This window comes from Halovulum sp. GXIMD14793, from assembly GCF_054457435.1.
Map to the genome: position 1 here is coordinate 1 of NZ_JBTLNE010000006.1, position 54,045 is coordinate 54,045.

Genomic DNA, 54,045 nt, shown 5'->3' on the forward strand with positions numbered 1-54,045 from the left:
TTTCTCAGCGTCCGCACCGTTTGCACCCACTGGAAATCGACGACGAGATGTACAAATGGCGACATCTCATTGAAAACTACTTTCAAAAGTTGAAGGAATTCAAACGCATCGCAATGAGGGCAGAGAAAACGGATGCCTCCTATGCCGCGATGATCAACCTGTGCGCAGCCATCATAAACTCACGATGAATGTCCACAGACCCTAAAGCAAAATCCCCTGGTCCAAGATTATTGGACAGATCGTTATCGCCGATTGGGCCGCTTCTGCCGCTAAGGCGGCGATAGGGCCTTGTATGGTCGCAAAGCCACACAATAGCCTCCTCCATCACCCCATCTGTAACCGGCTCTTTGGTGATGGCGAGCACGGGGGGCAGCAGGCGATGGCAGGGGCCACCATAGGGGGCAGCAAATTCTTCCGGGGTGGGCAGGGTGTCAAGGAATTCGCGGCAGAGCTCGTCGCGGGCTCTTTTCCAGGGAAAGTACTCCTTCAAGGTGAAGCGTTTTTCCAACGGTTTCAGCAGCGCACGTTCTTCGGCATCCGTATAGTTGGGCCGATCAAGGCGGGCGTATTCGGTCAACGCTTCCCCCGCATCCCCGGTCAGCCTGGCCCGTGCGGATGCGCCCTCGTCGGCGCGGCGCATCGCCTCTTTCTTGCGCCAGGTGGTCCAGTATTGCCCAGACCAGAGGCGCGCCAGGGCGGTTCCGGGTGCCCGGCGGCCCGGTCGCAGCCGAATGCGCCGTCCAGATCGTCAGGATCCACCCGCCTTACGCTGGTCGGGCCACTGATATCGTCGAAGGTCACCAGCCCCGGTATGCAGTTGCGCGGCACCTCGGTCGGCTCTTTCTGGCGAGGGATGCGGGACAGCCATCGCCCCCGGCTCATGTCCTTGAACCGCTCGGGGGCAGCGCAGTGAAACCGCTCCGCCTCATTGCCCAGAAGTGCAAACAGATAGCGACCGGGGGCGATCTCGACCACTGCAGCCTCGCCACGGACCTTGTAGAACACCTCGTTTCCGATAGGCGGATCTTTGTGAAATGTCGCTTTGATCGCCACCACCGCTGCCCCGGACACCTCGCCCGTTGGTGTGCTGACCAGCAGCGTCAGTTTCTGGCGTCAGTCGTAGTTGGACGTACATCCTGAAAGCGTCAGCATTAGTGAAAGAGCGGCAAGGCGGCGCAACATGGTTCAGGCTTTCCTGCTTATCCGGTGCCCCGCGCCATGGCGGCCACACCGGTGCGGGCGATCTCAAGCAGTCCCAAGGGGCGCATCAGGTCGATGAAGGCGTCGATCTTTTCCGGGGTGCCTGTCAACTCGAACACGAAGCTTTCAAGGGTGGTGTCGACAACGCGGGCGCGGAACACCTCGGATGTGCGCATCGCCTCAACCCGTTTTTCGCCCGAGCCGGTGACCTTGATCAGGGCCAGTTCGCGTTCCACCGCGGGGCCTTCAACGGTCAGATCGTTGACGCTGTGCACCGGCACCAGACGGCCAAGCTGGGCCTTGATCTGTTCGATGATGGCTGGGGTTCCGGTGGTTACGATGGTGATGCGAGAGCGGTGACCGGTGTGATCCACCTCGGCCACGGTCAGGCTGTCGATATTGTAGCCGCGCCCGGAAAACAGACCGATAACGCGGGCCAGCACCCCGGCCTCGTTGTCGACAAGGACGGTCAGCGTGTGGGTTTCCTGAAGATCATCCAGGGGATTTTTCAGGTCATAAGCACTTTTGCGGCTGGCGCCTTTTTTCAGATGCAGGGCGGTCATGTGGTCTCACTTTCGGAAGGTAGTGTGATCATGGTTGCGCAATCGGCGGATTGCAAGCTGTCGAGATGCGTGACATCGGGTTGGTTTTGGCCCAGGACATGGTCGTAAAAGGGGGTGTAGGCAACGGTGAACCAGTCCTGATCCGCTGCAGACATATCCCGAAGGTAGCGGTCACGCTGCGCGGTCAGCGGCTTGGCCTTGCCGCGTTTGCGCACGGCGCGCAGGATGCGGTTCGGATCGCCCTCAATATCCAGATGGGTCAGTATGCGTTTGATCGTGGCTTCGGTATCAAATGCGAGGTCGGGGTAGTTGAGGCACAAGCCACCGGGCTGTTGCAGCCAGCCAAGCAGCATGGGCATTTGCTTGTCGATGGAGGCTTTGGCATCTGCCAGTGTGTGAACCTCGGCAAAGGCACCACCACCGGCCTGGCGTGCCCGCGCACCCGCATCGACGAGGGACAAGGCAACATCGCGGGGGTCGCGCAGCATGATATGCGCTTTGGCTGTACCTTGGCGCAGCTCGCGGCGCGCGGCTTCCTCCGGGGCGTTGTGCAGTTTTGCGGCAATCGGCCCGCCGGTTTGTGTCATCATCTCGGTCAGGCGGTGGATTTGCGGGCGCTTGGTGCCGGGGATGAAAAGGGTATCGCCCTTATCCGGTTCGGGTTGCGGCGCACCGGCCTGTTCAAGCGCGGCGCGGGCGATTTCAAAGCCAAGGGTCGAGCCGCTGCGGGTGATGCCAAAGCTGAACAGGATAAACGTGGCAGGGGGCGTCGCTGCGGTTGCCCGGCGGGAAAGCCAGCGCATTACACGGCCGTTAGCGAGGTTGCAGGCGGCAGGCGACCCGGCGTGTCCGGCCCAAGCAGCAGATCGTAGAACGGCGCATAGCGCTGCACGAACCGCGCGTTATCAGCGGCCCGCATCTGGGTTTTGTGCCGATCACGGATGCCAACATTTTTCTGCGTGAACTCCCGCCGCAGGACATGGGTGGCAATTTTCTGCGGATCGCCCGTGATGCCCAGTTGGCCCAGGATATCGGTCGCCGCAGCTGCGGTGTCAAAGGCCAGCCGGTCGTACTTCATCACCGATACGCCCGGCAACTGCATCCAGGCACTCAGGCTGTCGAGTTGGTTGTCGATCCCGGTCATGGCGTCGTCCAGCGTTACAATCTCGGCAAAGGCGGGGCGGCCCTCCTCGCGCGCTTCGCGTCCATGGTCGAGCATGGATAGGGCCATATCGCGGGGGTCGCGGATCACCGCATGGGCGCGGGCGGCCCCGGATTGGATCATGCCGACCACTGCCGGATCATCGGGACGGGTATGGGTTTTAAGCGCCAGCGGATGGCCAAGGCGCTGTACCTCTGCGTGCAGGGCCTTGGCTTGATCCAGGGTGATATGTTCCACGGCATTGGTGCCGTCCGCAATGAACAGGCCGGGGATGTCAAATTGCGGCTGGTCCATCCCGGCCTGCAAAAGCGCTGTCCGCGCCAGCTGAAACGCCAGCGTAGAGCCGCATTTTGTCATGCCATAGCTGAAAAACACAAATGGCTGCATGGACCAATCCTCAGACCAGAACCGCCCCTTCGGTGTCGATAGCGCCATCTGTTGCGGCGTCGCCCAGCAACATCTCGTTATGGGCCTTGCCCGAGGGGATCATCGGGAAGCAGTTTTCGTGCTTTTCCACCAGACAGTCAAAGATCACCGGGCCGTCATGCTCCAACATTTCCATGATTGCATCGTCCAGCTTTGCCGGGTCCTTGCAGATGATGCCCTTGGCCCCAAAGGCCTCAGCCAGTTTCACGAAATCAGGCAGGGCCTCAGACCAGGAGTGAGAGTACCGCTCTCCATGAAGCAATTCCTGCCACTGGCGGACCATGCCCAGCCGTTCGTTGTTCAGGATGAACTGCTTGACCGGCAGGCGGTATTGCGCGGCGGTGCCCATTTCCTGCATGTTCATCAGGAAACTTGCCTCGCCCGCGACATTGATCACCAGCGCATCCGGATGCGCGATCTGCACCCCGACCGAGGCTGGCAGGCCGTACCCCATCGTGCCCAGCCCGCCCGAGGTCATCCAGCGATGCGGTTCCTCAAAGCCCAGGAATTGCGCGGCCCACATCTGGTGTTGGCCGACCTCGGTCGTGATATAGCGGTCGTGATCCTTGGTCAGCGCTTCAAGGCGTTCCAGCGCGTATTGCGGTTTGATCGTGTCCTTCGATGGCTTGTAGGTAAGGCATTTGACCGCGCGCCATTTTTCGATCTCGGACCACCATTGTTTGACCGCGGCAGATTGGCATTTGCGTCCGCGCGATTTCCAGACCTTCAACAGGTCTTCCAGAACATGGGCGATGTCGCCGACGATCGGCACGTCCACATGAATGTTCTTGTTGATCGAGGAAGGGTCGATATCGATATGCACCTTGAAACTGTCCGGGCTGAATGCATCGGTGCGACCGGTAATCCGGTCATCAAACCGCGCACCGATGCACAGCATCAGATCGCAGTCATGCATGGCCATGTTCGCTTCGTAAGTGCCGTGCATCCCGAGCATCCCCAGCCAGCTATCGCCCGAGGCCGGATAAGCCCCCAATCCCATCAGGGTGGAGGTCACCGGAAACCCGGTCGCTGCCGCCAGTTCCCGCAACAGCTGACTGGCCTGCGGGCCGGAATTGATCACGCCCCCGCCAGTGTAAAGGATCGGGCGTTCGGCCTTTTCCAAAGCCTCAACAGCAAGGGTAATAAGGTCAATGTCGCCCTTGACGGCTGGCTGGTAGTGATTGGTGCGGGCCTTGGCCTTTTCCACATATTCCCCATTGGCGAACTGCACATCCTTGGGAATATCAATCAACACGGGGCCGGGGCGGCCCGAGGTGGCAACATGAAAGGCCTGATGGATGGTCTCACCCAGCTTGTCGGTATCCTTGACCAGCCAGTTATGCTTGGTGCAGGGGCGCGTGATGCCAACGGTGTCGGCCTCCTGAAACGCGTCATTACCTATCATGAAGGTTGGCACCTGACCGGTCAGAACGACCATTGGGATCGAGTCCATCAAGGCGTCCGTCAAGCCGGTGACCGCGTTGGTTGCCCCCGGGCCCGAGGTTACCAGAACAACCCCGGGCTTGCCCGTGGCCCGCGCATAGCCTTCTGCGGCATGGGTGGCACCCTGTTCGTGGCGAACCAGAATATGACGAATGTCATTCTGCTGAAAAATCTCGTCATAGATCGGTAGGACAGCACCACCAGGATAGCCGAATACAGTGTCCACACCCTGATCCTTCAGCGCTTGGACGACGATTTGTGCTCCGGTCATCTGACGTGACATAGTCCTTCTCCGTTTCTCTGTGCCCGTTCGGGCATAAAAAAAGCCCCGGTGGGGGCTCATGCGCGGGTGGTCCGATCTGAAGGTGCTACCTTCGCCGGGGCCCGCGCGTTCCAATAAGTACGACATTGTGTCTCATGGGATTCGGTGATAGCGGGCCAAAAACCCGGGGTCAACCACCTTTGTCTGAATTTTTGTTAGGTTTTTTGATCTGCAAGGTTTTCAAAACTTACGTGACATCGTGTTTCCGTGCAATTTTATGAAAGATATCTTTACCGGCTGGATGTCGATCACAGCGATATTCATTGAACCTTAGTAAGTATGGCGTAGACTTTAACGTATGCGACAGATTCTACAGCCTAGGCCCAGTTATACCCGTGCCGAACGGGTCAGTGATGCCACGATCCATATCATGGGCGTGGTCATGGCCGTCGGGGCTGTCCCCGTCTTGATCGTCATGACGAGTATGTGGCGTGGCGATGCCGCCTCGATCACCGGTGCTGCGATCTATGGTTTCTGCCTAATCGCGATGGTTCTATGCTCCGCATTATATCATATGATCCCCAAGGCGGAGTGGAAGGATATCCTTCAACGTCTGGATCATTCCGCGATCTATTTCAAAATCGCCGGAACCTACACGCCGTTTACCCTGATGTCTGGTCACGGTTTGGTTTTGCTTGCCGGGTTGTGGTCCGCAGCATTTCTGGGGACCGGCCTGCGCGTTATGGCACCTGGACGATATCGTTGGCTTCACTTATTTTTATGCGTGGCGATGGGGTGGGCAGGTCTGTTTGCGGGCTGGTCCATTTTTGCCGCGATGTCCACACCCGTGCTGGGCCTGGTCATGGCGGGCGGAATTACCTACACGGTCGGAACGCTTTTCTATGCTGCCGCCGGTATGCCGTTTCACAACACGATCTGGCATGTCTTTGTGCTGGCGGCGACCATCGTCTTTTTTGTGGCGGTGATGCTGCATGCGGCTGATACATCAACGATGTTGGTCGCGACCGGCTGAGCCTTTTAGGTCGAGTTGGTTAGGCATGCGGATGCGCCGATAGCGGCGCAAGCTTAGAGCCGCACGCACCCGCATTGGTGGAATCACTTAGTGACAGTTCTACCTTCGCCGCGACATTTTTGTTGGATGCCTGATTTTTGGGCAGTCTGCACGATTCCTCACCGCAAAAAATGTGCATTTCTGGCAACGGGGCTATTCCTTAGCGCTGGAACCGGCGCTAAATTGCTTCCGTTTAACATCGCCTGAAAACGGGCAAGACCAATCGGATGGGAGGATATCCATGGATCGTCGTTCTTTTTTGCGTAACTCTACGCTTGGTGGGGCAACTGCAGCAGCCGCCGGGCTTGCGGCCCCAGCTCTTGCGCAGGGCAAGCGCACACTGACCCTTGTGACGACTTGGGGTCGTGGATTGGCTGGTGTGCATGATGCTGCACAACACGTCGCCGATTCGATCACCGCGATGACAGATGGTCAGCTGACCGTCGAACTGAAAGCGGCTGGTTCAGCAAGGAAATCAACGGCCCCGAGGACTTCCAGGGTCTGAAATTCCGCATGCCCGGCATGGGTGGTCAGGCGCTTGGCAAGCTGGGTGCATCGGTTCAGAATCTTCCAGGTGCCGAAGTGTATCAGGCGCTAGCCTCTGGTGCCATCGACGGCACCGAGTGGATTGGCCCCTGGGCAGATGAAAAGGCGGGCTTCCAGGAGATCACCAAGATCTACTACACCGCTGGCTTCCACGAGCCGGGTGCGGCACTGACCCTGGCGACCAACCTGGATGTCTGGGAAAGCCTGACACCGTCCCAGCAGAAAGCCATCGAGGTTGCTTCGGGCGAAGCACACTCCTGGTCTTTGGCACAGTTCCTGAACAACAATGGTGACGCACTGCAACGCCTGCAGTCCGGCGGCGTGAAAATTCTGGAATTCCCTGACAGTGTCTGGGATGCATTCGGCAAGGCGGCATCGGATACACTGGATGAGTACATGGACGACGAACTGTTCAAGAAAATCCGCGCCAGTGTCGAAACCTCGATGAAAGCCTCCTCGGGCTGGATCGAGAAATCCGAAGGTGCTTACCGGACCCAGCGCGACCGCATTCTGGGCTGATCACAACACTGCAAGAACGCCCCCGGGTCACTGATGCGACCCGGGGGTCAATCATGAAATGCGGCAAAACCGCATGATGGGAGGGGGTCGCGATGGCTGACCTTGTCGCCTGGATTATAGGCGAAATGGGCAATGGTTTTATCAGCCTCTGGTGGGCGCTGACCCATCCGTCGGAATGGCTGAGCCTGAGTGATAAATCCGCGATGATCCGCGTGATCTATTATGGTGGATCAACCGCATTTTTCTTTGCGATCCTTGATCTCTTCCTTGTGATTTTCCTGCTGGGTATCATCGTCCGCCCATTCTTATGGGGCGTTGTGCGCGGGCTTGAGGGCTTTGCCAATGCCGTAGGACGGTTTTTTGCTTGGGCCGGGCTGCTGATGGTTTTGCAGCAAATCATGATCATCTTTCTGCAACGTATCTTCCGCGTCGCAGAGATCGAATTTGCCCCCTTCGGCGTGGCGTTTACACGTGATCTGAGTTGGTGGTCCGAGGAACTGAAGCTTTACAATGCCATGATCGTCGCACTGTGCTGCGCCTATACCTTTGTCCAAGGTGGGCATGTGCGGGTTGATCTGTTCTATGCCGGTATGCGGCACCGGGCGAAGAAAGTCGTCGATATGCTGGGATCGCTGCTGTTCATCCTGCCGATGACGGTGATGGTCTGGCTGTTCGGCTGGTATTTCCTGTGGCGTAATCTGGTCAATCCACCGGTCAGTGCCTCCGACACCCTGCAGCGGTTGGAGGCCAAGTCCCGCGCGCTGCGCTGGAACGTGGAAACCATCGGCTTTTCACCCAACGGCTTTGACGCCTATTTCCTGTTCAAGGTTCTGCTGGTTGCGTTCGCCGGCATGATGTTCCTGCAGGCCTGGGCGTTCTTTTTCCGCTCCTATCTTGAGTTTGTTGAGGGCGAGGAAAGTGCGGGCCGGTACCTTGATAAAGACAAGCTTGAAGATGAGACGGCGCAGCGCGTCGCCGAGATTCACTAGGGGCAATATCCATGTTTTTTGGTCTCGACGGCATTGAAGTAGGCCTGGTCATCGTTTTTGCGAGCCTGTTCCTTGGTATCATGTCCGGTTTTCCGGTGGCATTCGCCATCGGTGGATCTGCAATCCTGTCCTTTGGCATCATTGCGATGCTCGACAATGCCGGAATGATCGAAGGGCATGTGATCGACACCTCATCGGCGGCTTATCAGGCGCTTTTGACCGAGGGGATCCCCCGCGATACGATCAGCCATTTCCGATATCCCGAACTGCCGATGATCGCCCAGCCCTTGTTCAGCGGCGGATGGGAGCAGGCACTGGATCGAAACCTTGGGTTTATTGTCAACCGCATGAACGAGCGTGTTCTGGCGGGCCAAAGCATCGAGACGCTGCTGGCGGTGGCGATGTTCGTGCTGATGGGTATCACGCTGGAAAGATCGCGCATCGCCAATGATCTGCTGACGACCATGGCGCGTGTCTTCGGGCCGCTGCCCGGTGGTCTGGCCGTGTCTATCGTTGTTGTTGGCGCGTTTCTGGCGGCCTCAACCGGGATCGTTGGGGCGACGGTTGTGACCATGGGTCTGCTGGCGCTGCCAACCATGTTGCGCAACAACTATTCGCCAGAGTTGTCGACCGGTGTGATTGCGGCCTCTGGCACGTTGGGTCAGATCATTCCGCCCTCTATCGTTATTGTTCTGCTTGGAACGCCGGCGGGCGATATATTTTCGACCGCGCAGGAACAGCGCGCCTCCTCCGTTGGATGTTCGGATGCGTTGACATATCTGGGCGAACCGGCGGTTCTGTCCGTCGGAACTTTGTTTCAGGCCGCGATGCTGCCAGGGCTGATGCTGGCGTTTCTTTATGCCGCCTACGCCTTTGGTTATGCGCTGCTACGTCCGCACCGAGCCCCGCCGATCCCGGCCATGGATGGTACAGTTGCTGGGGCCGGCCGGGCGCACAAGCTGTTCTGGACGCTGCTAATGCCGCTGGCCATCATTGGCGGCGCTTGGGCTATGAACACGGCCAACCTTGCGGGGTCGCAATCCATCGTTGTGTCTTCGGTCTCTGAGCAGGGACAACAGGCGGAACTGCGAACAAATGTGTCCGAGCAGTGCCGCGATGCGATGATTGAACTGCATGGGCAGGAGAAATGGGAGCGCGCGCTTGCCACTCAGGCAGAGATCGACGCTGCGGGCGGTGGACTAAGCCAGGAAGAGCGCACGCTTTCACCTGAACAAATTGAACAGGCCCGGGCTGAAGCGGTCGCCAATGCCGCCCCGATCGGCAATGGTGTTCTGACCATTTTGGTGATTGCTGCGATTGCGATGGCCATCGGTTATGGCGTGTCGCCTGACGAACCACAGGGACCACTTGTTCTGGGGGGCGTCGGGATAGCGATGTCGGTCATGGTCGACATGTTCTCGATCACGCCGCTTGATACGCCGGGAATGGGCTTTGTCAAACTGGCAATCCCCATGGTGCTTGTGTTCATTGGGTTGCGACACGCCGCAAAGCTGATGGGACAGAACGAGCTGTTGCGCGTTGTTTTCCCACCGCTGGTTTTGATCGTCGCCGTACTTGGCTCGATCCTTGGCGGCATCACTAATCCGACCCCCGCAGCTGCGTTGGGGGCTGGCGGCGCGATCATGCTGGCCGCATACCGGCGGCTGCAGGATGACGGAAAGACCGGCAAGGGCGTGATCATTGCGACCCTGGCTATGCTGGTGATGCTGCTGCTTGGGATCAATTTTGATCTGCGGGTCAATCTGGAAACCGTCACTGCAGAAAACTGGATTGCCTTTGTGGCGGCGATGATCGCCTATTCGGTGGCCATGCTGGGCCTGGTCTGGGCGTGCTGGGTGCTGTTCGAAGGCCGGGTTCTGTCCCCGGTTGTGCGCGAAACGGCAAAGGTGACCTCGATGGTTTTTGCCATCCTGATCGGCAGCCAGATGCTGAACCTTGTGATCATCTCCTTCGGAGGGGAACACTATATCCAGCAGTTCCTGCGGTCTTTTGACAGCGAGACCAAGATCTTCCTGATCGTAATGCTGGTACTGTTCGTACTGGGCTTCGTTCTGGATTTCCTGGAGATCATCTACATTGTTGTGCCCATTGTCGGTCCAGTTATCTATGGCGGCACGATGGATCCGAAATGGGTGACGATCATGATCGCGGTCAACCTGCAGACCAGTTTCCTTACGCCGCCCTTCGGCTTTGCCTTGTTCTACCTGCGCGGGGTTGCCCCGCCCGAGGTCACCACATGGCATATCTACCGTGGCGTGATACCTTTCGTGCTGATCCAGGTATTCGGGCTGGCCTTGCTATGGTGGGTTCCAAGTATTGTGACCTTTATACCGGAGTTGCTGAAACTGAACTAAGTCTAGTTCGCAAGGTCTGTCTTGTTGCTGATAGGTGAAGCGATTTGTTGTTTTCCACTGACTGTCAGCGTAGTAGCTTGACGGGCGGTTAGGCATCGCGTTTTGAAATCGTGACCAGGGACATCAGCGGTTTGCACTGTATTTTACATATCGGCACCAGAAAAACAGGCTCTACTTCGATACAGAAGTATTTGCGGAAGAATATTCGGGAATTGCGGGCCCAGAGCATAATGGTGCCGTCCCAGATTGCCGAGAACGGGTTTCAGCTGTCGGTTTCAGCCGATCCACTGATGAAGCTGTGGTTTTACCTGTCACGCGAAAATATAAAGACGCAGGATGATCTGAAACGTCTGCAGGACCGAACCAAAGCGGATCTTGAGAAAGAGATCGAACGGGTCAAACCAAACACGGTGATCCTGTCGAGTGAGGATTTTAGTTTCTTCACCGACGAACGGCAGACGAATTTTACCCGTTCTTTCTTTAATCAGTTCGATACCTATTCCGTCGTGGTTTATCTGCGGCGGCAGGATCGTTATGTGGTCAGCGATATATCCACAGGGCTTTTGAACGGTGGATAGCGGTCCTTTACCCTGAACGATGACCCAGGTGCGCTGGATCACCTGAACTATGAATTGCTGATCGATGCCTGGGCGAATGTGTTCGGGCGCGAAGCAATGAATATCCGCATCTTTGAGCCTGAGTACTTGATCGAAGGTGATCTGCTTGCCGACTTTTGTGCCCTTGCAGGGATTGACCGGGCCGGCCTGACCTCCCCGGATATCGAGAACCCCTCTGTCACAGCTGTGGCGCAGAGCTTTCTTCGGGTGGCCAATCAAAAGCTGCCCAGTATTTTGCCCGGTGGCGATTTCAATCATGCCCGCGGTCCGCTGAACATGGCGTTGATCAAGCACTTTTCGGGGCGACCGCCCCTGCCTGCGCGTCGAGAGGCAGAGCATTTTTATGACTACTTCCGTGCGTCAAACGAGCGTTTGCGCGCCCGTTATCTGCCGGGTACGGAGGCCCCGCTTTTCGCAGAGGATTTCTCGACTTATCCTGAAACCTCTGAAGAGCAGCAGTTGAGCTTTGAAGATGGGGCCAATCTTGCGGTCACCCTGTGGAGCGAAGCCCAGGGTGAAATCGCGCGGCTGAAAGAAGAGCTCGCTAAGGCAAAGCGGGTCGCGAAAGCCCCCGAAGTCTGATCAGTCTTCAGCCTCGGGCAGGTAAATTGCGGCGACCTGCTCGGCAATGGGATCGTTGTCCAGTGGGTGGGAGGTCAGATCAGCCTGATCTATATCTTCCAGCCGGGTCCAGCTGCCGCGTCGAAAAATCTCCAGCGGGCGAAAGCGGGCCTTGTAGTCCATTTTCGGTGATCCGGGCACCCAATAGCCGAGATACACGTATTTAAGACCGGCCTGACGGGCAATGTCGATGTGGTCTAGGATCAGATAGGTGCCTAGCGATTGCGGCGCGCATTCGGGCTCGAAAAAGGAATAGACCATCGACAGTCCATCCTCCAGCAGGTCGGTCAGGCAGACGGCTGTCAGGCTCTGATCGCCTTCTGCCGGGTCATGATATTCGACAACACGGCTGCGCACCGGCGTTTCTTCGACCATGGCCGCGAATTCATAGACGTCCATGTCGGCCATGCCGCCATCCGAATGGCGGCTGGCAAGATATCGCCGAAACAGATCGTACTGGTCCTCGCTGGCCCAGGGTGTCTTGGCATCGCGTTGCAGATAGGCGTTCCGCTTCAGCACCCGTCGCTGGGATTTGCCGGGCGCAAAGTCATCGACCACAATCCGCGCAGACAAACAAAGCGAACACTCCGTGCAGGACGGGCGGTAGACCACATTCTGCGACCGACGAAACCCTTGCTGCGACAAGGCGTTGCTTAGCTTGTCAGCACCATTGCCTTGCAGTGCAGTGAACAGCTTACGCTCTACCCGCCCGTCAAGATAGGGGCAGGGTTGCGGGGATGTCACATAGAACTGCGGCGTTTTCGGAAGGCTGTGATGCATGCCAGACTGAACAAACTGTAAAGGGTCCGGGCAGGCTAGCAACACATGCGGGAGGCTGGCAATCCCTATTGCAAAGGACGGTTTATAACGACACTGCCCAGCATCAGGTCAGGCAGGCCTTGATGGTGCGCTGTTTTCAGGATCAGAGCACCGTGCAGCATCGCACCAAGGACCGAGACAAGGGCCATCATGAAGACAAGGCTGTGAAAGGCCGCTTGTCCATGACCAAGCTGCAGCCCGTCATGACCGCAAAACTCGACCCCAACAAAACACATGCCAGGTGTGGCGGACATTCTGGTCAAACTGATCCAGTGATAGATGAAGCCGGTTGTCAGCATGGTGCTGATCAGCTGCGCAAAGCCGAAAGCGTTGGTAATAAGACCGATAGCAAGCGTAAGCACACCGCTGATGATCAGAATAACGACGCTGTCGATCAGCCATGCGGTAAATCGCTTGGTGGGGATCACATCGTAGAATTGCGGGTCCCGAACCGGGTCCGGCAAAGGCGATTGACCTTGTTGAGAAGGGTGTTTGCGCATCCGGCATTACTGCAGGGTTGCGGCGGGCCATGTCAAGAATGGCCCGCCGCGTCAGCCAGCCGTATCAGGCAGGCATGTCGATGGCGTCGTCGCGCTGGCGTTTGCGGTCGCTCATGAACTGATCAAACTCGGCCTGATCTTTCGCCTTGCGCAACCGTTCCAGGAAGCCGTGAAAGGCGGATTGTTCGTCCTCCAGCCGCTTCAGGGTCTCGTCGCGATAGGAATCAAAGGCGGCATTGCCAGAGGACCCCAAACGACGAGGCGTGCGGTTTCGGAATTTATGTGAACAGGACATTCGGTCGCTCCATAGCATGTAGAAAAGAAGGGCGAGGCCAACGGGCCACAGGAAGATAAAGCCAAGGACCATGGCGGCGATCCAGGCACCTTTACCACGGGCATCCAGCCACGCCTCGGCTTCGCGCAGCCAGTGGATCAATGTGGACATGTGGGTACTCCTTTTGGTCAGAATGTGAATGTTATTTACATTAACATAGCTGGCGTGTCTATCGTTGAATGTCAAGTCAGTTGGACAAGTTTTTTGTCAGGGGGAACTGCGTCCTGCAGTCATGCCGCTTAGTCAGCAAGCGTCGCCTGCTGTCGCGCGGGATCGTTTTCCACGTATTTTCGGTCAGTGCATGTCGGTGTGAGCCAGTTCAGCAAGGTTGCACAGCTTTTCCACAAACTGAGCAATCGCTTCTTCGGATGATGGTGACCTCGATAGTCCCATATCAACGTAGAGGCAGTTCTTTATGAATTTTGAGAACTTGTATCGGTCAGCCGAGGCAAGTACCAACTCGGCCGTATGTGGTATGTAGCTGCGGTATTCATCATCAATGCCGGTCGCGCACTCTGATAGGCCAATCGGATCAAATTGATCCCAAAGCAACTGGCATTCGGCATGCAATCCTTCTTTTTCGAACTTTTTCATACCTAGCTTTGTAGATGAACAGGGGGATAACAGGCAAGTGAGCCTTCGACGGAGTGGGTGTTTCAATGAACCTTTCAAAACGCAGGTAACTTTTGCGTCAAAGGTGCTGCTTGGCGCTGGAGCCTTCTAAAGCGTTTCGGGATAAACCTGAGACAAAAGATTATCCTGAAACGCAGTGATAAGCCTATATGGTGTACGCGTTTCGATTTTATGTGATGTCTCAAGGTAAACTCGAAACGCTTTAGGTGACGCGGGAGTTGTTTCCCAAACGCCTTATGCGCCGGCATCTTTCTCGATCAGCCCCAGACCGCGCAGATAGATGCCGGTGCCGCTTTCCAGCAAATCCTCGGGCGAGAATGGGCTTTTGGTGCCGGGGGTCCCGCGGGCAAACAGCTCAACCACGCCATGGCTGAGCGCCCAGATGTGCTGCGACACCATCGATGCGGGCGGGCGTTGGTCTGCGGGAATGTGCTGCAACAGGTCGCCTGCCGCCTTGGTCAGGACACCAAAAGCCCGGTCCGAGGCGGCCTTCAGCTCGCTATCACCGGCAATCGACAGTCCACTTTCGAACATCGTGATGTAAGCGCCCGGGAACTTGCGGGCAAAGGCCAGATAGGCGCGACCAGTGGCCGAAAATGCCTCCATCGGGGAGGGCTGGCCTTTCTGATAGGCGTGTTCCATCAGGTCGGCAAAAATCTTGAAACCTTGCAACGCGCATTCCTGGATCAGGTCTTCGCGTCCCTTGAAATGGCGATAGGGGGCGGCGGCAGATACGCCTGCGGCACGGGCGGCCTCGGCGAGCGTAAAACCCAGCGGGCCCTTTTCCACGACCAGCTCAAGTGTGGCGTCAACAAGGGCCTGCTTCAGGTTGCCGTGATGATAGCTTTTGCGATTGGCCATAGGCGCGGCTTAGCCGCAAAGCGTAGGGCAGGGCAAGCGGATCACTTGAACCCCATCGCTTTCGGACTGCCGCAGATCTTGCGATCAGGCCGCCGGATATCCGCATCCGGAATGTCCAATTGGCTGAGGACCGCACGGATCGCCGCCAGACGCGCGCGTTTCTTGTCGTCGGAGCGCACGACGGTCCATGGTGCGGTGCGGGTGTGAGTCTTGCGAAATGTCTCTGCGATGGCCCGCGAATAGGCATCCCATTTTGACAGCCCGTCCACGTCAATGCCCGAAAGCTTCCAGTGCTTCAAAGGCGCGCTTTCGCGTTTGAGGAAACGGCGCAGTTGCTCGGCCCGCCCGACATTCAGCCAGATTTTGAACAGGTGGATGCCTTCATTCATCAGCATCTCTTCGAATTTCGGCACCTGCTGAAAGAAAAGCTGCCGCTCTGCCTTGTCGCAAAAGCCAAAGACATGCTCTATCACCGCACGATTGTACCAGGAGCGGTCGAAGAACACGATTTCGCCCGCAGTTGGCAGATGCCTTATGTAGCGCTGGAAGTACCATTCCCCCCGCTCGGCCTCATTCGGTTTTGACAGGGCCACGACCCGTGCCGCACGCGGGTTCAGGTTTTCGCGAAATCGCTTGATTGTGCCGCCCTTGCCAGCCGCGTCGCGGCCCTCAAACACCACAGCGACACGTGCGCCGGTCGCGCGGGCCCAGCTTTGCGCGCGCACCAGTTCGATCTGCAGTGCCGCCATTTGTTTTTCATAATCCTTGGTCGCCATCTCTTCGCGGTAGGGATAGCCGGGGTCCAGTATGTCGTTCTTGTCGGCCTTTTCGATCGCGCGCCGGATGGTTTTGGGCGCGCTTTCTTCAAAGAAACGACTGATCGCCCCGTCGAAGGGTTTGGGAAATTCCATGGTCATCTTACCCCTTTCTGTTGGCTGTCAGGCGGTTCAGTGCCGCCAGAACCTCATTTGGTCGGGCATGGTGGGGCATGTGGCCGATGCCGTCCAGTACTGTCAGGTGAGCATTGGGCAGGCGTTGCGCAAACGGCTCGGAATGGATCGACAGGCCAACGGTCGTGTCGGCATCGCCGTGCAGCAGTTCAATCGGCATGGTCAGGCTGTCATAGCGCGGCACCATGGCGCGGATATGCGGCTTTAGCGTGGCGATATCTGTGGCGTTGGCCTGCTGTGTTGCGGGCCTAAGGACCAGTCTTGCCTCGATCCGGTTGGCGTAGTCGGGCGGCGGCGTTTGCGGGGCAAACACGTCGTCGATTGCAGCGTCAATCATGCTTTGCGGCACAGTGGCGGCGGCCAGGTGGGTTGCCAGCTGGCCTAGAACTGGCGTTGAGGCCAGCCGCCGGTTGCGCAAGGATGGCGGTCCATCCCAGACATGGCTGGGGGCGGCCAGAAGCATAAGGCCGGGCACGACCTCGGGCGCGTCAAGTGCCCAGGCCAGCGCCACTGCGCCGCCGTAGGAATGGCCGATCAGAATCGGTGCATCGAACCCCAGTTGCGTCTCTGCCCGGCGCATCAGCCTGGCCTGAACGAAGGGGTTTGAACCATCTTGCGGTGCGCGGTCTGAATAGCCCAGGCCGGGGCGGTCGATCAGCAGCAGCCGGTGATTTTCGGCAATCGCCTGGGCAGGCCCAACGATCCAGTCCAGAATATTGCCCGAGGCCCCATGAATGGCGAGCACTTGCGGGCCGTCCTTCCCAAGAATGCGGTAATGCAGACGGGTGCCGTCAACCTCGACAAACTTGCCCGAGGGCTGCAGGTCGCTGAAGCGGGTTGAGTTGCGCGCCGCAACGGCCGCAACCCCGGCCATAAGGGTGGCCCCGCCAAAGATCAGTTTGCGGCGGCTAAAGCGTTTCGGGATAAACCTGAGACAAAAGATTATCCTGAAACGCAGTGATAAGCCTATATGGTGTACGCGTTTCGATTTTATGTGATGTCTCAAGGTAAACTCGAAACGCTTTAACCACGCCCAATCTCGGACATATCAAACTTTGTGGTCTGATAGATTTCATTGATCCAGTTGCCGTACAGAAGATGCCCGTGGCTGCGCCAGCGGTTTTCGGGCGGGCGGGACGGATCGTTCTGAGGGTAGTAGTTCACGGGCAGGCTGATTTCCCCGCCTTCTGAAATATCCCGGTCATACTCTGCCTTCAGCGTATCGCTGTCATATTCCAGATGGTTGAACATATAGAGGGCGCGGTGCGGCGCATCCTCTACCAGACAGGCACCAACTTCGTCCGAGGCCATCAGCATCACCAGATCGTCGCTGGCGTCGATATCTTCCTGCCGCATCTGGGTCCAGCGGCTGACCGGCACGACAAAGTCATCCGAAAAGCCGCGCAGATAGGGCGAGGCCGGGGCCAGATTGCGGTGGCGATAGCAGCCAAAGGCTTTCGCGGGCAGGTCATCTTTGTGCACGCCATGGAAATGGTTCATCATTGCCATGCCGCCCCAGCACACGCCCATCGTGTGGTGAACATTGGTCTGGGTCCAGTCGAAGATCTGGCGCAATTCATCGTAATAGGTGACGCCTTCGAAATCGAGATGCTCGACCGGTGCGCCAGTGATGACCAGCCCATCGAACTTGCGCGACCGGGCGTCCTCAAACGGCTGATAAAACGCCTCCATATGTGCAACCGAGGTGTTGCGGCTTTGATGGTCGGACATCTTGATCAGGGTCAGGTCGATCTGCAAGGGGGTGGCCCCGATGACCCGGGCGAACTGGGTTTCCGTTTCGGCCTTTTTAGGCATCAGGTTCAGCAGGCCGATTTGCAACGGGCGGATATCCTGCCGGGCCGCGCGCTCGTCTCCCATTACCATGACCCCTTCGCGCGTCAGAACGTCAAAGGCGGGCAGGGTCTCGGGCAGTTTGATCGGCATGGATGATATCCTTTGCAAGGGTAGCAGGCAGATAGTGCAGGACTGCCTTTCTGGCAAATCTAGCGCGGCAGATGCGCTGTGATCAGGGCGTTGAAATCCTTGGCATTGCGGATGGCACTGACCTGTTCATGCGGCAGGGTGATGCCCCAACGCTCTGCGATCTCGCGATAGCGGGGCAGGCGGTGATCCAGCAGCTTGCGATATCCCCAGCGGACAAAGCTGTCCGGGTTAACCTGATCGGGGGTTTGATCGTTTTCCCCCAGATATTGCGCCCAGATGCTGCGCAAAAAATCCTCGTTGTAATACATCGGCTTGGGGGCCTTGTCGAAGCGCTCCGCCAGCATATCCGCATGGCCTTCAGGCCCCTCCAGCCAGACCGGCAAGGCGCAGGCCGAAAGGGCGGTCATGACCGGGTCTGCGGGATCGGCGGCATCGACCACCTCACAAAGTGAGCCGGAGCAGTCGCAGATAAAATTCGCATAGTCGTAGATATCGGCGGCCTTGGTGGAAAAAAGCGCTGCGTCCTGGGTCGCGGCAACCTCCGCCGAGCGGTGCTGGCGTTGGCGGATGATATACACCTCTAACGGGAGGCCGCCCTTGTCAGGGTTCCCCGGCTTGCCCAGATAAGTCGACAGCGGCGACAGATTTTCAAAGCTGATATTGGACGCGATATAGATCGAATCCGTCATCAGCAACTCGCGCAGAAACGGGTTGCGCATCGCCTCTTGCTTAAAGTTATCGACGATATGCTCGCCCATATACCGGGTGCCGATGCGATAATCGACGGAGTAATGGAACCAGTCCCCTGTGTCGCGCAGCATCTGGGATATATGCGTTTTGCCCAGTCCTGACATGCCGAACAGCGCCACACGCTTATGCGGCGCGGATTGCCAGTCCTGTGCAGTAGGGTAGAGCATCGCGGCCTCCGGCTTCCTTCAGGGTTTGGGTCTATCCGGGGGGGGGAGGCGGATCAAGCGCGGTGATTGAACTGGTTTGCGCTCTGCCGCGACCAAATCACAGGAGGACCAAGAAGCCCGCCCTTCGTGCTGAGATCGAAGGGCGGGTTTCGAGACCCCGTGTTGCGGAAAACAAAGTGTGGGGTGGCCCGCAATACGGCGAAAGCCCCGCCTTTTCGGGCGGGGCTTTCGGATTCTTGGGTCTTAGATGGGTTTTAGAAGTAAAAGCCGACCTTGACCCCAGCCGCGATGGCAGAGTTGTCGCGGAAACTCCCGACCTGGGTGCCGCCAACGCCGGTATCGGTGTCCCCGGCGAAGACATAGCGCACGCCACCGGTGATCTTCATGTTGTCCATCGTATAGGTCGCGCCGACACCAAGGCTTAGGAAACCATCGGTTGGCCCAAGCGTTGAACTCAAACCGCCCGTTCCGGCCTCATAGCCGACCTGCACCGCGCCGGACCATTTTTCGGTGAATTTCCGACCAAGACCAAGCGCGTAGGTGAAGGTGTCACTGTCATACTCGACCAGTGCATTCCCCATGAGCGCTGTCGGCCGGATCGCAAAGCCGTCCCAGTTCACCCAACGGACCGAGCCGAACAACAGGGTTTTCGGCGCAACACCTGTCTGAAAGTCAAGGTTAACTGACTGGGGGGAAGTGATGTCTGTCGTAGACGGCGGTGCAACGCTCTGCGTGGTGTCTGACTCGTGCTTGATCTCGGACCGGTAGGTCAGTGCAACGCGCAGCGCGATGTCTTTGCGTTCATAGGCCGCACCAGCGGCGAAACCGACCCCGAAAGACGGGTCAAAGCTCACATCATATCCATTCAGGCCACCATAGGCCCCACCGGACAGGTTTACATCCGCGCTGATGCTTTGCAGCACCGGGCCGCCATAGACACTGAAACCTTCATTGAACTTATAGCGCATCAGCGCCGTCAACGCGTAAGAAGTTGCGGTCGCATTTGTGCCATCGAAGGCGATGGTTCCATCATAGGAAACGCTTGCACCAAAGGGCTGATCAAAGATCAGGGCGTAGGACAGGCGATCATTGATATCGCCCTTAAATGCCGCGCCTAAGGGAAAGTAGGCATTCGCGACGTTTCCGGTTGGCTCCGATCCCAGAATTGCCGCTGAGGTGCCGTCAACGCTTGGCATGACTGCACCAAGCGAAAATTCGGCATAGCGGCCCTCTTCGAACAAGGGGCTGATAGACTGGCCGGATCGATCAAGACCGCCGGCAACCGCCATGGATGAGGAACTGAGAAGCCCCGCAATAAGTGCAGAGCGGACGATTTTTGACATGGGTGACCTCCGCTAGATTGTTTTATTGGCCTGCGTCAAAGTAGCGCAGGCTTCGGAGGAAAGTGTAGGTGTCAGTTTCGTGAACGGTCAATGAATAACGCCGCGTTAGGTGATCCTGCGCGGCGTTGTGATGTAATTCTGCTATAGGTTGTAAGGCGAGGTAACCCGCGCTTATTTCTGCGCAGCAGCGATAGAATCGCTCAAGATCTGCTCTGCCTCGGCCTTGTCGCCCCAACCGATAACTTTGACCCATTTGCCTTCTTCAAGGTCTTTGTAATGCTCGAAGAAATGCTTGATGCGGTCGCGGGTTTTGGCGGGAACATCGTTCAGGTCCTGAATGCCCGCCTGGAACGGATCGACCTTTTCCACGGGCACAGCGATCAGCTTATCATCCATGCCGCCATCGTCTTCCATCTTCAGCACGGCAACCGGACGGCAGCGGATTACGACACCGGGCTGCAGGGTGAAATCGCAGATCACCAAAACATCCGTGGGGTCACCATCAGCATGGAGCGAGTTGGGGACAAAGCCGTAGTTGCAGGGATAGAACATTGGCGTGTTGACAATGCGGTCAACGAAAACCGCACCACTGTCCTTGTCGATCTCGTACTTCACCGGCGCACCGCCACCGGCCCCGCCTGGGATTTCGATCACGACATTGATGTCTTGGGGCGGGTTCTTACCTGCCGGGATTTTATCTACGTCCATTTTGTACTCCTGATCGGCCAGATTGTGCTTGAAGCGGCCCGTAGCATGATTGGTTTGGCGGTGAAAGAGGCGTCTTTCACTGCCAAGGGCCTATTGGCGGCGCGCCGTGCGCAGATTGATCAGATTGGCCAGCAAAATTATCGCGCCTCCGACAAAGACGGCAATCTCCAATGGCTCCTTATACAGCGCAAAGCCGATCAGCGCGATCACCGGCAGGCGCAGGAAATCCATCGGACTGACAAGAGAGGCAGGGGCCAGCGACAACGCCGTTGTCACACAAAAATGCGCGCCCAGCCCGCAGCAGGCCACAATCGCCACCCAGGCCAGGTCAATCCCAGTCGGCAGGGTGATATCGCCATCATAACCGGCCATAATCAGACCAAACACGGCTTGCATGACAACCATCCAGAACAGGATGGACATCACCGCTTCGCTGCGTGACAGCAGTTTTGTTGACATGACCGTCCCGATAAAGCCGATGACACAAGCGGCGGCGGCCAGCAGCCCGGCGGACATTTGCAGTTGTCCGGGGCGGGCAACGATCAGGATACCGACAAAGCCGATCAGCACCGACAAAAGCCGGATGCGGGTCATCCGCTCGCCCAGAAAGACCGGGGCAAGCAGGGTTACCCAGATTGGTGTCGTGAACTCAAATGCGAAGACTTGCGCCAGCGGGATGCCTGCCATGATGGCGTAGAACCACAGGTTTTGGCCAGCAAAGTGAAACAGGTTGCGCACCATGTGCAGTGTCATGCGTTGCAGGCGTATATGTCCGATCTGGCCGGTCGCCGCAGCGACAAGCAGAACGATTGCAATGCCGATCAGGGAACGAAAGGCCATGAGCTCGTACGTGTCCAGCACGCCGGACAACTCGCGCCCGGCGACGGCCATCAAAGAGAAACTGGCCACAGCCCCCATCATCCAGAGCGCAGCCAGAACGGGGCGGCTGTCCTGTTCCATGGCGCGACACTGGCGACGGTATTGGGCGGGTGCAAGCGGAAACGGCGTTGAGGCCGGGATGGCACCGGGGTAGGGTGCATCGCATGAAAACCTTGCTTGTTACTATCGCCGCTGCCCTTGCCCTTTCAGGGCCAATGCAGGCGCAAGATGTCGGAACGGCGGGGCTTAATCCGCAGACGGCCAAAACCCTGCGTCCTGTGGTTCAACTGGCGAACCGGACCTTTACCCGGATGCCGCAGGTACAGCTGACCTCGCGCCTGGTGGATCTGTGTGGCGGCGGGCCGGAGGCCAGTCTTTACGCACGGTACTGCACCGATCTGAACACCATCTATGTCAGTGCCGACCTGTCCGAGAAACTGTCCGGGCAGGCGATTTCCTATCTGATCGCGCATCAATATGCCCGCGCCGTGCAGGTGCGCCATGGCATTGCTGATATCGCGCTGTCCCGCATTCAGGCTGACCCCGCAAACGAGGCAGCGTTGCGCGTGCAGGTCTCCGCGCAAGCGGCCTGTATCGCTGGTGTATTGCTGGGCCGGGCCAAGATCGACGGCATATCCGCAAGCCTGCTGGCAGTTGATCCGTTCGGCAAGCCGCATTGGGGCCATAGCCCGATCAGCACGACTGCGCTGTCGCCGATAACCATGGCCGAGCATGACCGCTGGTTTGCCGCCGGACACAGGGCTAAGGATTTCGCGGTTTGTGCAACCAAGGATTTCGATGCGCGACTGATCTTGCGGGCAGAGCAGTAGTTAACCGGTTCTTGAGGTCCGGGCCGTAAGGCTTGTGCGATGCGGTTCCTTGTTTTGATCTCTTTCCTGGGCACATCTGTCTGCGCAGAGGGCTATGACCTTAGCCCCGAACAACTGGCGTTTTGTCTGGATCTGTCGGTGCGGCTGGATCAGTTGGAGCACCAGATCAAGGATGGGACAGACAAGCAGCAGCGGCTTGCCCGCCGTCTGACGGAAATCCGGCTGCGCCGGAGCACGCTGCGCGACACGGCCCGCGTCGATGCGCGCGCCGCCGTCCGCTATAGCGCCCTTTCGCAGGAAATGGAGGAGGTGACGAAAACGCTGGAGGAGGCCGAGCTTACATTAACCGAGGGCCTGCAAACCCGGCGCGACAAGGCAGGGGCGTATGAAACTCATTGCGTCGGCCGAAGCTATACAGCCGACGCGTTGAAAGCGGCGGCACCCTTGCGGAAGTTTCGGGACGTACCGCGATAAGGAGACACCAGTCAGCGCGATGGTTGATTTCGCGGGGCCCTATACGGCCCGCGAACTGCCCTAAAGAAGCTCGCGCTTGAAGTCCCTTACAAGATGGCCTGATTGCTGCCCCCAGGGAGACGCCCCGCCACGGGTCTGATGAAAGTCGAACGCGGCCTGATCCTCGAACAATTCGCTTACATGAAACACGGCGGGATCAGCGTCATCCTGCGTGACCTCAAACAGCAGACATCCCGGTTCCTGCCGTGTCAGACGGATATGCGCATCCAGCAGAGGTTGCATCTGCGCCTGCTCCTCCATTGGGATGATAATGGTGCCGGTCAGCCGGACCTGTCCTGTTTCAGCCATTACGCCCCCCAAGTTTTGCGCAGCACGCGCAGCCAGTTGCCATGACAAAGCTTTGTCATCAGCGGTTCGTTATACCCATGCGCGCGCATGGCAGCACGCAGATGCGGGAAGCCGGCGCAATCCTTGATCTTTTGCGGGACAACGGCCCCGTCAAAATCGGTGCCGAAGCCAACGCGATCCTCGCCCATCATGTCGATCATATGATCCAGATGCTGCAACATCGTCTCCAGCGGAACATCAGCGTCCATTTTGCCATCCTGCCGCAAAAAGGCCGCGGCGAAGTTCAGGCCGACCATACCGTCGCTTTCGGCGATGACGCGCAGCTGCCAGTCGGTCAGGTTGCGGGCATGCGGACAAAGCGCCCAGGCATTGGAATGGGTCGCGACCAGCGGCGCATCCGAAAGCGCTGCGACGTCGTCAAAACCCTTCTCGTTCAGATGTGACAGGTCCAGCATGATCCGCAATTGGTTGCATTCGCGCACCAACGCCTTTCCCGCATCGGTTAGCCCCGGCCCCGTGTCAGGGTCGGACGGGTATCGAAACGGAACCCCGTGACCAAACGCGGTCGGGCGGCTCCAGACCGGGCCTAGGGATCTCAGCCCGCGCCCGTGTAGTTCATGCAAAACGGCAAAGTCTGGGTCAATTGCCTCGGCCCCCTCGATATGCGCGATGGCCGCCATCCGATCCCTCTGAAGCGCGGCCTCCAGTTCAGCTGCGGTCCGGCATAGCGTGATCCCCCCAGCGGCTTCCAGCGCATCAAGCATGTCAAAGCCACGCCGGATAAAATCCAATGAACTGTCCTGCGCCAAAGCGGGAGAAAGTGGCAGATCATAGCTGGATTTCGCCATCTCATCATGATCGATGGCAATCTCGGGCGGGTCGGGAACATAAACCGCGAAGAACCCACCGCCAAAGCCGCCTTGGCGCGCCCGAGGCAGGTCAATATGACCATCTACCAGCCCCTGGACCACGCCCTCTGGCGTGACCTGACCCCGCATCAGGCGAAGTATAAGATCGTTATGACCGTCAAAAATCCTGGGGCTGTTTCGATCCACGTCTGTCCCGTCCCATATCTGCAATCGCCTGACTATGGCACCGATCAGGCACCCGCTTCAACACCTCTAAATGTGGGGAATGACACGACTTTGCGGCCATTGTAGTTCTTCGTCACTAAATGTGAGTCCCGATTTCGGATTTGCCCGCTATGATCCCTCCAAACGCAATAGATGGAGTTTCCATGATGGTTAGAACAGTTTGTGCCGCTTTAATGTCCCTTAGCCTTCTGGGCTGCAACGGGCAGGACCCTGCGCTGACAGGTGCTGCCGCTGGTGGCGCTGCGGGTGCGCTTTTGGGGGCGGCGGTATCTGATAATGATACCAGAGGGGCTATTATAGGGGGTACTCTCGGCGCTGTGGCGGGGGCCACCATCGCCAGCCAGCAGCAACGCAAGTCTACACCTGGCGCACGCCAGTGCCGCTATCGCGACTCGCTGGGTCGTGAATTTATTGCGGATTGTCCGTAAGAAAATCTGTTTGCGCCAAGCAGGCGTAACAGCAGTTTTTGAAAGCGGCCCGGGCAGCATTGCCCGGGCCTTTTTTGTCAATTCAGGGCCGCATCGGTGATGTCATGCGTCCAGGCACCGGTTGGCTCTTTGGTGATCACCGGATCAGATCCGCCCGACAGCAGGCTTTTCACCGTGCGATCGAAATCCGCCGGGTCCAGCGCCCCGTTTGAACCGGCGGTCAGCTTAGCGACCTCATCCATCATGCGCTTCTGATGCTCTTCGGTTTGGGCGCCGGTCGCATCATTGTCCAGAACGATTTCCGCCGCTTCGTCCGGGTTTTCCTCGGCATATTTCCAGCCCTTCATGGATGCACGAACAAAACGGACCATCTTGTCCTTGAAGGCCGGGTCAGCCAGATTTTCTTCCAGCACATAAAGCCCGTCTTCCAGCGTTGCGACGCCCTCATCCTCATATTTGAAGGTCACCAGATCATCCGGGGTCAGCCCCGCATCGATTACCTGCCAGTATTCGTTATAGGTCATGGTCGAGATACAGGCCGTCTGCTTTTGCAGCAGCGGGTCGACATTGAACCCCTGCTTCAGCACCTCAACCCCATCGGCCCCGCCTTCGGTCGGAATGCCAAGCTGGCTCATCCAGCTCAGGAAGGGAAATTCGTTGCCAAAGAACCAGACACCCAGCGTCTTGCCCTTGAAATCATCGGTAGAAGCGATCCCGGCATCCTTGCGGCAGGTCAGCATCATGCCGGAGGATTTGAATGGTTGGGCGATGTTGACCAGTGCCAGACCCTTTTCGCGGGCCGCCAACGCGGCAGGCATCCACTCCACCACCACATCTGCGCCGCCACCGGCGATCACCTGCGTCGGCGCGACATCCGGCCCGCCGGGTTTGATCACAACCTCAAGGCCTTCCTCTTCATAGAAGCCTTTTTCTGCGGCGACATAATAGCCCGCGAACTGGGCTTGCGTGACCCATTTCAATTGCAGGTTAACCGTGTCCTGCGCCCAGGCGGGCAGGGCCATGGACGCCGCAATGGCCAGTGAAATCAGATGTTTCATGGTACTCTCCTTGTTGAACTTGCTGCCTTGTTATCCCCTCTGCGATGGATGCCAGAAGGTTGCTTGCTTTTCTAGAAAGGCGACCAGACCATAAAAGGCCGAACCGGCCATGGCTGCAACGGCTATTTCGGCCCAGACCATATCAATGTTCAGCTTGCCGACCTCGGTCGAGATGCGAAACCCCATACCGCGGGTGGGGGAGCCGAAGAATTCGGCCACGATGGCCCCGATCAGCGCCAGCGTCGTTGCGATCTTCAACCCGTTGAAGATAAAGGGCGCAGCGGCAGGCAGGCGCAGCTTGAATAGGCTCTGCCAATAGCTAGCCGCATAAGTGCGCATCAAATCCCGCTGCATGGCAGAGGTTTCCTGCAGCCCGGCAACGGTATTCACGAGGATCGGGAAAAAGATCATCACCACGACAACTGCCGCCTTGGAGTGCCAGTCAAATCCAAACCACATCACCAGAATGGGGGCGGTGCCGACAATCGGCAGGGCCGACAGGAAATTGCCGACCGGCAATAACCCCCGGCGCAGAAAATCAAACCGGTCGGCCAGAATGGCCACAGTAAAGGCCGCGATTGCACCCATGGCATAGCCAGACAGTGCACCCTTGACGAAGGTCTGGATAAAATCCTCCTGCAGAATGGCCAGACTGCTGACAAAGCGCGCGGCGATGGCTGATGGCGGGGGCAATATGACCGAAGGCACGCTCAAGCCGCGCACCAGCAATTCCCAGACGACAAGGACGGTGATCCCAAAGATGATCGCCGAGGGGGCTTTGAACGCCCAATAGGATGTGTGATGCCGCACCAGCGCCCATGCACCAAGCCAGACAAATGCAGCCAAAAACAGATAACTCATGCCTGCAACCCCATCCGGTTTAGCGTCCAACGCTGGATCAGCCCAACAAGGCCGACCAGTATCGCGGCCAGAATTGCGGCCATGAACAGGGCCGACCAGATCTGGATCGTTTGGCCATGATAGGACCCGGTCAACAGCCGCGCGCCCAGGCCACCATCCTGATTGATCGGCAACTCAGCAACAATCGCACCGACCAGCGAGGCTGCTATCCCAACCTTGAGCGAGGCAAACAGATAAGGCATCGACGACGGCCATCGCAACTTCCAGAAGGTCTGCATGGCCGAGGCATTCCAGGTCCGCATCTGATCAAGCTGAATAGCCGAAGGGGCCCGCAGTCCCTTAACCATTCCCACGGCCACAGGAAAGAAACACAGATAAGTTGAAATGATCGCCTTGGGAATCAGCCCGCTGATCCCGATAGAGTTCAGAACCACCACGATCATCGGCGCAATCGCGAGGATCGGAATTGTCTGACTGGCGATCATCCAAGGCATGACCGAAGCATTCATCGCCCGGCTATGCACAATCCCGACCGCCAGCAAAATCCCCAGCGCGGTCCCCAATAGAAACCCCAGCCCGGTCGCCGCAAGCGTCCGTTTGGCATGAAACACCAAAGACCGTGGCGAACTCACCTTCTGCTCAAAGGTCGTTTCGTATAATTCTACGACAACCTGGTGCGGTGCAGGCAAACGCGGCTTGTCCTGGCTCCATGTGGCCGCCACCAGATCAGATGTCGACAAAACGAGATCTTGCCTTTGCGCCTGATCCTGCGCCCAAGGCGCGTTTAAAATCACCGCAAAGCTATACCAAAGCAAAAGAATGGCACCGATCACGGTCGCAACCGGCCAAAAACTGTGACGCATGCCGCTCATGCTATGCTGCTTTCATTGTTCTTAAAATATCCCCGCCGGAGGCAAAAAATCTCTGTCGGGCCACGAATTTTTTTGCCTCCGGCGGGGATATTTTAAGAACAGTGAAATGATTTGGTGAACAAAGTGCCCGTGCGGAACAGGCTGGGAAGCCGATGGCCGCGAACAGTGAAGGCACCCTGTCTCCAGACTGAGGCAGGGTGTTTTTCCTAGAGATCATCTTCAAACCCTTTCCGCAGCCCTTCGCGCACCCGGTGGGCAATTTCAATGAATTCCGGGCTGTCGCGGATATCCAGCGGGCGGTCTTTGGGTAGGGGGCTGTCGATTACGTCAGTGATGCGGCCGGGGCGTGGGGACATGACGACGATTTTGGTCGAAAGATAAACTGCTTCGGGGATGGAGTGGGTGACGAAGCAGATGGTTTTGCCGGTTTGATCCCAAAGACGCAGCAATTCTTCGTTCAGCCGGTCACGGACAATTTCGTCCAGCGCGCCGAAAGGCTCATCCATCAACAGGATATCGGCGTCAAACGCCAGGGCGCGGGCGATGGAGGCGCGTTGTTGCATGCCCCCCGAAAGTTGCCAGGGAAATTTCTTTTCGAAATTGCCCAGTTCGACGAGGTCCAGCACCTTTACCACCCGGTCGGCCATGTCTGATTTCGGATAGCCCATGATCTCCAGTGGCAGGCGGATGTTGCCGCCGATGGTGCGCCAAGGATATAGGCCCGCAGCCTGGAAAACATAGCCATAGGCGCGGCTTTTGCGGGCCTCTTCCGGTGTCATGCCATTGACGGAAACGGTGCCGCCTGTTGGCTGTTCCAGGTCGGCGATCACCCTCAGGAAAGTGGTCTTGCCGCAGCCTGACGGTCCGATGAAAGAGACGAACTCGCCCTTGTTGATCTCAAGGTTAACGTCTTTTAGGGCGTGGACAGGGCTGTCCTTGGTCTGGAAGGTCAGGGACAGGTCGCGGGCGGATATGACGGTTTGGGGGTCAGGCATGGCGGGCCTCGGTATTAGTGTTCATCATCAGTTCGACTGCCTCTTTCGCGTCGCGTAACCCCGCGCCGGTGACTTCTCGGAAAACCTTGATGGCTTCTATCTTGTGCCCGTTTTGCACGATATCCGCGATGCGGGCATAGTCTTCGTCAGACAGCTTTGTGACCGAGTTTTGCAGTCTGTCCAGCCGCTCCGGCGTGACCGGTACCGTGACTTGACCGGCGAGCATCGCCAGGAGGCCAAGCGCATAGCCCAGACAGACCATCGCAGCGGCAAGTCTGTTGCCAGAGTAGACGGCATAGGCCGCACAGGCGAGCACAATGAGTGTGGCGATTAGTTTCATTCGGCGGAAAAACCTTTCAAGATCATTAACCGGGTGCCTTGTGAGATCTTTCGCAGTCCCCGCGATGCTGTTCGAAGGATTGCTCAACCACCCATTGCACCCATCCTGATGCGGTACCGATGGCGCAGAAGAACAGCACGTTTGGCAGTAACGCGCCAAAGCCATCCTCCCATCCAAAGCCTTGTTTCAGCGCGCCTGCCACGATCAACCCCAGCATTGCGCCAGCAAGCATCGCGGTGTTCTGGTCAGATCGGTCAGCCCAATTGCAGAGGTACCGGAGCAAAAGGAATGGCAGAAGGCAAACGACAAGTGCGCCAATGTAAAGGAGTGGCAGAAAGAACAGAAATTCAGCGAGAGTGCCAGCCTCAGACATTATAGCGGCGGCCACGGCAAGGCTGGCGACCGCGTTGCTGGAAAAATATCCGATGACCGCGCCCATCTGCTCAGATCCCTGCCGGAATGTTCATCGGATCACGCTCCACTTTCCTCGGGCTGTTCAGTTCCTTCCATTTCGACAGGGCTGCGGCGGCCGAGGAAAAGGCCGGGCGGGGTACGAATTTTCCGCGACCGGGCTGCGGTTGGGAATTCTGCCCCCAGGCCCAGATCACATCGCCGCGCGACAGTGTAAAGCGGGCCTGTGCGGTCACCTCCATCCCTTCCCAGACGGAGTAATCCAGCACGGATTTCTGGTTCGACGCGCTCAGCGTTTTGCTGAGTTTGGGGTCCCAGACCACGATATCGGCATCAGCACCGGGCACCAATGCGCCCTTCTTCGGGTATATGTTCAGGATCTTGGCGATGTTGGTCGAGGTGACGGCGACGAATTCCTCGGGCGTCAGCCGTCCGGTCTCGACGCCCCGGGTCCACAGGACCGCAAGGCGTTCTTCCAGCCCGCCAGTGCCATTGGGGATCATGCAGAAATTGTCGCGGCCCATGCGTTTTTGTTCGGTGGTAAAGGCTGCGTGGTCGGTGGCGACCACCTGCAACGAGCCCGCTGCCAGCCCGGCCCAGAGGCCATCCTGATGTTCCTTACCGCGAAAGGGCGGTGACATGACGCGCTGTGCGGCGTAGTCCCAGTCCTTTGACAGGTAGTCGCTGTCATCCAGGCACAGGAATTGCGCCAGTGGTTCGCCATAAACCCGAACCCCTTTCTGACGTGCACGCCGGATGGCCTCATGCGCCTGTTCGCAGGAGACATGCACGATATAAAGAGGGGTTCCGGCGGCATCTGCGATCATGATCGCGCGGTTGGCGGCCTCGCCCTCTACCTCTGGCGGGCGGGAATAGGAATGGCCTTCTGGCCCTGTGATGCCGTCGGCCAGCATCTTTTTTTGCAGCAGATCGACGATATCGCCGTTTTCTGCGTGGACCATGGGCAGTGCGCCCAGCTCTTTGCATCGCTGGAAGGAGGCGAACATTTCATCATCCTCGACCATCAGCGCGCCCTTATAGGCCATGAAATGCTTGAACGAATTGACGCCCATATCGACGGCGTCCTTCATCTCGGCAAAAATCTGTTCGTTCCATCCGGTGATCGCCATGTGATAGCCGATATCGGAGCAGATCTGTGGGGCGGATTTGCGGTGCCATTCATTGATGGCGTTTTTGATCGAGCCGTCCTCCCCCGGCAGGCAAAAGTCGATCAGCATCGTGGTGCCACCCGCCGCTGCTGCCCAGGTCCCGCTTTCGAATGTTTCGGCCGCAGTGGTGCCCATGAAAGGCATTTCCAGATGGGTGTGGGGGTCGATGCCGCCGGGGATGACATAGGCATCCGTTGCATCCACCACCTCGTCGCCCTTAAGGTCCGGGCCGATTTCCTTGATCACCTCGCCCTCGATCAGGATGTCCGCCTTGAAGCTGCGATTGGCGGTGACGACGGTGCCGCCTTTGATGACTTTGATCATTAGTCCCTCCCTTCGGGGCAAGTTTGCAAATATTTGGTCAGGTCGCGGTCTTTTAGGATAAAGGACAGGCCGCGATCCCGTCCCCAATCACAGGCAGCGGCGAAATCGACGCTGGTATCGGTGTATTCAGCGGCATAGATCGGCTTGTCCGCCTTGGCATAGGGCAGAACCTGATCGCACCAGCCAGCGGCGAAACAGTCCTCAGTAATGACGAAATCCAGATCGTTAAGCAGCGCATCGGTCAGCTCGGGGATGTTCTTTTGACCGATTTGCAGGCCCATCCCATGGGCCATGTTTGCCAGCGCGCGCAGATAGACCAGCGTATCCTCCGCCGTTACGTCAAAGCCGCTGTCATTGTCGTGGACGTCCTGATTGTCCGGCTCCACCGCATCAAAGCCCAGATCGGCGCAGCGCTGGAAGCGAGCCCGCATGATCGGCAGCAGGATGTCCTTGCGGCGGATATCTAGGAATTTCTCATCCGGCCAATCCTCATAAACCTTGCCCACGACATTGGCTGTGAAAGCGTCGATGTCATCGCGATAGCTCTCCACCGTTCCGACGCTGACATAGCAGATCAGGGTATGCCCTGCGGCTTTGAGTGCCGCAATCTCTTCGGTCGAATGGTTGTCCGGGTCGATATCAAGGACTTTGGCATCGCTTTGCAGATCATAGGGTTCCGACAGCTGCCAGTCCCAGCTTTCGGCGGCGGGCGCAGCACTGGCGCACAGCATCACGGCCAGACTGCCGCCAATCCATTTGGCAGCAGGCGGAGAAGGTTGGTTGGATCGCTGCGACCGGGGCATTACTTACTTTCTGAGTTCCGCAAGCGTGTCGGGGCTGACATCGTCGATCTGGGATTGCTCATCACCGCTAAGGTCGCGCACCGCCCAGCCATCGGCAGAGCGCTCAGCGATCTGGCCTTTGCCAACCTCGTCTTGGGTGATGCCTTTGACGACCTTGGCAAACATCTTGCTGACCGAGACCTTCTTGGCCTGTTTCTGCTTGGTGTGGTCATCCTTGCCGCACATGAACTGCCAGACGCCATCGCTGTCATGAGCGATCACGGCCAGCGGGCGCTTGCCACGCATGACATGGTTGCAGGCGACGCCGCTCGGGTCTTTGGGTTTGTCAGTCATCTTTCGCAACACCCCATGCTTTCATAAACTCCTCAGGTTGACGCTTTTCGCCACGAAAGGCGCCATTGCCCCACACCCAGTTTCCGCCTGTGTGCAAATTTCCACCATGAGGAAATGCATCGAACTCAATCCTGTATCGCAGCGGCAAACAAAAGTGCGCATACTCCGGGTTCAGGCCCTCATTCTGGCAAAATTCCTGAGCTTCCGTTACGGTCTCAAGCTCCAGGTCACACACATAATCTTTGCCATCGACCCGAATAAGATGGTCATCGGTTTCGCTGTAGACATCCATTTCGACGATTAAGGTATCTTCAGCAATTTCACCACCTTCCCACCGGAAACAAAACAGCTTGTAGTAGTTTTCGGCGGCTTTGCCTTTTGAGTGATCGGCTTTCATCGCTTCTGTCAGCGTTGTTTTCTTCACCGTCAGGATGTCGGGATGATCTGGTGTCATTCTGAGCTGCTCCATAGAATACCTCTCGCCCGGGCCAAAGGCCGGGCCGCGCCCGACCTCCCCCCGGAGGGCGCGTGTGCCGCGTTTTGAGGGGAGCTAATGTGGGTTTTTCGGGCAGCGTCATCTGCCAGCCCGCCGTTGCAAAGCGCCCTCCAGGTCGGGCGTGGCCCTTTGTTCTGTTGGGCGAATCGGGTCACCCGACCACCTCCGCCGTCTCTACAACCGCATGGAACAGCACATTGGTGCCTTTTTCGGCCCATTCGGGGGAAATCTCCTCGGCTTCGTTATGGGACAAACCATCAACACAGGGGCACATGACCATGGCGGTGGGCGCGACGTCGTTGATCCAGCAGGCGTCGTGGCCAGCGCCCGAGACGATGTCCATATGCGAATAGCCCAGCCGTTCGGCGGCATCACGGATCGCCCCGACGCAGGTTTCGTCAAAGGCGGGGGGATCGAACTGGCCGACGATCTCGGCCTTGAAGCTGACGCCGATTTCTTCGCACAGGGCCGGGGCACGGGCCATCAACTCGTCCACCATGCCGTTCAGCTTGTCCAGAAGATGGGTGCGCATATCGACGGTAAAGACAACCTTGCCGGGGATGATGTTGCGGCTGTTGGGATAGACGTCGATATGACCGATGGCCCCGACCGCGTTGGGCTGGTTTTTCATTGCGATTTCATGCACCAGCTCGGTCACCAGCGCCAGGCCCCGCCCGGCATTCTTGCGCATATGCATCGGGGTCGAGCCAGTGTGGCTTTCCTTGCCGGTCACAGTGCATTCGATCCAGCGCAGGCCCTGACCGTGGGTGACAACGCCGATATCCTTACCCTCAGCCTCCAGGATCGGGCCCTGTTCGATATGCAGCTCGAACAGTGCGTGCATCTTGCGGTCGCCGACCTTTTCCTCTCCAACCCAGCCGATGCGTTTCAACTCGTCGCCGAATTTCTTGCCCTCGGCATCCTGACGGTCATAGGCCCAGTCCAGCGTGTGCTTACCCGCAAACACGCCCGAGGCCAGCATCGCCGGGGCAAAGCGGGTGCCTTCCTCGTTGGTCCAGTTCACGACGACGATAGGGTGCTTGGTCTTGATGCCCAGATCGTTCAGGGTGCGGATGATCTCCAGCCCGCCCAGCACGCCCAGAACGCCGTCATACTTGCCGCCCGTCGGCTGGGTATCCAGATGACTGCCGACATAGACGGGCAGGGCGTTCGGGTCGGTGCCTTCGCGCCGGGCAAACATATTGCCGATCTCATCAACACCCATGGAGCATCCCGCATCCTCACACCATGTCTGGAACAGGGCGCGGCCCTCCGCATCCTCATCGGTCAGGGTCTGGCGGTTATTGCCGCCCGCGATACCGGGGCCGATCTTGGCCATTTCCATCAGGCTATCCCAAAGCCGGTCGCCATTGATTTTCAGGTTCTCTCCGGGGGCTGCCATATCAGGTCCTTTCGGGGATTCAGTGCGCGACGATCCGGCACGTGGTTGATATCAGATGGTTCGGGCAGAGGGATAGCGCATGGCATGCGCAGCGGCTGGCTGGCCCTGACAGCTGTGTCATCTTTTCCCTCCCTGGCTGCCATGTTCAGAAGATTGCGGCTGACATCTTCGGCACGGCTTGCTATTGGATTTTGACCAAACGGTCTAAACGCAGGTTACCCCAGCGCCATGGCCAGTCAAGGACTGTCGGAGGTTTGGGTGACATCAAAGCAAAAACCGCAGACCCGGATTCAGCGCGAAAAGACCGCTGCGATCTTTGAGGCCGCGCTGGATGTCTTTTCAACAAAGGGGTTTCGCGGTGCGACTCTTGATGAGATCGCCGAAGCTGCAGGCATGTCCAAGCCGAACCTTCTATACTATTTCCCTTCGAAAGAGGCGATCCACGATCAGCTTCTGGCTGATCTGCTGAAGGATTGGCTGGACCCGCTTCATCAACTGGATCCGACCGGTGACCCGATAGAGGAGATCTGTGCCTATGTTGAGCGCAAACTGAGCTTGTCGCAGCAGGCACCGCGGGAAAGTCGTTTGTTCGCGAATGAGATCCTGCGCGGCGCAGTGCGGCTCAAAGGCTTTCTGGAGGGGGAGCTGAAGGCACTGGTTGATGACAAGGCCGCCGTGATACGGGGCTGGGTCAGCGCAGGGCGGATCGCTGATATTGATGCGCATCATCTGATCTTTTCGATCTGGGCAACAACGCAGCATTACGCGGATTTCGATGCACAGGTGGTGTCGGTTCTGGGGCAGGATGACCCAGACCGGTTCCAGGCTGCTGCGGCATTTCTGACCCGGCTTTATCGCGAAGCGCTGAAGCCTGCATAGATCAGATTGCGGTAACGTTCGGTGGCTTCGGGGATGCCGGGGAAACGGTCAATTAATGCGGCCCGGCTAAGCGGAGCAGGCAACGAACCGGTGTCCCCCAACTGCGCGCGCTGCTCTGCCAATGTATTGACCAAGGGCCAGTCGGCGGCAAAGGCCCTGGCCGCTGCGGGCGGCGTGGTGCCCATGAACGCTGCGAAATAGCCAAGCTCGAACTCTTCCGGCGCGTCGATTTCCAGAATGAACAGACGCCCCTCGGCCTGCATTGCCTCATAGAAATCAAGCGCGGCAATCCACTGGCCGACAACTTTGTCCGCCGCCATACCCCAGGGACGGATCGCCGCGTGAGAGGCAACGATTTTCTCGATCGGGCGGTAACTGGTCAGAACACGGGCGTCAGGAAAGGCTTGGGCCAGCAGCCTGGCATCCTGATCCAGGCCCGGATCCTCCAGCTTTAGCGATTTCGCCTGGGTCCGATGCACAAAGCCTGACGGATATCCACGATCATGCCAGCGGCGATAGGCCCCTTCGCGCGTAGAACTGACCTTTTCCAGTGGCAGCATGGCATCGGGGAAAGTGGCGCGCATCAGGTGCAACAGAAACATCGACCCGCCCCGGCTGGGGGCGGCGACCAGATAATTCAGCTTGTGATGACGGAACCGATCGAAAAGGCGCATAGGCGATGCATAGCCCGGGCAGGGGTTGCGGCACAATTAGCACTTGTTCTTTTGCTGTATCAGCGCCAGATGACCTGAATGATACGGCGCTCGCTTATATCCCGCCTTCTGGCGTTCCTGATGGTGTTTGGTCTGGCGCTTGGTCCGGCCCCGGCGCCACAAAAGGCGTTTCCGCCCGATCTGGCCATGTTTCTGGCAAGCGGCGGTCAGCTATCAGCTCTTTGCCTGCCGGGACGTCATACTGATGTTCCGAGCCATGATTGCGGTCATTGTGTGCAATGCCCAAGCAGTTCTGCCGGCTTTCCGCCCCCTGTTGATTGGGCCGATGAGGCCGTTGCGGGACTTCAGACCTTGGTGACATCGGGCGCTGACCAGATTGCACCGCCACCACCAATCTACCGCCCGCGCGGGCGCGCCCCACCTGTTCTTGGATGAAAGCCGACCCAAAAAATGAACTTTGCCCGGCAGACCCGGGCCTTCATCCAACCGAAAGGACAAACAGATGAAAACCACGATCCTTGCCGCAGGCGCCCTGGCACTTGGCCTTGTATCCGCAACCTTTGCTGACACGTTCACTGCGGGCGATATTGAAATCCGCGACGCCTACGCTTTTGCCACACCGCCAAAGGCTATGAACGGGGCCGCGTACATGGAGATCGCCAATACCGGCGAAACGGCTGACCGCCTGATTGAGGCCCGTTCCGACGCAGGCCGGACGGAGTTGCACAAATCGGAAAAGAATGCCGAAGGTGCGATGGCGATGATCCATCAAAAAGACGGCATCGCGATACCAGCCGGTGAGGCTGTTTCCCTTCAGCCTGGCGGTTACCATATCATGTTCATGGGTCTTGATGGGCCATTCGTGGAAGGTCAGGGGCGCAGCGTGACCCTGGTCTTCGAAAAAGCAGGCGAAGTCAGCATTGACCTTGATGTGCGCGCACGCGGTCACGGGGGCACACATGGTCATGGCATGAAGCATAACGACAGCAACGGTATGCATATGAAAAGCGACGAAAAAGGCATGTCGAACTAACCGACTTGTTTTTTGTCGGTGCCCTTTCTACCGCTGTGGTGGAAAGGGCATCTTATGAAAAAGTTCACCTTCTGGTGCTGCCGCAAAGGCCGCGTTGTTGGACGCGCCTTTTGAATGTCTGACAAGATGCAGACTACTCTTTGCGTGAACCTAAGCCGCCCCGTGACCAGCGCTGGCATCTTTCGTCCGATCAGATGGCGCATGCGCGACAGCTGTTTGATATGTATAGTCGTGATGCGGGTCTTGATGGGGACGCAACTGAACTGATCGGGCAGACCGTTCGCCCGTGCATAGCGTACGATCACCTTGCAGAGTTGAGTGGGCTTGCACGGCAACTTGATGTGCCTCTCGACGCGGTGATTGTTGGAAATGCGTACTATGATCTGGTGAAAACCGCGCTTGCCTGCAGCGCTTTTGCGCTGGCCACGCCCACGGGTCCGATCCATGCCCGAAACCTTGATTGGTGGACGGAAAACAGCCTTCTTTCGACGGCGACGCTGGCGACCCGGTTCACCGGCGCCCCGGCGGGGGAGTTCACAAGCATCGGCTGGCCGGGATTTGCAGGGGTGTTGTCTGGCGTGGCACCTGGCCGCTTTGCGATCACACTGAATGCGGTGCTAAAGCGTTTCGAGTTTACCTTGAGACATCACATAAAATCGAAACGCGTACACCCGATAGGCTTATCACTGCGTTTCGGGATAATCCTTTGTCTCAAGTTTATCCCGAAACGCTTTAAGTGATGAGCCGCAACAATTGTCGATGCCCGTGGGGCTTTTGATCCGGCAGGTGTTTGAGGAGGCGGCGGATTTCGGCGATGCGGTTGGGCGTTTGTCTGAGGCCGTCATTCCCTGTGATTGTCTGTTGCCGGTCACTGGTATGCTGCCAGACGAAATGCTGGTGATCGAACGCACACCTACACGCCACGCGATCCGCCGCGCGCGGAACGGCTTTGTTCATGCCACCAACGACTACCGGCTGATTGATCCTGATACCTGTGGTTTCCTGTCTGCATTGCAGTCAACCTCTTGTGGGCGTTTTGATCGGCTGAACGACCTGCTTGTCGTCAACGCAGTGCAGACGCCCGAGGCCTGCCTTAAGGTGTTAAGCGACCCGGGCGTGGTTATGTCCATTACCGTGCAACAAATGGTGTTTCAGGCGACCACCGGAACCTCGCTCTGGCGTTCTGTGTGACGCATCGGGGTTGGTCGGTGCAACGCTTACCTGACGCTTGGAACTTAGCAGCACAAGGTTCGCCGCCCTTGGTACTCGGTCACTCCGTCGCTTTGGCTGCCGGGTTGTTGGGATGCGTAGTCCAGTTGGCATAGTCCGCCTCGACCGGCTTGCCGGTGCGTTCGTCCATGGCGCCGGGTGTCAACTCTTCCATGGTTATGCAGCCATCTACGGGGCATACATTGACGCACAGGTTGCATGCGACGCATTCGTCATCCTTAACCTCGAACACACGGCCCGGGTTCATGGCGATGGCCTGGTGGCTGGTATCCTCGCATGCAGCAAAGCAGCGACCGCATTTGATGCACAGGTCCTGATCAATGCGGGCCTTGGTAATGTAGTTCAGGTTCAGATATTGCCAGTCGGTGACATTCGGCACCGCGCGCCCGACCAGATCGGACATGGCAATCCCTTTGTCATCCAGATATTCCGACAGGCCCGAGATCATTTCCTGCACGATGTGAAAGCCATAGGTCATCGCGGCGGTACAGACCTGCACATTGCCCGCGCCCAGTGCCATGAATTCTGCCGCATCCCGCCAGGTGGTGACCCCGCCAATGCCCGAGATCGGCAGCCCGGCCAGATGTTCGCTGCGCGAAATCTCGGCCACCATGTTCAGCGCGATCGGTTTGACGGCAGGTCCGCAATAGCCGCCATGCGCGCCCTTGCCGTCGATGGTCGGCTCTGGCGCGAAGAGGTCCAGATCGACCGAGGTGATCGAATTGATCGTGTTGATCAGGCTGACCGCATCCGCACCGCCTGCCTTAGCCGCCTCAGCCGGGCGGCGCACATCGGTGATATTTGGGGTCAGCTTGACGATGACCGGCATGCGGGTGTGTTTCTTGGCCCAGCGGGTGACCATCTCAATATACTCAGGGACCTGACCAACGGCAGAGCCCATGCCGCGTTCGGACATGCCATGGGGGCAGCCGAAATTCAGTTCAACGCCGTCAGCGCCGGTATCCTCAACCTTTTTCAGGATGTATTCCCAAGGCTCTTCCTCGCACGGCACCATGAGCGAGACGATAACCGCGCGGTCGGGATAATCCCGCTTGACCGCCTTGATTTCATCCAGGTTGGTCTGTAGCGGACGATCCGTGATCAACTCGATATTGTTGAGTCCCAAAAGCCGCCGGTCCGCACCCCAGATCGCGCCATAGCGGGGGCCGTTCACGTTGACCACCGCCGGGTCGATGCCCAGCGTTTTCCAGACCACGCCGCCCCATCCCGCCTCGAACGCGCGGCGGACATTGTATTCCTTGTCCGTTGGCGGGGCCGAGGCCAGCCAGAACGGGTTCGGTGATTTGATGCCGATGAAGTCGGATGTCAGGTTGGCCATGGCTCTCTCCCTACAGTCGGTCAGGTGTGGTTTGGCTGGGCGCGAATGAAGGAGATGGTCGGGCCTTCATCCTTGGTCGTTGTATTGATCTCGATGGGCGGTTTGATCATTGTTGGTTTTCGCATTGCAGCAGAGAAACGAGGTCTGGCAAGGCGTCTGACGTGATGGTCAGTGATCCGTCGCAGGCCATATTGGCGATGAAATGAGAGATATGCGCTTTGCCCTGCGGGGCGGAATTGTTTGGGCCAGCTGTTTTAAAGCAAAGCATGTGGCCCAAGGCGCTGTCGCACTCGTCCTCACTTGAACGGACATCGATGTCGATAATGTGGCAGGACATCTCCGGTTCGCCAAAGGTTTGCAGCATTCCATTCGAGACAAGCATCACGTCATTCCCGTTGCCATCACAATAGAAACCGCTAAAGGGCAGCTCTTGGCCGTAGGCCGCGCCGCAGACCAGCAATGCTGGCAGCACCGCAAGGGGACGCCAAGCGCACATCATTCGCTACACCGGGTCAGGATCGCGGGGCCCTTGCCATCATCATAGTCAACCCTTAGCCGGTTACTTCCGAGCAACCGGGCAGAAAAGCTGAACCGATCCTCGTTAGCGACCACCGGCTTGTTATTTTCATCAAAGTGGGTTGTGCGACATGTCATCGGGGTAATGATGCGCGGGATGTCCTTCTGTTCTGTGTCGAAGGTACAGAAACTGCTTTCAAAGTTACCAACGCCCTTGGCCTCTATTCCGATGGTCGAACCTTGATCGGCGCACCAGGTTCCGAAGACGCCGTCAGCAAGCGCGGGAAGCGGTAGGGTTATCAGGATAAGGGCCAGGCGCATCAGTTCACTCCAAAACAGCTTCGTGGATCTGCACCATATGGCATCGGCGGCAGAGTTTTAAGATGCCCGTTTCGGTCATGCATCTCAAGGCTCAGGCCATTGATGCGGAAGGCTTCGCCGCCGGGGGCCTGACGGTCGACCAGCATCTGGCCCGGAGCGGGTTCCAGCGTCTGAATGAACCTCGAGCCGTTGGCAAAGCTGCTGCGCGCGTGGACGATGTCGCCTTCCTCATCTGTCAGGGTAATCAGGCGGTTCAGGCTGGCATTGCCGGGCAGGACCGGATCGCACCAATGCCCAATGACCGGGCTTGCCAGCCCCGGCAGGGGCAGGGCGAGGCATCCGGCGATAAGGCAGATGTGGCGCAGCATGGGATCAGCCCGCCAGACTGGCGTGGATGTCTTCGGCGGCATCGCGGCCCTCTGCCACCGCCGTCACGGTCAGGTCATCGCCGCCAGCCGCGCAGTCACCGCCAGCCCAGACCCCGGCGACTGAGGTTCGGCCTGCGCCGGTAACACGGATCTTACCGCCCTCGGTTTCCAGCGCATCCGGCTGGGCCGTCAGCTTTTGTCCGATGGCGCGGAACACCTGATCGGCCTGCAGGGTAAAGGTCTCGCCAGTGGTGGTCAGGCCGTCTGGGCCGTTGGTTGTATAGGCGAATTCGACCTGAAGGCCGTTGTCGGTCTTGGTGATCCGTGCCGGCTGTGCGTTGTAAACGATCCGCACGCCTTTTGAGGTTGCCAAATCCTGCTCCCATTCCGACGCGCTCATCCGGTCCTTGCCGCGCCGATAGGCCATCGTGACCTCCTCCGCACCCAGCAGCTTGGCCTGCACGGCGGCATCAACGGCCGTCATGCCGCCGCCGATGACGACCACGCGGCGACCGATGGGTAACCGGGTCAGATCGTCAGTTTGGCGCAGATCCGCAATGAAATCGACCGCATCGGCAACGCCAGCAGCCTCACCACCCTCGATGCCAAGGGCGTTCACACCGCCCAGGCCCATGCCCAGGAACACGGCATCGTAATCGGCTTTCAGACTGTCCAGGGTGATCTGTTCTTCCAGTCGTTTGCCATATTCGATGGTAATCCCGCCGATTTTCAGCAGCCAGTCGACCTCTGCCTGGGCAAAGCCTTCGACCGTCTTGTAAGACGCGATGCCATATTCGTTCAGTCCGCCGGGCTTGGGACGTGCCTCAAAAATAGTGACGTCATGGCCGTTCATCGCCAGCCGGTGCGCACAGGACAATCCGGCCGGGCCAGCGCCGACAACGGCGATACGTTTGCCGGTCGGGGCCGCACGTTCAAACGGATGTACGCCTTTTGTCATCAGTGTATCGGTGGCATAGCGCTGCAGGCGACCGATCTCGACCGGGTTGCCTTCGGCCACTTCGCGCACGCAAACCTCTTCGCACAAGGTTTCTGTCGGGCAGACGCGGGCGCACATTCCACCAAGGATGTTCTGCGCAAAGATCGTCTTGGCAGAGGCATCGGGCGTGCCGGTCGCGATCTGACGGATGAACAGCGGGATGTCGATTGTGGTCGGACACGCCTCCATACAGGGCGCGTCGTGGCAGAAATAGCAGCGGTCGGCGGCGACCTGTGCCTCATGTGCGTCCAGCAAGGGATGGAGGTCCGAGAAATTCTCGGTCAGGGTATCGGTGTTCAGACGCCCGGCGACAATGCCAGGTGTGTTAGGATTGTGGGTCATGTCGGACACTCCGGTCTGTCATTGCCTAAGGGAACGATACACGGGAAAAATTTTTTATCAAATGATAAAATTTTTGGAGGACCGCCGTTTGCGCTCTCTCAAGTGCGTAACGATTGTCTGTTGGGAAACATTTCGGGCTCATCTTGCCGCCGGAATAAAGCTGTCGCGATTGATCCCGATCAAGGCTTCCATCGGGCGGCGGGGGTAGGTCATGCCGCATGACAATGGAAAAGTTGACAAACGCAGGCCTTTTGGACGCCAAGGTGCCGCGCTACACAAGTTACCCGACCGCGGATCGGTTTGCGCCGGTTACGGTGATGGACCAGGCACGCTGGCTTAACGAAGTGCCAACTGATCAGGCGATTTCGCTTTATGTGCATATTCCGTTCTGCCAGCGATTGTGCCTGTTCTGCGCCTGCCGGACCCAGGGCGTAAACTCAGAGCGCCCCGTCGCGACCTATCTTGAGGTCCTGAAGACAGAGGTGGAACGGGTTGCTGCAACATTACCGCGCGATGTCACCGTCGGGCATCTGCATTGGGGTGGGGGATCTCCCAATGTTCTGACGGCAGAGATGACGCGTGATCTTATGGGGGCGCTGCGGCAGCACTTTACCTTTACCTACGATCTGCATTTCTCGGTTGAGATTGATCCGGTGTCGTTTTCGCAAGACAAATGCGATGCGTTGGTTGCTGCGGGTCTGACCCGGGCAAGTTTTGGCATTCAGGATTTCGACCCGGCGGTGCAAGAAATTATCGGACGGCCGCAAAGCTATGAAATGACGCGCGATCATGTGGCCATGCTGCGCGCAGGTGGTGTTGCCGGCATCAACGTAGATCTGGTTTACGGGCTGCCGCATCAGACGGTGGGCAGTCTTGATCAGACATTGGACCGGGTACTGGAGTTGCAGCCGAACCGCATTGCCCTGTTTGGCTATGCCCATGTGCCTTGGATGGCCCCGCGTCAGCGGGTGATCCCCGAGGCGGCGCTGCCCGAAGCCAGCGAGCGGCTTGAGTTGTTTCGTCTCGCAGCAGAGCGGTTTGAGGCCGCGGGTTTTCTGGCCGTCGGTATAGACCATTTCGTGATGCCAGAGGATGCAATGGCAAAGGCCCAGCAGGCCGGGCGGCTGCGGCGGAACTTTCAGGGCTATACGGATGATCCTTGCAAGGTTCTGGTCGGGCTTGGTGCCTCGGCCATTTCCAAGTTGCCAGGTGGTTATGTGCAGAACGCACCAGCGACGGCGGACTACATGCGGGCTGTGCGGGATGGTGATCTGGCCGGTGCGCGCGGCATCGCTTTGTCGTTGGATGACAAGATCACCGCTGCAGCGATCGAAGCTGTTATGTGCCGGTTTGAGGTGTCATTGCGGGCCCTGGCAGCGCAGTTTGGGCCAGAGGCGTTGGCGCTGAAATCACTATTGGACCAGGCCGCTGTGCTTTATGGCGATTTTGTAAGGTATGACGGCGACCGGCTGGTCATCACCGAAGAGCCGCGCATGCTGGCACGGATGGTGGCCGCGTGTCTGGATGCTTATGCCCATGATGCAGGTCGCTACAGCCGCGCAGTCTAAAGTCAGCGCCTAAAGCGTTTCGATTTTATGTGATGTCTCACGGTAAACTCGAAACGCTTTAACCGAAGATAAAGTCATCCTGCGTGAAAAGCGCAGCATCGATCGGCTGACCATCAGCAGAGGTAATCCGGATGATGTCATCGCCGACAAAGATCACCGCCCCTGCCGCCCGGGTTTCGATGCGCAGCGATGAAACATGGTAAAGGTTGTCCCAGTCGCTGAGATCGATCTTGTCGACGCCGATTTCGAAATCGCCGATAAAGTCGCTGCGCCCATCCTCCACAAATTCAAATATGTCGGCCCCTGCGCCGCCATACATAACGTCCTTGCCACGTCCGTCGATCAGCCGATCATCGCCATCGCCGCCGTAAAGCGTGTCTTTGTGGCCCATGCCCCAGATGATGTCGTCCCCATCCGTACCAGTCAGGGTGTCGTTGCCACGCCCGCCCCGGATGTCCTGACCGCTGCGCGACAGGTCAATGGTCAGTTCGGTGATGCCATGGTCCGTTTGGCTGCCGACATAGACATGCGCGATATCGCCGATCATCTCGACCGCGATGGATGAGACATTCTGCAGCGCCGTTGGGAAGTCATCGGCAATGGTTGCAAGGTGATGCAACTGCCCACGGTAATCCAGTTCCAGAAGTGTGATCCCGTCATCTGCGCCGCCGACGAATACGAAAGTGCGGCCGTTATGTTCAACCACCTCCATGGCGGTCACACCGCCAAAGCGGGTGTCGCGGGTGTCATAGAACGTGTCGACCAGGTTGAACCTGCCATGGACGGACACGCGCAACACGGAAATGGAATCGGCCATGGAATTTGCCACCAGCAGAAAGCCCCGCGTCTCAATCTGTACCCCGTCCAAAGCGGTGACAGCGGAAATGCCGCCCTGCTGATCGTCGCCGAACACATCTTGGATGCGCAACCGCCCGTCCCAGCGGGTGAAGAACAAAGCCACGCGGTCAACATGCATATTGGCCACCGCCAGATAGTCGGTGTCATGTAGGCGAAAATGGCTCATCGCCGAGACACTATAGAGGCGGTAATCGAACTCTCCATAGTAGCCGCTGAAGTTGCGGATATAGGTGGGTGGCGCGCCTGCGGTCAGTTCAAAAAGCTCCACCCCCCGATCGTCTTGCGAGGCAGTATACATGATCGTTCGGCTGCCGATGGTGGTCACAATGCTGTTCATTCCGCGCGCATAAAGGCCTGTGCCATCGCTCAACGCTCCGCTTAGCGTTGCGGTGCCATCCGACCCTAAATCGTATAGACCAAAGTTATCATCATAGCGTCCCAGTACCAGCAATTGCGGGCCGTTGGGGCCATCAATGAAGGTCAGGTCTGTCGCGACCTGCGTGCCCGAGTTTTGGCTATAAGAGATCGTTGACACCACAACCGGTTCGGTTTCGGCATCGAGGCGGAAAACTGTGACAGCGCTGTCCGCTTCGGAAGCGGCGGCCATATAGCGGACGCCGGCAATCTCAAACAGTTCGACGTCAGATATTCCCTGCAGTTGCAGCGTGTCATCGTCGAACACGGTAAACCCGCTCTCAAACCGATACCCCATAGCACCACCCTTTTTCCCACCGAACAGGTTGGCTCCTGGGTATGAAGATTTGCTTGCAGCCCATGGTAAAAATCCGCTGAATTCGCTTTCCCTCGCCCCTCAAACCGCTAGGTTGCCGACATGAGCGACCTGCGACCGAAATTCTGGGAAACCCTCAGCTTGGGTAAGTTGACCCGCCCTGAATGGGAAGCCTTATGCGACGGCTGCGGCCTGTGCTGCCTGCTGAAGCTTGAGGATGCCGACACGGGCGAGGTCGAATACACCAATGTCGCGTGCAAGTTGCTGGATCGCGAGACCTGCCAATGCAGCAATTACGCGATACGCAAGCAAATTGTGCCCGACTGTATCATGGTTGATGAAGCGGCGTTGGAGCGTATCAGCTACTGGCTGCCTCAGACCTGCGCATATCGCTTGATGGCTGAGGGGCGCTCGCTTTATGACTGGCATTATCTGATTTCAGGCGATCGCGACAGCGTGCATCGGGCCGGGGTTTCGCTTAGCGGACAGATGGTCAGTGAGGTCGGTATTTCCGACGAGGACCTGGAAGATCATATCGTAAGGGGGATCGAGTGATGTGGTTCACATCTGACAATGCCGGACCAGCGCATCCTGCTGTTATGGAGGCTGTCGCGCAGGCCAATGAGGGGTACCAGAACTCTTATGGTGCGGACATCCTGATGGATGAGGTGCGCAGCCGCATCCGTGATATCTTCGAGGCCCCCGAGGCAGCGGTTTACCTGGTGGCCACCGGCACGGCTGCAAATGCCCTGTCGCTTGCCACCATCTGCCCGCCCTGGGCGACGGTCTATTGTCATCGCCAGGCGCATATCGAAGAAGACGAGTGTGCCGCGCCGGAATTTTATACTGGTGGCGCTAAGCTGACCCTTTTGGACGGTCAGGATGCGCGGATCGATCCGGCGGCCCTTGAAGCGGCGCTTCGGTTCACCGCAAGGGCCGGTGTGCATAATGTGCAGAAAGGCGCGCTGTCGATCACACAGGCGACCGAGGCGGGCGCGGTCTATTCGCTGGACCACCTTCGCGCGCTGACCGATCTGGCCAAGGCACACGACCTGCCGGTGCATATGGATGGCGCCCGTTTTGCCAATGCGCTTGTCAGTCTGGGCTGTTCGCCTGCTGATATGACATGGCGCGCGGGCGTGGATGTGCTGTCTTTCGGGGGCACCAAGAACGGGCTGATGGGTGTCGAGGCCGTTGTGTTGTTCGATCCCGCCAAAGCCTGGGAATTTGAGCTGCGCCGAAAGCGTGGTGCACATCTGTTCTCAAAACACCGGTTCTTGTCGGCCCAGATGCAGGCATATCTGACAGATGATCTTTGGCTGAAACTGGCTGGGCATGCCAATTCCATGGCTGCAGACCTGGCGCGCGGGCTGGCGCAGACCGAGGGCGTCACGCTGCAACATCCGGTTGATGCCAACGCGGTTTTTGCTTCCTGGCCCCGCAAAGGTCACCGAAGCGCGCAGGCCGCTGGCGGGCATTACTATTTCTGGCCTTTTGACCAAACGCTGGATGGTCCCGATGACGAGCTGTTAAGTGCGCGTCTGGTGTGCAACTGGTCGACGGTAAAAGATGATATTGATGCGTTTGTGGCAGCGGTGCGTTCTGCCTGAGCATTTCGGCCCGTGCTCACTTGATGTCAGAAAGCTCACCCTCAGCGTCATGGCGGACCCAAACCATCCTGTCCAACAGCCAGAGCTTGGAGAGTATCGCGATCGTTATGCCGGCGATGGTCGCTGTAAGGTTCAGCAGGAACAAACCGACCAGCAATATGACTGCCCCCAGAAACCCGGCTGCCGCTAGCGCACGCACAACCGGACGATGATGGCTCAAGGACGGGTTGGTCTTGTGCTGCTCCAGCCAGATTTTCTCGCCCAGCACGCCTTGAGACATCCAGTTGTCGGTGGATGCCGGTGGTGGAAACAGGCGCGGGTTTATCCAGGTCCAGAACATAATGGCTGCGACGGGCAACATGGCCCACCAGCCGATCCAGACCCGACTCCAAACTGCGATTGCGAACAAGGGCAGAATTGAAAGTCGCGACCAGCCGCTCCACGGGTTTGCATGACGTGCCCAGATTTCGGGCGTCATTCCCATCGCCTTTTCGGCAGTTTTGAACGCGATGTCGTTCGTCATGGGGTCATGATCGGTTTGTCGCCGTCATCCCGCCGCCGCAGTCGAGGTCAGATAGCGATCAAGATAGTCCAACCGGTCCTGTCCCCAGAACACTTCTGTTCCGACAATATAGGTTGGGGAGCCGAAGACGCCGCGTTCCAATGCTTCGTTGGTGTAGCGCTCCAGCGTCTCCACACCCGATAGCATGCCCGAGGTCGCAAGGCTTCGGTCAAACCCGGCGGCCTCCAGACAATCGGCGATCACGTCATCTTGGGCGATATCTTTTTCCTCGGCCCATGTGGTGCGCATGATCCCGTGGCACAAGGCCCCCATATCGCCGCTGCCATCCTTTGCCGCAGCGATGATCGCGGTCGAGGCGGGCACCGGATTGCTGGGCCAATACGCGGGGCTAAGAGTGAATGGCAGTCCGGTCTTATCAGCTATGCGGGTCAGATCCTGCGCGCGATTGGCAATCCGGTTTGGATGCCGTTCCGCCAGCGGGACAAATCCGGTGTGCTTGCCCAGTTCAGCGATGATAAAGGGCTTATAGGCGATCTCTGCCCCATGCCGATCCGCAATCTCTTCCAGCCTTTGTCCCGCCAGATAGGTGAAGGGTGACAAGGGTGTGAAAAAGTAGTCGATGAGTGTCATGCTATCGTCCTCGCAAAAATATCGCTGATGACAAGATGGCGCGCCGGGCGGGCTTTGCAAGCCAGTTTCAGGGTGATAAGCGATGGCCAGCGAAAGGCAGGCCCCATATGTCATCTGTTCAGCCCAAACTGATCTCTGGAAATTCCAACGAAGCTTTGGCCAAGTCCATTGCGCGGCGCATGAGCTTTCATCGTGGAGAGCGCGTTCAATTATGCGATACCCGGGTGGAGCGGTTCAACGACGCCGAGATTTTTGTTGAGGTTTATGACAATGTTCGCAGCGAGGATATGTTCATCATCCAGTCGACCTCGAACCCGGCGAATGACAACCTGATGGAACTGCTGATCATGACCGATGCGCTGCGTCGGTCTTCGGCCAGCCGGATCACCGCCGTGATCCCCTATTTCGGATATGCGCGACAGGACCGCCGAACCAAGGCACGCACCCCGATCAGTGCTAAGCTAGTGGCCAACCTGATCACCCAGGCGGGGATTGAGCGGGTTTTGACCATGGATCTGCATGCGGCCCAGATCCAGGGCTTTTTCGATATTCCGGTCGATAACCTTTATGCCAGCCCGGTCTTTGCACTGGATGCAAAGCACCATTTCAAGAATCTCAAGGACGTAACGGTGGTGTCACCGGATGTCGGCGGTGTTGCTCGTGCGCGCGAAATGGCGGAACGGATCGACGCTGATCTGGCGATCGTTGACAAGCGCCGCGCCGCGCCGGGGGAGGTCGCCTCGATGACGGTGATTGGTGACGTGAAGGACCGCATCTGCGTGATCGTCGATGACCTTGTCGATACGGCAGGCACCTTGTGCAAAGCGGCAGAGCTGCTGAAAGAAAAGGGCGCGCGCGAAGTCCATGCTTATATCACCCATGGCGTGCTGTCCGGACCGGCGGTGGAGCGGGTTTCGAAATCCGTGATGAAGTCGCTGGTGATCACCGACACCATCCAGCCAACCGAGGCAGTCAAGAAGGCCAAGAATATCCGCATCATTCCGATGGCCCCGATCTTTGCCCAGGCAATCCAGAATATCGCCAACGGTACCTCGGTCTCGTCCCTGTTCAACGATGAAACACTGGTGCCTATCTACGAGTCGATCTACCCGGAGGTTTGACGCGACTCTCTTGGGCTAAACGGCTCTATCCTGGTCGATCATCTCGTAACCAAAGCGACTAAAGTCATCGGCGTAATACTCATTACAGAATGCAAGATGTTGCGGGTCCGACATCAGTTCCTCAGCACGCCTGCGTTTCTGATTGCCGCGATCCAAAGCGCGTGGAAGATGCTCCACCTCTATTCCAAAACGCGGTAGAACCGTGCGCACATCCTCTTCATAATTTTCAAACCGGATCAGATGCAGTTGTGTATCAGGGATACCATCGAGAAATTCACACTGCGTTGCCAGACCGAACATTGTTGGATGACCAGGTTTGAAGGAGCGGCAGAAATCATAAAACCCCTGCAGAGAGCGTCCGGGCTTTACCTGACCAAACAGAAAGTTCTGCCCATTGGGGAAGCCGCGATCTGTCGCGAAGAACTCACGAAAAACAGAAAATGACCAAGTATACGGATTTCGAACCACCGCAATAAAGCGCCAATCGTCGTTGTGTTCAAGCAACTCAGCAGGAAAGCCGCTTCTGCTGTTCGAGAACATTGCATGCTGGTCGCCCCTATAGTGCCAAGTTCCCTGAAAGCCCTCACCGGTATATCTAGGGTTTTCTGAGCGGTAGCGTTCAGAGGTATGCGGCGCCAAAAGCTGGGTTAAAGAAGTACCGCCTGTCTTGTATATATGTACGAAAGCGAGCTTTAGCTCAGGCATAATCATCATGGCTTTGTTTCTAGACGCTCCCTTGTCGGCCGTTTGACACAGCCATATTGTTCTTACCTTCCCTACATTCTCGCGAAAAAAACGCAAGCATACAAGCTGCCGTTTCGGTTACATGAATTGCGGCCGATTTGCGACAGAAAAGCGTATTCTGATTCTATACGCTGGCTCTAGCGATCAAATCGCTGATGTCATTTACTCTCTGGGTTGAGGCGGCGACGTTTTCTGCTGGGGCCGCGTCCAGCGTCGCTTGGGCGTCTGCAAGGATTTCGTCCAGCATGTCGCGGGTTACTTCGGAGCGTCGTACCGCCTGTTCCGCAAGGATCGAGGTCGCGTCGCCGGAAATCTCGGCGAACCCGCCGAAAACCAGAAAATCAACTTCCTCGGCCCCTTGGACGCGCAGGATGCCCGGGCGCAGTGTGGTCACCATAGGGGCGTGGTCGCCCATTACGGTAATGTCCCCTTCCATTCCCGGGATCATCACCGAGGTGACGTCCTCTGACAGGAGCTGGCGTTCAGGTGTGACGAGTTCAAGGCGCATATCGGGTTCCTCTTAGCTGGGGCGCGGCGACTGGCCCTGCAACAAGGCAAACTGGTAATCGGGCTGTTCGATGAACTCAAGCCCATACTTTGCGACAAATTCGTCCACAGCCAGTTTGATGTCGATGCGGGGCGTTCTGAAATCCCAGACATAGTCGTCGCCCAGGATCACGCCGGTTGGTTTCATCCGGGGCAGCAAGGCCTCCAGAAGGGTGCGGGTGGTGGTGTAGGATGTCAGGTGGTCAAGATAGGCCCAGTCCAGAGACTGCTCTGGCAGTCCTTTGAGCGCGGCAACTGGATCGTCCTTGTGCAGCGTGATGGCCCGGGATTTGGTGGCGAGCGCATGGGCGGCGGCATAGGTTTCCGCTGTGGTCAGACGGCCCTTGTTGGAGCATTTCGGATCGCCTTTGGGATAGGTCGGCCCGTGGACCATCTCCCAGCCGTCAATCAGATGCAGTTTGCGGGGGCGGGTTCGATCCAGAAGATGCTCGGAAAAATGCGCCCAGAAGACGCCTATTTCAGCGCCGGTGCCGCCCGGGGTTATCCAGCGGTCAAGAATTCCGGCGCGATTCGCGGCATGCGCCGCCTCTGGATGGGCGTCGCGTGGAAAATCCGGGTCGGTTTTGAAGGGGGGTGGGCTGGCGGGGGCGGCTGATATACCGCCCAAAACCGCCTTGATCTTATCGCCGATCGGCATGGGGCCGAGCGGTCTCAGGCGGCCTCTGCCGCCATTTTCTCGGCTTTGGCGATCACTTCGTCGATGCCGCCAACCATGTAAAACGCTGCTTCGGGCAGGTGGTCGTATTCGCCGGCCACAACCGCCTTGAATGAGCTGATCGTGTCTTCCAGCGGCACCTGTACACCGGGCGAGCCGGTGAAGACCTCGGCCACATCGAAGGGCTGGGACAGGAAACGCTGGATTTTCCGGGCACGGGCCACGGTCAGCTTATCCTCTTCGCTCAGCTCGTCCATGCCGAGGATCGCGATGATGTCCTGCAGCGACTTGTAGCGTTGCAGGATACCCTGAACGTCACGCGCCACCTGGTAATGATCATCGCCCACAACCTGCGGATCAAGGATACGGCTGGTGGAATCCAGCGGGTCAACGGCGGGGTAGATGCCAAGCTCGGAAATTGCACGGTTCAGAACCGTGGTCGCGTCCAAGTGAGCAAACGAGGTTGCCGGTGCAGGGTCGGTCAAGTCATCCGCAGGCACGTAGATCGCCTGAACCGAGGTGATGGAGCCCGACTTGGTCGAGGTAATCCGCTCCTGCAGGGTGCCCATATCGGTTGCCAGTGTCGGCTGATAGCCCACAGCGGACGGGATACGGCCCAGAAGCGCCGAAACCTCGGACCCGGCCTGGGTAAAGCGGAAGATGTTGTCGACGAAGAACAGAACGTCGGTCCCGGACTGGTCGCGGAACTGCTCGGCCATGGTCAGACCGGACAGAGCAACACGGGCACGCGCACCCGGAGGCTCGTTCATCTGGCCGTAAACAAGGGCCACTTTCGATTTCGAAAGCTCTTCCTCGTTGATAACGCCCGATTCGATGAATTCGTAGTAAAGGTCGTTCCCTTCACGGGTCCGCTCGCCTACACCTGCGAAGACCGAGTAGCCAGAGTGCACTTTCGCGATGTTGTTGATCAGTTCCTGAATCAGAACGGTCTTGCCAACACCGGCACCGCCGAACAGGCCGATTTTACCACCCTTGGAGTAGGGGGCCAGCAGGTCGATGACCTTGATGCCGGTAACCAGAATTTCGGACTCGGTCGACTGCTCTGCAAATTCCGGGGCCGCTGCGTGGATCGCGCGGTACTCGGTCACTTCAACAGGGCCTTTTTCGTCAACCGGCTCGCCCACGACGTTCATGATGCGGCCGAGTGTGCCGTCACCCACTGGAACCGTGATCGGGCCTGCGGTGTCGGTGACCTCCTGGCCACGCACCAGACCTTCGGTGGAGTCCATCGCGATCGTGCGCACAGTGCTTTCGCCCAGATGCTGCGCGACCTCAAGAATCAGCCGGTTACCGTTATTGTCAGTTTCCAGCGCGTTCAGGATCTCGGGCAGGGCGTCGTCGAACTGAACGTCGACGACCGCGCCGATCACCTGTGTGACTTTTCCTTTAGCGTTTGCCATATTTGTCTCCGTTCGTCAGAGCGCTTCCGCGCCCGAAATGATCTCAATAAGTTCGTTGGTGATCGCGGCCTGGCGCGAGCGGTTGTACTGGATGGTCAGTTTGTCGATCATCTCGCCCGCATTCCGTGTGGCGTTGTCCATGGCCGACATCCGCGCGCCCTGTTCCGAGGCAGCGTTTTCCAGCAGAGCAGTGAACACCTGGGTCGCGATGGAGCGCGGCAACAGGTCGGCAAGGATTTCTTCCTCATCCGGCTCATACTCATAGAAAGGCTGTGCGCCCTTATCCTCAGAGGGGTTGTCCTCAAAGGTGGCAGGGATCAGCTGAACCTCGGTCGGGACCTGGCTGATCACCGATTCGAAGCGGCCGAAATACAGTTTGCAGACGTCGAACTCACCCGCGTTATAGCGGGTCAGCAGATCGCGAGCGACGTCATGCGCGTTTTCATAGCCAACGCGTTTGACCTCGGACAGATCGACGTGATCCACGATATGATCGCCCAGATCACGGCGCAGCTGCTCACGGCCCTTCTTGCCGACCGTCAGAATTTTGACGGTCTTGCCTTCGGACAGCAATTTTTGCGCCTGATAGCGGGCGATTTTCACGATGGCCGAGTTGAAGCCACCGCAAAGACCACGTTCAGAGGTGCAGACAACCAGCAAATAGGTCTGGTCCTGGCCTGTCCCGGTCAGCAGCTTGGGCGCGGTGTTGCTACCCGCGGCGCCCTGGGCAATATTACCCAAAACGCCATTCATACGCTCTGCATAGGGACGGGCGGCCTGCGCAGCTTCCTCGGCGCGGCGCAGTTTTGCCGCGGCGACCATTTGCATCGCTTTGGTGATCTTACGCGTCGACTTGACGGTCTCGATCCGGTTCTTAAGATCCTTGAGGCTCGGCATATGCCTTCACTCCTTAGGCGAATTCGGGACTCAAGCGAAATCCTTGGCGAAATCCTGGATCGCCGACTTGATGGCATCCTCCAGATCACCGGCAACCTTACGGTCGTTATTGGTGATATCGTCCAGCAGATCAGCGTTGTTCGCGTGCAGATGCGTCAGCAGGCCTTTTTCAAACCGGCCAACATCGCCAACAGGAATGTCATCCAGATAGCCGTTGGTCCCGGCATAGATCACGATAACCTGTTCCGCGTTGGTCAGCGGCGAATACTGCGGTTGCTTCAGCAACTCGGTCAGACGGGCACCGCGGGCCAGCAGGCGCTGGGTTGCGGCGTCAAGGTCCGAGCCGAACTGAGCAAAGGCTGCCATCTCGCGATACTGCGCCAGTTCCAGTTTGATCGAACCAGCAACGGATTTCATTGCTTTGGTCTGAGCGGCAGAGCCAACACGGCTGACCGACAGACCTGTGTTCACAGCAGGGCGGATGCCCTGGAAGAACAGTTCGGTTTCCAGGAAGATCTGGCCATCGGTGATCGAGATCACGTTGGTCGGAATATAGGCCGAAACGTCGCCCGCCTGGGTTTCAATGATCGGCAGAGCGGTCAGAGAGCCAGAGCCGTTGTCTTCGTTCAGCTTGGCCGACCGTTCCAGCAGGCGCGAATGCAGGTAGAAAACGTCGCCGGGATAGGCTTCGCGGCCCGGTGGGCGGCGCAGCAGCAGCGACATCTGACGATAGGCAACCGCGTGTTTCGACAGATCGTCATAGATGCAAAGCGCGTGCATGCCATTGTCGCGGAAGAACTCGGCCATCGCGGTGGCGGAGTAGGGGGCCAGATACTGCATCGGTGCAGGCTCTGAGGCGGTTGCGGCCACAACGATGGAGTAGTCCATCGCGCCGGTTTCCTCCAGCTTCTTGACCAGCTGCGCAACGGTAGAGCGCTTCTGGCCGACCGCGACGTAAACGCAGTAGAGTTTCTTGCCTTCGTCATCGGTGGCGTTCACCGATTTCTGGTTTAGAACCGCATCCAGTGCGACAGCAGACTTACCGGTCTGACGGTCACCAATGATCAGCTCGCGCTGGCCACGGCCGATTGGGATCAGGGC

Annotated in this window: 64 protein-coding genes and 1 pseudogene (1 of these 65 only partly in view); 19 read left to right on the forward strand and 46 right to left on the reverse strand. The window is 58.1% G+C overall.

Features of this window, described 5'->3' with window-relative positions; translation table 11 throughout:
- On the forward strand, positions 1-188 hold a 188-nt coding region (locus ACW9UQ_RS02045; protein WP_458929327.1), incomplete at its 5' end, for a transposase.
- Here ACW9UQ_RS02045 and ACW9UQ_RS02050 read toward each other — a convergent pair.
- The 6 genes from ACW9UQ_RS02050 to ACW9UQ_RS02075 all read right to left on the reverse strand — a co-directional run bounded on the left by ACW9UQ_RS02050 (position 140) and on the right by ACW9UQ_RS02075 (position 5,077).
- Positions 140-577, reverse strand: coding sequence for a hypothetical protein (locus ACW9UQ_RS02050; protein WP_458929328.1), 438 nt, complete (start codon positions 575-577; stop codon positions 140-142). The two genes, ACW9UQ_RS02045 and ACW9UQ_RS02050, sit on opposite strands and share 49 nt — an antisense overlap.
- 20 nt (positions 578-597) lie before the next feature.
- Positions 598-1,053 carry a hypothetical protein gene (locus ACW9UQ_RS02055; protein ID WP_458929329.1) on the reverse strand — a complete coding sequence of 152 codons (456 nt, stop codon included), beginning with the start codon at positions 1,051-1,053 and terminating at the stop codon, positions 598-600.
- Positions 1,054-1,199: 146 nt separating this feature from the next.
- Complete coding sequence (ilvN, locus tag ACW9UQ_RS02060; protein ID WP_458929330.1) at positions 1,200-1,763, reverse strand: acetolactate synthase small subunit; 564 nt, start codon at positions 1,761-1,763, stop codon at positions 1,200-1,202.
- The gene (locus ACW9UQ_RS02065) at positions 1,760-2,566 is read right to left on the reverse strand and encodes a hypothetical protein (protein WP_458929331.1); all 807 of its coding nucleotides are present in this window, start codon (positions 2,564-2,566) and stop codon (positions 1,760-1,762) included. Before ACW9UQ_RS02065 ends, ilvN begins: the two co-directional genes overlap by 4 nt.
- On the reverse strand, positions 2,566-3,312 hold the full coding sequence (locus tag ACW9UQ_RS02070) for a sulfotransferase domain-containing protein (RefSeq protein WP_458929332.1): 747 nt from the start codon (positions 3,310-3,312) through the stop codon (positions 2,566-2,568). The genes ACW9UQ_RS02065 and ACW9UQ_RS02070 overlap by 1 nt, the downstream gene beginning before the upstream one ends.
- 10 nt (positions 3,313-3,322) lie before the next feature.
- Positions 3,323-5,077, reverse strand: coding sequence for an acetolactate synthase 3 large subunit (locus tag ACW9UQ_RS02075; protein WP_458929333.1), 1,755 nt, complete (start codon positions 5,075-5,077; stop codon positions 3,323-3,325).
- A gap of 337 nt (positions 5,078-5,414) precedes the next feature.
- On the opposite strand from ACW9UQ_RS02075, the gene trhA reads away from it, so the two are divergent.
- The 6 genes and pseudogenes from trhA (at position 5,415) to ACW9UQ_RS02105 (ending at position 11,756) form a co-directional block, all read left to right on the forward strand.
- Positions 5,415-6,089: a PAQR family membrane homeostasis protein TrhA gene (gene trhA, locus ACW9UQ_RS02080; protein WP_458929334.1), complete on the forward strand. Its 675-nt coding sequence runs from the start codon at positions 5,415-5,417 to the stop codon at positions 6,087-6,089.
- Between the two features lie 280 nt (positions 6,090-6,369).
- A pseudogene (locus ACW9UQ_RS02085) lies at positions 6,370-7,193 on the forward strand (TRAP transporter substrate-binding protein).
- Between the two features lie 92 nt (positions 7,194-7,285).
- A complete protein-coding gene (locus ACW9UQ_RS02090) occupies positions 7,286-8,182 on the forward strand; it encodes a TRAP transporter small permease subunit (RefSeq protein WP_458929335.1) in 897 nt (298 codons plus the stop codon).
- An 11-nt stretch (positions 8,183-8,193) separates the two neighbouring features.
- A complete protein-coding gene (locus tag ACW9UQ_RS02095) occupies positions 8,194-10,557 on the forward strand; it encodes a TRAP transporter large permease (protein ID WP_458929336.1) in 2,364 nt (787 codons plus the stop codon).
- A 233-nt stretch (positions 10,558-10,790) separates the two neighbouring features.
- The gene (locus tag ACW9UQ_RS02100; protein ID WP_458929337.1) at positions 10,791-11,135 is read left to right on the forward strand and encodes a hypothetical protein; all 345 of its coding nucleotides are present in this window, start codon (positions 10,791-10,793) and stop codon (positions 11,133-11,135) included.
- A 54-nt stretch (positions 11,136-11,189) separates the two neighbouring features.
- Positions 11,190-11,756: a hypothetical protein gene (locus tag ACW9UQ_RS02105; RefSeq protein ID WP_458929338.1), complete on the forward strand. Its 567-nt coding sequence runs from the start codon at positions 11,190-11,192 to the stop codon at positions 11,754-11,756.
- Here the strand turns inward: ACW9UQ_RS02105 and ACW9UQ_RS02110 are convergent, their stop codons facing one another.
- The 12 genes from ACW9UQ_RS02110 to ACW9UQ_RS02165 all read right to left on the reverse strand — a co-directional run bounded on the left by ACW9UQ_RS02110 (position 11,757) and on the right by ACW9UQ_RS02165 (position 21,764).
- Positions 11,757-12,575, reverse strand: a complete 819-nt coding sequence (locus ACW9UQ_RS02110) for an arginyltransferase (RefSeq protein WP_458929339.1) — start codon at positions 12,573-12,575, stop codon at positions 11,757-11,759.
- Positions 12,576-12,640: 65 nt separating this feature from the next.
- Positions 12,641-13,114 carry an RDD family protein gene (locus tag ACW9UQ_RS02115; RefSeq protein WP_458929340.1) on the reverse strand — a complete coding sequence of 158 codons (474 nt, stop codon included), beginning with the start codon at positions 13,112-13,114 and terminating at the stop codon, positions 12,641-12,643.
- Between the two features lie 64 nt (positions 13,115-13,178).
- Entirely contained in the window at positions 13,179-13,559 is a 381-nt protein-coding gene (locus ACW9UQ_RS02120; protein ID WP_458929341.1) for a DUF2852 domain-containing protein, read from the reverse strand.
- A 183-nt stretch (positions 13,560-13,742) separates the two neighbouring features.
- A complete protein-coding gene (locus tag ACW9UQ_RS02125) occupies positions 13,743-14,042 on the reverse strand; it encodes a hypothetical protein (RefSeq protein WP_458929342.1) in 300 nt (99 codons plus the stop codon).
- Positions 14,043-14,315: 273 nt separating this feature from the next.
- Complete coding sequence (locus ACW9UQ_RS02130; protein WP_458929343.1) at positions 14,316-14,942, reverse strand: TetR/AcrR family transcriptional regulator; 627 nt, start codon at positions 14,940-14,942, stop codon at positions 14,316-14,318.
- Between the two features lie 41 nt (positions 14,943-14,983).
- Positions 14,984-15,859 (reverse strand): polyphosphate kinase 2, encoded by an 876-nt coding sequence (gene ppk2 / locus ACW9UQ_RS02135; protein WP_458929344.1) that lies wholly within the window; start codon positions 15,857-15,859, stop codon positions 14,984-14,986.
- A 1-nt stretch (position 15,860) separates the two neighbouring features.
- Positions 15,861-16,766, reverse strand: a complete 906-nt coding sequence (locus ACW9UQ_RS02140; protein ID WP_458929345.1) for an alpha/beta fold hydrolase — start codon at positions 16,764-16,766, stop codon at positions 15,861-15,863.
- Positions 16,767-16,915: 149 nt separating this feature from the next.
- Positions 16,916-17,836: a homoserine O-succinyltransferase gene (locus tag ACW9UQ_RS02145; RefSeq protein ID WP_458929346.1), complete on the reverse strand. Its 921-nt coding sequence runs from the start codon at positions 17,834-17,836 to the stop codon at positions 16,916-16,918.
- A gap of 59 nt (positions 17,837-17,895) precedes the next feature.
- Positions 17,896-18,753, reverse strand: a complete 858-nt coding sequence (locus ACW9UQ_RS02150; RefSeq protein ID WP_458929347.1) for an ATPase — start codon at positions 18,751-18,753, stop codon at positions 17,896-17,898.
- Between the two features lie 254 nt (positions 18,754-19,007).
- Complete coding sequence (locus ACW9UQ_RS02155) at positions 19,008-20,096, reverse strand: OmpP1/FadL family transporter (protein WP_458929348.1); 1,089 nt, start codon at positions 20,094-20,096, stop codon at positions 19,008-19,010.
- A 171-nt stretch (positions 20,097-20,267) separates the two neighbouring features.
- Positions 20,268-20,804 carry an inorganic diphosphatase gene (ppa, locus tag ACW9UQ_RS02160; RefSeq protein ID WP_458929349.1) on the reverse strand — a complete coding sequence of 179 codons (537 nt, stop codon included), beginning with the start codon at positions 20,802-20,804 and terminating at the stop codon, positions 20,268-20,270.
- Positions 20,805-20,894: 90 nt separating this feature from the next.
- Positions 20,895-21,764, reverse strand: coding sequence for a DMT family transporter (locus ACW9UQ_RS02165; RefSeq protein WP_458929350.1), 870 nt, complete (start codon positions 21,762-21,764; stop codon positions 20,895-20,897).
- An 83-nt stretch (positions 21,765-21,847) separates the two neighbouring features.
- On the opposite strand from ACW9UQ_RS02165, the gene ACW9UQ_RS02170 reads away from it, so the two are divergent.
- On the forward strand, positions 21,848-22,513 hold the full coding sequence (locus ACW9UQ_RS02170) for a neutral zinc metallopeptidase (protein ID WP_458929351.1): 666 nt from the start codon (positions 21,848-21,850) through the stop codon (positions 22,511-22,513).
- A gap of 39 nt (positions 22,514-22,552) precedes the next feature.
- On the forward strand, positions 22,553-22,987 hold the full coding sequence (locus ACW9UQ_RS02175; protein WP_458929352.1) for a hypothetical protein: 435 nt from the start codon (positions 22,553-22,555) through the stop codon (positions 22,985-22,987).
- 60 nt (positions 22,988-23,047) lie between these two features.
- On the opposite strand, the gene ACW9UQ_RS02180 is transcribed toward ACW9UQ_RS02175, so the two are convergent.
- Positions 23,048-23,335, reverse strand: a complete 288-nt coding sequence (locus tag ACW9UQ_RS02180; RefSeq protein ID WP_458929353.1) for a putative quinol monooxygenase — start codon at positions 23,333-23,335, stop codon at positions 23,048-23,050.
- Positions 23,335-24,390 carry a dipeptidase gene (locus ACW9UQ_RS02185; RefSeq protein WP_458929354.1) on the reverse strand — a complete coding sequence of 352 codons (1,056 nt, stop codon included), beginning with the start codon at positions 24,388-24,390 and terminating at the stop codon, positions 23,335-23,337. Before ACW9UQ_RS02185 ends, ACW9UQ_RS02180 begins: the two co-directional genes overlap by 1 nt.
- A 185-nt stretch (positions 24,391-24,575) precedes the next feature.
- Here ACW9UQ_RS02185 and ACW9UQ_RS02190 point away from each other — a divergent pair, with 185 nt between their 5' ends.
- A complete protein-coding gene (locus ACW9UQ_RS02190) occupies positions 24,576-24,857 on the forward strand; it encodes a glycine zipper domain-containing protein (protein ID WP_458929355.1) in 282 nt (93 codons plus the stop codon).
- A 77-nt stretch (positions 24,858-24,934) separates the two neighbouring features.
- Here ACW9UQ_RS02190 and ACW9UQ_RS02195 read toward each other — a convergent pair whose 3' ends face one another.
- The 11 genes from ACW9UQ_RS02195 to ACW9UQ_RS02245 all read right to left on the reverse strand — a co-directional run bounded on the left by ACW9UQ_RS02195 (position 24,935) and on the right by ACW9UQ_RS02245 (position 33,921).
- Positions 24,935-25,915: an ABC transporter substrate-binding protein gene (locus tag ACW9UQ_RS02195; protein ID WP_458929356.1), complete on the reverse strand. Its 981-nt coding sequence runs from the start codon at positions 25,913-25,915 to the stop codon at positions 24,935-24,937.
- A 30-nt stretch (positions 25,916-25,945) separates the two neighbouring features.
- Positions 25,946-26,776, reverse strand: coding sequence for an ABC transporter permease (locus ACW9UQ_RS02200; RefSeq protein WP_458929357.1), 831 nt, complete (start codon positions 26,774-26,776; stop codon positions 25,946-25,948).
- A complete protein-coding gene (locus ACW9UQ_RS02205; protein WP_458929417.1) occupies positions 26,773-27,639 on the reverse strand; it encodes an ABC transporter permease in 867 nt (288 codons plus the stop codon). The genes ACW9UQ_RS02200 and ACW9UQ_RS02205 overlap by 4 nt, the downstream gene beginning before the upstream one ends.
- A gap of 215 nt (positions 27,640-27,854) precedes the next feature.
- On the reverse strand, positions 27,855-28,643 hold the full coding sequence (locus tag ACW9UQ_RS02210; RefSeq protein WP_458929358.1) for an ABC transporter ATP-binding protein: 789 nt from the start codon (positions 28,641-28,643) through the stop codon (positions 27,855-27,857).
- Entirely contained in the window at positions 28,636-28,983 is a 348-nt protein-coding gene (locus ACW9UQ_RS02215) for a ribosomal protein L7/L12 (RefSeq protein ID WP_458929359.1), read from the reverse strand. The genes ACW9UQ_RS02210 and ACW9UQ_RS02215 overlap by 8 nt, the downstream gene beginning before the upstream one ends.
- Positions 28,984-29,008: 25 nt before the next feature.
- Positions 29,009-29,422, reverse strand: a complete 414-nt coding sequence (locus ACW9UQ_RS02220) for a hypothetical protein (RefSeq protein WP_458929360.1) — start codon at positions 29,420-29,422, stop codon at positions 29,009-29,011.
- A gap of 4 nt (positions 29,423-29,426) precedes the next feature.
- A complete protein-coding gene (hydA, locus tag ACW9UQ_RS02225) occupies positions 29,427-30,887 on the reverse strand; it encodes a dihydropyrimidinase (protein ID WP_458929361.1) in 1,461 nt (486 codons plus the stop codon).
- Entirely contained in the window at positions 30,887-31,690 is an 804-nt protein-coding gene (locus ACW9UQ_RS02230; protein ID WP_458929362.1) for an endo alpha-1,4 polygalactosaminidase, read from the reverse strand. Before ACW9UQ_RS02230 ends, hydA begins: the two co-directional genes overlap by 1 nt.
- A gap of 3 nt (positions 31,691-31,693) precedes the next feature.
- Complete coding sequence (locus ACW9UQ_RS02235; protein ID WP_458929363.1) at positions 31,694-32,023, reverse strand: hypothetical protein; 330 nt, start codon at positions 32,021-32,023, stop codon at positions 31,694-31,696.
- Positions 32,016-32,477 (reverse strand): hypothetical protein, encoded by a 462-nt coding sequence (locus ACW9UQ_RS02240; RefSeq protein WP_458929364.1) that lies wholly within the window; start codon positions 32,475-32,477, stop codon positions 32,016-32,018. The genes ACW9UQ_RS02235 and ACW9UQ_RS02240 overlap by 8 nt, the downstream gene beginning before the upstream one ends.
- Before the next feature lie 193 nt (positions 32,478-32,670).
- Positions 32,671-33,921, reverse strand: a complete 1,251-nt coding sequence (locus tag ACW9UQ_RS02245) for a Zn-dependent hydrolase (protein ID WP_458929365.1) — start codon at positions 33,919-33,921, stop codon at positions 32,671-32,673.
- Positions 33,922-34,179: 258 nt separating this feature from the next.
- On the opposite strand from ACW9UQ_RS02245, the gene ACW9UQ_RS02250 reads away from it, so the two are divergent.
- Positions 34,180-34,800 (forward strand): TetR family transcriptional regulator C-terminal domain-containing protein, encoded by a 621-nt coding sequence (locus ACW9UQ_RS02250; RefSeq protein WP_458929366.1) that lies wholly within the window; start codon positions 34,180-34,182, stop codon positions 34,798-34,800.
- Here the strand turns inward: ACW9UQ_RS02250 and ACW9UQ_RS02255 are convergent.
- Complete coding sequence (locus ACW9UQ_RS02255) at positions 34,773-35,474, reverse strand: hypothetical protein (protein WP_458929367.1); 702 nt, start codon at positions 35,472-35,474, stop codon at positions 34,773-34,775. The genes ACW9UQ_RS02250 and ACW9UQ_RS02255 overlap by 28 nt on opposite strands.
- A 78-nt stretch (positions 35,475-35,552) precedes the next feature.
- Between ACW9UQ_RS02255 and ACW9UQ_RS02260 the strand changes: the two genes are divergently transcribed.
- The 4 genes from ACW9UQ_RS02260 to ACW9UQ_RS02275 all read left to right on the forward strand — a co-directional run bounded on the left by ACW9UQ_RS02260 (position 35,553) and on the right by ACW9UQ_RS02275 (position 37,698).
- Positions 35,553-35,909 (forward strand): hypothetical protein, encoded by a 357-nt coding sequence (locus tag ACW9UQ_RS02260; RefSeq protein ID WP_458929368.1) that lies wholly within the window; start codon positions 35,553-35,555, stop codon positions 35,907-35,909.
- 67 nt (positions 35,910-35,976) lie between these two features.
- A complete protein-coding gene (locus tag ACW9UQ_RS02265) occupies positions 35,977-36,507 on the forward strand; it encodes a copper chaperone PCu(A)C (protein WP_458929369.1) in 531 nt (176 codons plus the stop codon).
- A gap of 140 nt (positions 36,508-36,647) precedes the next feature.
- Entirely contained in the window at positions 36,648-37,247 is a 600-nt protein-coding gene (locus ACW9UQ_RS02270; protein ID WP_458929370.1) for a hypothetical protein, read from the forward strand.
- Positions 37,248-37,266: 19 nt separating this feature from the next.
- A complete protein-coding gene (locus ACW9UQ_RS02275; RefSeq protein ID WP_458929371.1) occupies positions 37,267-37,698 on the forward strand; it encodes a C45 family peptidase in 432 nt (143 codons plus the stop codon).
- Positions 37,699-37,777: 79 nt separating this feature from the next.
- On the opposite strand, the gene preA is transcribed toward ACW9UQ_RS02275, so the two are convergent.
- The 5 genes from preA to ACW9UQ_RS02300 form a co-directional block, all read right to left on the reverse strand.
- Positions 37,778-39,076, reverse strand: coding sequence for an NAD-dependent dihydropyrimidine dehydrogenase subunit PreA (gene preA / locus ACW9UQ_RS02280; RefSeq protein ID WP_458929372.1), 1,299 nt, complete (start codon positions 39,074-39,076; stop codon positions 37,778-37,780).
- Positions 39,077-39,182: 106 nt separating this feature from the next.
- Positions 39,183-39,575, reverse strand: a complete 393-nt coding sequence (locus ACW9UQ_RS02285; protein WP_458929373.1) for a hypothetical protein — start codon at positions 39,573-39,575, stop codon at positions 39,183-39,185.
- Complete coding sequence (locus tag ACW9UQ_RS02290; protein WP_458929374.1) at positions 39,572-39,913, reverse strand: hypothetical protein; 342 nt, start codon at positions 39,911-39,913, stop codon at positions 39,572-39,574. Before ACW9UQ_RS02290 ends, ACW9UQ_RS02285 begins: the two co-directional genes overlap by 4 nt.
- On the reverse strand, positions 39,913-40,323 hold the full coding sequence (locus tag ACW9UQ_RS02295; protein ID WP_458929375.1) for a hypothetical protein: 411 nt from the start codon (positions 40,321-40,323) through the stop codon (positions 39,913-39,915). The genes ACW9UQ_RS02290 and ACW9UQ_RS02295 overlap by 1 nt, the downstream gene beginning before the upstream one ends.
- Positions 40,286-41,620 (reverse strand): NAD(P)-dependent oxidoreductase, encoded by a 1,335-nt coding sequence (locus ACW9UQ_RS02300; RefSeq protein WP_458929376.1) that lies wholly within the window; start codon positions 41,618-41,620, stop codon positions 40,286-40,288. Before ACW9UQ_RS02300 ends, ACW9UQ_RS02295 begins: the two co-directional genes overlap by 38 nt.
- A gap of 218 nt (positions 41,621-41,838) precedes the next feature.
- Between ACW9UQ_RS02300 and hemN the strand changes: the two genes are divergently transcribed.
- Positions 41,839-43,188 carry an oxygen-independent coproporphyrinogen III oxidase gene (gene hemN, locus ACW9UQ_RS02305; RefSeq protein ID WP_458929377.1) on the forward strand — a complete coding sequence of 450 codons (1,350 nt, stop codon included), beginning with the start codon at positions 41,839-41,841 and terminating at the stop codon, positions 43,186-43,188.
- A 58-nt stretch (positions 43,189-43,246) separates the two neighbouring features.
- On the opposite strand, the gene ACW9UQ_RS02310 is transcribed toward hemN, so the two are convergent.
- Positions 43,247-44,758, reverse strand: coding sequence for a calcium-binding protein (locus tag ACW9UQ_RS02310; RefSeq protein WP_458929378.1), 1,512 nt, complete (start codon positions 44,756-44,758; stop codon positions 43,247-43,249).
- Positions 44,759-44,878: 120 nt separating this feature from the next.
- Between ACW9UQ_RS02310 and ACW9UQ_RS02315 the strand changes: the two genes are divergently transcribed.
- Together ACW9UQ_RS02315 and ACW9UQ_RS02320 are read left to right on the forward strand one after the other, a co-directional pair.
- Positions 44,879-45,331 carry a YcgN family cysteine cluster protein gene (locus ACW9UQ_RS02315; protein ID WP_458929379.1) on the forward strand — a complete coding sequence of 151 codons (453 nt, stop codon included), beginning with the start codon at positions 44,879-44,881 and terminating at the stop codon, positions 45,329-45,331.
- Complete coding sequence (locus ACW9UQ_RS02320; RefSeq protein WP_458929380.1) at positions 45,331-46,386, forward strand: threonine aldolase family protein; 1,056 nt, start codon at positions 45,331-45,333, stop codon at positions 46,384-46,386. Before ACW9UQ_RS02315 ends, ACW9UQ_RS02320 begins: the two co-directional genes overlap by 1 nt.
- 16 nt (positions 46,387-46,402) lie before the next feature.
- On the opposite strand, the gene ACW9UQ_RS02325 is transcribed toward ACW9UQ_RS02320, so the two are convergent.
- Positions 46,403-46,909 carry a DUF6653 family protein gene (locus ACW9UQ_RS02325; protein WP_458929381.1) on the reverse strand — a complete coding sequence of 169 codons (507 nt, stop codon included), beginning with the start codon at positions 46,907-46,909 and terminating at the stop codon, positions 46,403-46,405.
- Between the two features lie 24 nt (positions 46,910-46,933).
- On the reverse strand, positions 46,934-47,539 hold the full coding sequence (locus ACW9UQ_RS02330; RefSeq protein WP_458929382.1) for a DsbA family protein: 606 nt from the start codon (positions 47,537-47,539) through the stop codon (positions 46,934-46,936).
- 107 nt (positions 47,540-47,646) lie between these two features.
- On the opposite strand from ACW9UQ_RS02330, the gene ACW9UQ_RS02335 reads away from it, so the two are divergent.
- Positions 47,647-48,660, forward strand: coding sequence for a ribose-phosphate pyrophosphokinase (locus ACW9UQ_RS02335; RefSeq protein ID WP_458929383.1), 1,014 nt, complete (start codon positions 47,647-47,649; stop codon positions 48,658-48,660).
- A 15-nt stretch (positions 48,661-48,675) separates the two neighbouring features.
- Here ACW9UQ_RS02335 and ACW9UQ_RS02340 read toward each other — a convergent pair whose 3' ends face one another.
- The 6 genes from ACW9UQ_RS02340 to atpA all read right to left on the reverse strand — a co-directional run.
- Positions 48,676-49,374: a hypothetical protein gene (locus ACW9UQ_RS02340; RefSeq protein ID WP_458929384.1), complete on the reverse strand. Its 699-nt coding sequence runs from the start codon at positions 49,372-49,374 to the stop codon at positions 48,676-48,678.
- Positions 49,375-49,528: 154 nt separating this feature from the next.
- Complete coding sequence (gene atpC / locus ACW9UQ_RS02345; protein WP_458929385.1) at positions 49,529-49,912, reverse strand: ATP synthase F1 subunit epsilon; 384 nt, start codon at positions 49,910-49,912, stop codon at positions 49,529-49,531.
- A gap of 12 nt (positions 49,913-49,924) precedes the next feature.
- Positions 49,925-50,608: a class I SAM-dependent methyltransferase gene (locus ACW9UQ_RS02350; RefSeq protein ID WP_458929386.1), complete on the reverse strand. Its 684-nt coding sequence runs from the start codon at positions 50,606-50,608 to the stop codon at positions 49,925-49,927.
- A gap of 14 nt (positions 50,609-50,622) precedes the next feature.
- On the reverse strand, positions 50,623-52,047 hold the full coding sequence (atpD, locus tag ACW9UQ_RS02355) for a F0F1 ATP synthase subunit beta (RefSeq protein WP_458929387.1): 1,425 nt from the start codon (positions 52,045-52,047) through the stop codon (positions 50,623-50,625).
- A gap of 15 nt (positions 52,048-52,062) precedes the next feature.
- The gene (locus tag ACW9UQ_RS02360; RefSeq protein WP_458929388.1) at positions 52,063-52,944 is read right to left on the reverse strand and encodes a F0F1 ATP synthase subunit gamma; all 882 of its coding nucleotides are present in this window, start codon (positions 52,942-52,944) and stop codon (positions 52,063-52,065) included.
- Positions 52,945-52,974: 30 nt separating this feature from the next.
- Positions 52,975-54,045, reverse strand: partial view of a F0F1 ATP synthase subunit alpha gene (gene atpA, locus ACW9UQ_RS02365; RefSeq protein WP_458929389.1) — the 3' portion only. It continues 462 nt past the right edge of the window; 1,071 of the gene's 1,533 nt are visible here — the last part of the coding sequence; its start codon lies beyond the right edge, outside the window; the stop codon is at positions 52,975-52,977.

Coding starts and splice junctions, on each gene's coding strand:
- ilvN (WP_458929330.1), bottom strand. CDS start 1,763: ATGACCGCCCTGCATCTGAAAAAAGGCGCCAGCCGCAAAAGTGCTTAT.
- ACW9UQ_RS02065 (WP_458929331.1), bottom strand. CDS start 2,566: ATGCGCTGGCTTTCCCGCCGGGCAACCGCAGCGACGCCCCCTGCCACG.
- ACW9UQ_RS02070 (WP_458929332.1), bottom strand. CDS start 3,312: ATGCAGCCATTTGTGTTTTTCAGCTATGGCATGACAAAATGCGGCTCT.
- ACW9UQ_RS02075 (WP_458929333.1), bottom strand. CDS start 5,077: ATGTCACGTCAGATGACCGGAGCACAAATCGTCGTCCAAGCGCTGAAG.
- trhA (WP_458929334.1), top strand. CDS start 5,415: ATGCGACAGATTCTACAGCCTAGGCCCAGTTATACCCGTGCCGAACGG.
- ACW9UQ_RS02090 (WP_458929335.1), top strand. CDS start 7,286: ATGGCTGACCTTGTCGCCTGGATTATAGGCGAAATGGGCAATGGTTTT.
- ACW9UQ_RS02095 (WP_458929336.1), top strand. CDS start 8,194: ATGTTTTTTGGTCTCGACGGCATTGAAGTAGGCCTGGTCATCGTTTTT.
- ACW9UQ_RS02110 (WP_458929339.1), bottom strand. CDS start 12,575: ATGCATCACAGCCTTCCGAAAACGCCGCAGTTCTATGTGACATCCCCG.
- ACW9UQ_RS02115 (WP_458929340.1), bottom strand. CDS start 13,114: ATGCGCAAACACCCTTCTCAACAAGGTCAATCGCCTTTGCCGGACCCG.
- ACW9UQ_RS02120 (WP_458929341.1), bottom strand. CDS start 13,559: ATGTCCACATTGATCCACTGGCTGCGCGAAGCCGAGGCGTGGCTGGAT.
- ACW9UQ_RS02125 (WP_458929342.1), bottom strand. CDS start 14,042: ATGAAAAAGTTCGAAAAAGAAGGATTGCATGCCGAATGCCAGTTGCTT.
- ACW9UQ_RS02130 (WP_458929343.1), bottom strand. CDS start 14,942: ATGGCCAATCGCAAAAGCTATCATCACGGCAACCTGAAGCAGGCCCTT.
- ppk2 (WP_458929344.1), bottom strand. CDS start 15,859: ATGACCATGGAATTTCCCAAACCCTTCGACGGGGCGATCAGTCGTTTC.
- ACW9UQ_RS02140 (WP_458929345.1), bottom strand. CDS start 16,766: ATGGCCGGGGTTGCGGCCGTTGCGGCGCGCAACTCAACCCGCTTCAGC.
- ACW9UQ_RS02145 (WP_458929346.1), bottom strand. CDS start 17,836: ATGCCGATCAAACTGCCCGAGACCCTGCCCGCCTTTGACGTTCTGACG.
- ACW9UQ_RS02150 (WP_458929347.1), bottom strand. CDS start 18,753: ATGCTCTACCCTACTGCACAGGACTGGCAATCCGCGCCGCATAAGCGT.
- ACW9UQ_RS02155 (WP_458929348.1), bottom strand. CDS start 20,096: ATGTCAAAAATCGTCCGCTCTGCACTTATTGCGGGGCTTCTCAGTTCC.
- ppa (WP_458929349.1), bottom strand. CDS start 20,804: ATGGACGTAGATAAAATCCCGGCAGGTAAGAACCCGCCCCAAGACATC.
- ACW9UQ_RS02165 (WP_458929350.1), bottom strand. CDS start 21,764: ATGGAACAGGACAGCCGCCCCGTTCTGGCTGCGCTCTGGATGATGGGG.
- ACW9UQ_RS02170 (WP_458929351.1), top strand. CDS start 21,848: ATGAAAACCTTGCTTGTTACTATCGCCGCTGCCCTTGCCCTTTCAGGG.
- ACW9UQ_RS02175 (WP_458929352.1), top strand. CDS start 22,553: ATGCGGTTCCTTGTTTTGATCTCTTTCCTGGGCACATCTGTCTGCGCA.
- ACW9UQ_RS02180 (WP_458929353.1), bottom strand. CDS start 23,335: ATGGCTGAAACAGGACAGGTCCGGCTGACCGGCACCATTATCATCCCA.
- ACW9UQ_RS02190 (WP_458929355.1), top strand. CDS start 24,576: ATGGTTAGAACAGTTTGTGCCGCTTTAATGTCCCTTAGCCTTCTGGGC.
- ACW9UQ_RS02195 (WP_458929356.1), bottom strand. CDS start 25,915: ATGAAACATCTGATTTCACTGGCCATTGCGGCGTCCATGGCCCTGCCC.
- ACW9UQ_RS02200 (WP_458929357.1), bottom strand. CDS start 26,776: ATGAGTTATCTGTTTTTGGCTGCATTTGTCTGGCTTGGTGCATGGGCG.
- ACW9UQ_RS02205 (WP_458929417.1), bottom strand. CDS start 27,639: ATGCGTCACAGTTTTTGGCCGGTTGCGACCGTGATCGGTGCCATTCTT.
- ACW9UQ_RS02210 (WP_458929358.1), bottom strand. CDS start 28,643: ATGCCTGACCCCCAAACCGTCATATCCGCCCGCGACCTGTCCCTGACC.
- ACW9UQ_RS02215 (WP_458929359.1), bottom strand. CDS start 28,983: ATGAAACTAATCGCCACACTCATTGTGCTCGCCTGTGCGGCCTATGCC.
- ACW9UQ_RS02220 (WP_458929360.1), bottom strand. CDS start 29,422: ATGGGCGCGGTCATCGGATATTTTTCCAGCAACGCGGTCGCCAGCCTT.
- hydA (WP_458929361.1), bottom strand. CDS start 30,887: ATGATCAAAGTCATCAAAGGCGGCACCGTCGTCACCGCCAATCGCAGC.
- ACW9UQ_RS02230 (WP_458929362.1), bottom strand. CDS start 31,690: ATGCCCCGGTCGCAGCGATCCAACCAACCTTCTCCGCCTGCTGCCAAA.
- ACW9UQ_RS02235 (WP_458929363.1), bottom strand. CDS start 32,023: ATGACTGACAAACCCAAAGACCCGAGCGGCGTCGCCTGCAACCATGTC.
- ACW9UQ_RS02240 (WP_458929364.1), bottom strand. CDS start 32,477: ATGACACCAGATCATCCCGACATCCTGACGGTGAAGAAAACAACGCTG.
- ACW9UQ_RS02245 (WP_458929365.1), bottom strand. CDS start 33,921: ATGGCAGCCCCCGGAGAGAACCTGAAAATCAATGGCGACCGGCTTTGG.
- ACW9UQ_RS02255 (WP_458929367.1), bottom strand. CDS start 35,474: ATGCGCCTTTTCGATCGGTTCCGTCATCACAAGCTGAATTATCTGGTC.
- ACW9UQ_RS02260 (WP_458929368.1), top strand. CDS start 35,553: ATGATACGGCGCTCGCTTATATCCCGCCTTCTGGCGTTCCTGATGGTG.
- ACW9UQ_RS02265 (WP_458929369.1), top strand. CDS start 35,977: ATGAAAACCACGATCCTTGCCGCAGGCGCCCTGGCACTTGGCCTTGTA.
- ACW9UQ_RS02275 (WP_458929371.1), top strand. CDS start 37,267: ATGCCCGTGGGGCTTTTGATCCGGCAGGTGTTTGAGGAGGCGGCGGAT.
- preA (WP_458929372.1), bottom strand. CDS start 39,076: ATGGCCAACCTGACATCCGACTTCATCGGCATCAAATCACCGAACCCG.
- ACW9UQ_RS02285 (WP_458929373.1), bottom strand. CDS start 39,575: ATGATGTGCGCTTGGCGTCCCCTTGCGGTGCTGCCAGCATTGCTGGTC.
- ACW9UQ_RS02290 (WP_458929374.1), bottom strand. CDS start 39,913: ATGCGCCTGGCCCTTATCCTGATAACCCTACCGCTTCCCGCGCTTGCT.
- ACW9UQ_RS02295 (WP_458929375.1), bottom strand. CDS start 40,323: ATGCCGCCGAAGACATCCACGCCAGTCTGGCGGGCTGATCCCATGCTG.
- ACW9UQ_RS02300 (WP_458929376.1), bottom strand. CDS start 41,620: ATGACCCACAATCCTAACACACCTGGCATTGTCGCCGGGCGTCTGAAC.
- hemN (WP_458929377.1), top strand. CDS start 41,839: ATGACAATGGAAAAGTTGACAAACGCAGGCCTTTTGGACGCCAAGGTG.
- ACW9UQ_RS02310 (WP_458929378.1), bottom strand. CDS start 44,758: ATGGGGTATCGGTTTGAGAGCGGGTTTACCGTGTTCGACGATGACACG.
- ACW9UQ_RS02315 (WP_458929379.1), top strand. CDS start 44,879: ATGAGCGACCTGCGACCGAAATTCTGGGAAACCCTCAGCTTGGGTAAG.
- ACW9UQ_RS02320 (WP_458929380.1), top strand. CDS start 45,331: ATGTGGTTCACATCTGACAATGCCGGACCAGCGCATCCTGCTGTTATG.
- ACW9UQ_RS02325 (WP_458929381.1), bottom strand. CDS start 46,909: ATGACGAACGACATCGCGTTCAAAACTGCCGAAAAGGCGATGGGAATG.
- ACW9UQ_RS02330 (WP_458929382.1), bottom strand. CDS start 47,539: ATGACACTCATCGACTACTTTTTCACACCCTTGTCACCCTTCACCTAT.
- ACW9UQ_RS02335 (WP_458929383.1), top strand. CDS start 47,647: ATGTCATCTGTTCAGCCCAAACTGATCTCTGGAAATTCCAACGAAGCT.
- ACW9UQ_RS02340 (WP_458929384.1), bottom strand. CDS start 49,374: ATGATGATTATGCCTGAGCTAAAGCTCGCTTTCGTACATATATACAAG.
- atpC (WP_458929385.1), bottom strand. CDS start 49,912: ATGCGCCTTGAACTCGTCACACCTGAACGCCAGCTCCTGTCAGAGGAC.
- ACW9UQ_RS02350 (WP_458929386.1), bottom strand. CDS start 50,608: ATGCCGATCGGCGATAAGATCAAGGCGGTTTTGGGCGGTATATCAGCC.
- atpD (WP_458929387.1), bottom strand. CDS start 52,047: ATGGCAAACGCTAAAGGAAAAGTCACACAGGTGATCGGCGCGGTCGTC.
- ACW9UQ_RS02360 (WP_458929388.1), bottom strand. CDS start 52,944: ATGCCGAGCCTCAAGGATCTTAAGAACCGGATCGAGACCGTCAAGTCG.